The organism is Aeoliella straminimaris (genome assembly GCF_024054565.1).
In the GTDB taxonomy this organism is placed as follows: domain Bacteria; phylum Planctomycetota; class Planctomycetia; order Pirellulales; family Lacipirellulaceae; genus Aeoliella; species Aeoliella straminimaris.
Genome location: NZ_JAMXLR010000091.1, coordinates 1 through 57,671, shown reverse-complemented (window position 1 = coordinate 57,671; position 57,671 = coordinate 1). Strand labels below are relative to the sequence as shown.

The 57,671-nt window shown below is 60.6% G+C and carries 47 protein-coding genes (1 of these 47 running past the window's edge); 26 read left to right on the top strand and 21 right to left on the bottom strand.

All coding sequences use genetic code 11. From position 1 onward, the window contains the following. Positions 1-439: the 5' portion of a hypothetical protein gene (locus NG895_RS25535; protein WP_252855390.1), read on the bottom strand. 152 nt of this gene lie to the left of the window's left edge; the window shows 439 of its 591 coding nt (coding positions 1-439); it begins with the start codon at positions 437-439; its stop codon lies beyond the left edge, outside the window. Between the two features lie 732 nt (positions 440-1,171). Here NG895_RS25535 and NG895_RS25530 point away from each other — a divergent pair. Further along, positions 1,172-2,647: an aldehyde dehydrogenase family protein gene (locus NG895_RS25530; RefSeq protein WP_252855389.1), complete on the top strand. Its 1,476-nt coding sequence runs from the start codon at positions 1,172-1,174 to the stop codon at positions 2,645-2,647. Between the two features lie 74 nt (positions 2,648-2,721). Beyond that, positions 2,722-3,609, top strand: coding sequence for a B12-binding domain-containing protein (locus NG895_RS25525; RefSeq protein WP_252855388.1), 888 nt, complete (start codon positions 2,722-2,724; stop codon positions 3,607-3,609). 6 nt (positions 3,610-3,615) lie between these two features. On the opposite strand, the gene NG895_RS25520 is transcribed toward NG895_RS25525, so the two are convergent. After that, the gene (locus NG895_RS25520) at positions 3,616-4,431 is read right to left on the bottom strand and encodes an enoyl-ACP reductase FabI (RefSeq protein WP_252855387.1); all 816 of its coding nucleotides are present in this window, start codon (positions 4,429-4,431) and stop codon (positions 3,616-3,618) included. Between the two features lie 235 nt (positions 4,432-4,666). Here NG895_RS25520 and NG895_RS25515 point away from each other — a divergent pair, with 235 nt between their 5' ends. Continuing rightward, on the top strand, positions 4,667-6,547 hold the full coding sequence (locus tag NG895_RS25515; protein ID WP_252855386.1) for a sigma-54-dependent Fis family transcriptional regulator: 1,881 nt from the start codon (positions 4,667-4,669) through the stop codon (positions 6,545-6,547). Here the strand turns inward: NG895_RS25515 and bioA are convergent. The 8 genes from bioA to NG895_RS25475 form a co-directional block, all read right to left on the bottom strand. Then, positions 6,544-7,914, bottom strand: a complete 1,371-nt coding sequence (bioA, locus tag NG895_RS25510) for an adenosylmethionine--8-amino-7-oxononanoate transaminase (RefSeq protein WP_252855385.1) — start codon at positions 7,912-7,914, stop codon at positions 6,544-6,546. The genes NG895_RS25515 and bioA overlap by 4 nt on opposite strands. A gap of 2 nt (positions 7,915-7,916) precedes the next feature. After that, entirely contained in the window at positions 7,917-8,603 is a 687-nt protein-coding gene (locus tag NG895_RS25505; RefSeq protein ID WP_252855384.1) for a hypothetical protein, read from the bottom strand. Between the two features lie 16 nt (positions 8,604-8,619). Next, positions 8,620-9,411 carry an SAM hydrolase/SAM-dependent halogenase family protein gene (locus NG895_RS25500; RefSeq protein WP_252855383.1) on the bottom strand — a complete coding sequence of 264 codons (792 nt, stop codon included), beginning with the start codon at positions 9,409-9,411 and terminating at the stop codon, positions 8,620-8,622. 17 nt (positions 9,412-9,428) lie between these two features. Further along, the gene (gene gatB / locus NG895_RS25495; RefSeq protein WP_252855382.1) at positions 9,429-10,895 is read right to left on the bottom strand and encodes an Asp-tRNA(Asn)/Glu-tRNA(Gln) amidotransferase subunit GatB; all 1,467 of its coding nucleotides are present in this window, start codon (positions 10,893-10,895) and stop codon (positions 9,429-9,431) included. Between the two features lie 155 nt (positions 10,896-11,050). Further along, positions 11,051-12,586, bottom strand: coding sequence for an Asp-tRNA(Asn)/Glu-tRNA(Gln) amidotransferase subunit GatA (gene gatA / locus NG895_RS25490; RefSeq protein WP_252855381.1), 1,536 nt, complete (start codon positions 12,584-12,586; stop codon positions 11,051-11,053). 50 nt (positions 12,587-12,636) lie between these two features. Beyond that, the gene (gatC, locus tag NG895_RS25485) at positions 12,637-12,927 is read right to left on the bottom strand and encodes an Asp-tRNA(Asn)/Glu-tRNA(Gln) amidotransferase subunit GatC (RefSeq protein ID WP_252855380.1); all 291 of its coding nucleotides are present in this window, start codon (positions 12,925-12,927) and stop codon (positions 12,637-12,639) included. Positions 12,928-12,992: 65 nt separating this feature from the next. Further along, positions 12,993-13,265 carry a 50S ribosomal protein L28 gene (gene rpmB / locus NG895_RS25480; RefSeq protein WP_252855379.1) on the bottom strand — a complete coding sequence of 91 codons (273 nt, stop codon included), beginning with the start codon at positions 13,263-13,265 and terminating at the stop codon, positions 12,993-12,995. A 289-nt stretch (positions 13,266-13,554) separates the two neighbouring features. Further along, positions 13,555-14,403 (bottom strand): alpha/beta hydrolase, encoded by an 849-nt coding sequence (locus tag NG895_RS25475; protein ID WP_252855378.1) that lies wholly within the window; start codon positions 14,401-14,403, stop codon positions 13,555-13,557. 208 nt (positions 14,404-14,611) lie between these two features. Between NG895_RS25475 and NG895_RS25470 the strand changes: the two genes are divergently transcribed. The 5 genes from NG895_RS25470 (at position 14,612) to NG895_RS25450 (ending at position 20,807) form a co-directional block, all read left to right on the top strand. Beyond that, a complete protein-coding gene (locus NG895_RS25470; protein ID WP_252855377.1) occupies positions 14,612-15,934 on the top strand; it encodes a DUF2254 domain-containing protein in 1,323 nt (440 codons plus the stop codon). Positions 15,935-17,144: 1,210 nt separating this feature from the next. After that, a complete protein-coding gene (locus NG895_RS25465) occupies positions 17,145-18,029 on the top strand; it encodes a S1C family serine protease (protein WP_252855376.1) in 885 nt (294 codons plus the stop codon). Positions 18,030-18,086: 57 nt separating this feature from the next. Then, on the top strand, positions 18,087-18,887 hold the full coding sequence (locus NG895_RS25460) for a hypothetical protein (RefSeq protein ID WP_252855375.1): 801 nt from the start codon (positions 18,087-18,089) through the stop codon (positions 18,885-18,887). A 352-nt stretch (positions 18,888-19,239) separates the two neighbouring features. Further along, positions 19,240-19,686: a ribosome-binding factor A gene (locus tag NG895_RS25455; RefSeq protein ID WP_252855374.1), complete on the top strand. Its 447-nt coding sequence runs from the start codon at positions 19,240-19,242 to the stop codon at positions 19,684-19,686. Continuing rightward, positions 19,683-20,807, top strand: coding sequence for an RtcB family protein (locus tag NG895_RS25450; protein ID WP_252855373.1), 1,125 nt, complete (start codon positions 19,683-19,685; stop codon positions 20,805-20,807). Before NG895_RS25455 ends, NG895_RS25450 begins: the two co-directional genes overlap by 4 nt. On the opposite strand, the gene NG895_RS25445 is transcribed toward NG895_RS25450, so the two are convergent. Both NG895_RS25445 and NG895_RS25440 read right to left on the bottom strand, forming a co-directional pair. Then, entirely contained in the window at positions 20,792-21,784 is a 993-nt protein-coding gene (locus NG895_RS25445) for a hypothetical protein (protein ID WP_252855372.1), read from the bottom strand. The genes NG895_RS25450 and NG895_RS25445 overlap by 16 nt on opposite strands. 156 nt (positions 21,785-21,940) lie before the next feature. After that, positions 21,941-22,774 (bottom strand): inositol monophosphatase family protein, encoded by an 834-nt coding sequence (locus tag NG895_RS25440; protein WP_252855371.1) that lies wholly within the window; start codon positions 22,772-22,774, stop codon positions 21,941-21,943. A gap of 348 nt (positions 22,775-23,122) precedes the next feature. Between NG895_RS25440 and NG895_RS25435 the strand changes: the two genes are divergently transcribed. The 4 genes from NG895_RS25435 (at position 23,123) to NG895_RS25420 (ending at position 30,371) form a co-directional block, all read left to right on the top strand. After that, positions 23,123-23,485 carry a hypothetical protein gene (locus NG895_RS25435; protein WP_252855370.1) on the top strand — a complete coding sequence of 121 codons (363 nt, stop codon included), beginning with the start codon at positions 23,123-23,125 and terminating at the stop codon, positions 23,483-23,485. A 60-nt stretch (positions 23,486-23,545) separates the two neighbouring features. Beyond that, positions 23,546-25,216 (top strand): helix-turn-helix domain-containing protein, encoded by a 1,671-nt coding sequence (locus tag NG895_RS25430; RefSeq protein WP_252855369.1) that lies wholly within the window; start codon positions 23,546-23,548, stop codon positions 25,214-25,216. 171 nt (positions 25,217-25,387) lie between these two features. Beyond that, on the top strand, positions 25,388-26,671 hold the full coding sequence (locus tag NG895_RS25425) for a hypothetical protein (protein ID WP_252855368.1): 1,284 nt from the start codon (positions 25,388-25,390) through the stop codon (positions 26,669-26,671). 4 nt (positions 26,672-26,675) lie between these two features. Then, the gene (locus NG895_RS25420) at positions 26,676-30,371 is read left to right on the top strand and encodes a cytochrome c biogenesis protein (protein WP_252855367.1); all 3,696 of its coding nucleotides are present in this window, start codon (positions 26,676-26,678) and stop codon (positions 30,369-30,371) included. A 156-nt stretch (positions 30,372-30,527) separates the two neighbouring features. Here NG895_RS25420 and NG895_RS25415 read toward each other — a convergent pair whose 3' ends face one another. From NG895_RS25415 to NG895_RS25405, 3 genes are all read right to left on the bottom strand, one after another. Beyond that, complete coding sequence (locus NG895_RS25415) at positions 30,528-31,913, bottom strand: DnaA ATPase domain-containing protein (protein WP_252855366.1); 1,386 nt, start codon at positions 31,911-31,913, stop codon at positions 30,528-30,530. A 547-nt stretch (positions 31,914-32,460) separates the two neighbouring features. After that, complete coding sequence (locus tag NG895_RS25410) at positions 32,461-33,387, bottom strand: GNAT family N-acetyltransferase (RefSeq protein WP_252855365.1); 927 nt, start codon at positions 33,385-33,387, stop codon at positions 32,461-32,463. Between the two features lie 70 nt (positions 33,388-33,457). Then, on the bottom strand, positions 33,458-34,354 hold the full coding sequence (locus NG895_RS25405; protein WP_252855364.1) for a DUF6690 family protein: 897 nt from the start codon (positions 34,352-34,354) through the stop codon (positions 33,458-33,460). 185 nt (positions 34,355-34,539) lie between these two features. Here NG895_RS25405 and NG895_RS25400 point away from each other — a divergent pair, with 185 nt between their 5' ends. The 5 genes from NG895_RS25400 to NG895_RS25380 all read left to right on the top strand — a co-directional run bounded on the left by NG895_RS25400 (position 34,540) and on the right by NG895_RS25380 (position 39,945). Then, positions 34,540-35,760 carry a THUMP-like domain-containing protein gene (locus tag NG895_RS25400; RefSeq protein ID WP_252855363.1) on the top strand — a complete coding sequence of 407 codons (1,221 nt, stop codon included), beginning with the start codon at positions 34,540-34,542 and terminating at the stop codon, positions 35,758-35,760. Beyond that, a complete protein-coding gene (locus tag NG895_RS25395) occupies positions 35,757-36,614 on the top strand; it encodes a sugar phosphate isomerase/epimerase family protein (RefSeq protein WP_252855362.1) in 858 nt (285 codons plus the stop codon). The genes NG895_RS25400 and NG895_RS25395 overlap by 4 nt, the downstream gene beginning before the upstream one ends. Positions 36,615-36,657: 43 nt before the next feature. Further along, entirely contained in the window at positions 36,658-37,593 is a 936-nt protein-coding gene (locus NG895_RS25390; protein ID WP_252855361.1) for a UbiA family prenyltransferase, read from the top strand. After that, a complete protein-coding gene (locus NG895_RS25385) occupies positions 37,593-38,435 on the top strand; it encodes a sugar phosphate isomerase/epimerase family protein (protein ID WP_252855360.1) in 843 nt (280 codons plus the stop codon). Before NG895_RS25390 ends, NG895_RS25385 begins: the two co-directional genes overlap by 1 nt. A gap of 160 nt (positions 38,436-38,595) precedes the next feature. Beyond that, positions 38,596-39,945 (top strand): alkaline phosphatase family protein, encoded by a 1,350-nt coding sequence (locus tag NG895_RS25380; protein ID WP_252855359.1) that lies wholly within the window; start codon positions 38,596-38,598, stop codon positions 39,943-39,945. 62 nt (positions 39,946-40,007) lie between these two features. On the opposite strand, the gene NG895_RS25375 is transcribed toward NG895_RS25380, so the two are convergent. The 5 genes from NG895_RS25375 to NG895_RS25355 form a co-directional block, all read right to left on the bottom strand. Then, a complete protein-coding gene (locus NG895_RS25375) occupies positions 40,008-40,466 on the bottom strand; it encodes a hypothetical protein (protein WP_252855358.1) in 459 nt (152 codons plus the stop codon). A gap of 39 nt (positions 40,467-40,505) precedes the next feature. Next, a complete protein-coding gene (locus tag NG895_RS25370) occupies positions 40,506-40,760 on the bottom strand; it encodes a hypothetical protein (protein ID WP_252855357.1) in 255 nt (84 codons plus the stop codon). A gap of 494 nt (positions 40,761-41,254) precedes the next feature. Continuing rightward, a complete protein-coding gene (locus NG895_RS25365) occupies positions 41,255-42,553 on the bottom strand; it encodes a hypothetical protein (RefSeq protein WP_252855356.1) in 1,299 nt (432 codons plus the stop codon). A 94-nt stretch (positions 42,554-42,647) separates the two neighbouring features. Further along, complete coding sequence (locus NG895_RS25360) at positions 42,648-43,460, bottom strand: TatD family hydrolase (RefSeq protein WP_252855355.1); 813 nt, start codon at positions 43,458-43,460, stop codon at positions 42,648-42,650. 54 nt (positions 43,461-43,514) lie between these two features. Next, the gene (locus NG895_RS25355) at positions 43,515-43,772 is read right to left on the bottom strand and encodes a hypothetical protein (protein WP_252855354.1); all 258 of its coding nucleotides are present in this window, start codon (positions 43,770-43,772) and stop codon (positions 43,515-43,517) included. Positions 43,773-43,975: 203 nt separating this feature from the next. Between NG895_RS25355 and NG895_RS25350 the strand changes: the two genes are divergently transcribed. After that, the gene (locus NG895_RS25350) at positions 43,976-45,577 is read left to right on the top strand and encodes a HEAT repeat domain-containing protein (RefSeq protein WP_252855353.1); all 1,602 of its coding nucleotides are present in this window, start codon (positions 43,976-43,978) and stop codon (positions 45,575-45,577) included. After that, on the top strand, positions 45,574-46,119 hold the full coding sequence (locus NG895_RS25345; RefSeq protein ID WP_252855352.1) for a hypothetical protein: 546 nt from the start codon (positions 45,574-45,576) through the stop codon (positions 46,117-46,119). Before NG895_RS25350 ends, NG895_RS25345 begins: the two co-directional genes overlap by 4 nt. A 46-nt stretch (positions 46,120-46,165) precedes the next feature. Here NG895_RS25345 and NG895_RS25340 read toward each other — a convergent pair whose 3' ends face one another. After that, complete coding sequence (locus NG895_RS25340; protein ID WP_252855351.1) at positions 46,166-47,545, bottom strand: coiled-coil domain-containing protein; 1,380 nt, start codon at positions 47,543-47,545, stop codon at positions 46,166-46,168. Between the two features lie 182 nt (positions 47,546-47,727). On the opposite strand from NG895_RS25340, the gene polA reads away from it, so the two are divergent. The 7 genes from polA (at position 47,728) to NG895_RS25305 (ending at position 57,174) form a co-directional block, all read left to right on the top strand. Next, positions 47,728-50,529, top strand: coding sequence for a DNA polymerase I (gene polA / locus NG895_RS25335; RefSeq protein ID WP_252855350.1), 2,802 nt, complete (start codon positions 47,728-47,730; stop codon positions 50,527-50,529). 106 nt (positions 50,530-50,635) lie between these two features. After that, positions 50,636-51,250, top strand: coding sequence for a dephospho-CoA kinase (gene coaE, locus NG895_RS25330; protein WP_252855349.1), 615 nt, complete (start codon positions 50,636-50,638; stop codon positions 51,248-51,250). A 294-nt stretch (positions 51,251-51,544) separates the two neighbouring features. Further along, positions 51,545-53,026 (top strand): transcription termination factor Rho, encoded by a 1,482-nt coding sequence (gene rho / locus NG895_RS25325; protein ID WP_252855348.1) that lies wholly within the window; start codon positions 51,545-51,547, stop codon positions 53,024-53,026. Positions 53,027-53,148: 122 nt separating this feature from the next. Beyond that, complete coding sequence (gene ribH / locus NG895_RS25320) at positions 53,149-53,616, top strand: 6,7-dimethyl-8-ribityllumazine synthase (RefSeq protein ID WP_252855347.1); 468 nt, start codon at positions 53,149-53,151, stop codon at positions 53,614-53,616. Positions 53,617-53,741: 125 nt separating this feature from the next. Continuing rightward, positions 53,742-54,143: a transcription antitermination factor NusB gene (nusB, locus tag NG895_RS25315; protein WP_252855346.1), complete on the top strand. Its 402-nt coding sequence runs from the start codon at positions 53,742-53,744 to the stop codon at positions 54,141-54,143. Between the two features lie 153 nt (positions 54,144-54,296). Beyond that, positions 54,297-55,226 carry a signal recognition particle-docking protein FtsY gene (ftsY, locus tag NG895_RS25310; protein WP_252855345.1) on the top strand — a complete coding sequence of 310 codons (930 nt, stop codon included), beginning with the start codon at positions 54,297-54,299 and terminating at the stop codon, positions 55,224-55,226. A 451-nt stretch (positions 55,227-55,677) separates the two neighbouring features. Next, a complete protein-coding gene (locus tag NG895_RS25305; protein ID WP_252855344.1) occupies positions 55,678-57,174 on the top strand; it encodes an ammonium transporter in 1,497 nt (498 codons plus the stop codon). Positions 57,175-57,671 lie beyond the last annotated feature (497 nt).

Genomic DNA, 57,671 nt, shown 5'->3' with positions numbered 1-57,671 from the left:
GTGTGTCGATCAATCTGCCGGAATCGAGCTGCGTCTGAATCTGGGCTCGGGACATCGTGGAATACTGGCCGTGCTTCTGCCAAAGCCGGTCCATGAATTTCTTCAGGTCCGCGTTGGTGATGGAGTATTTTGCCTTAAATCCTCCCATCCATTTTTGCAGACGGATGTCGGTCGCTGCAGACGGAAGCCACGACTCCACCCTTGGGTCGTTCACGTCGTCGAACGTTGCGTGCTGGAACACACCAAATCGCTGGCTGTCGAGCACCGCCATGATTCCCGAGCAGGAGGGAATAAACAGCAATGCCGCTATCGCTAGCGAGAGGCGAAATACGCGGCCACGCTTCCACTTCATGTTGGGCGCCATGGCCACCGCCAGCAAGATCAGCGCCGCGAACAGCACGCAAGTGATTTTGAACGGAAGCTCGAGGGGCCACAGCATGTGCAATTACTTCTGGATTCTTGGAGACGCTCTCCAGCTTGCCTTGAGGGGATCCTTCCATCCAACGGACCAGCCAGTGATCATCCGCGTCTATCCGCGGGTGGTGATTTGCTGCGAATAGCGGATGAGGCTGTGCGATAGTATGGGGCCGAGGACAAGTCGCTTCGCCGCCGTAAACAAATCGCCGTTGAATCGTCCTGGCATGGCGGTCTAATAATGGGTGCGTACATCTCTACCCAGTCTTCGCTCTTTGACAACTCCGCTATTCATCCGTGGTTTGGCAACAAAGCACTTACCACCTGGCGAAGAAGGCTGCGCCGATTTGCGCGGCAGGCGACGGTTTCGTATCAAGGCACCCACACAACACGCGGACATTTGGCGAGCTGATGGGGGCGTTGATTGTTCTGGGACCCCATGCGATGCAAAACCCTGGGCGTTTTGGCACCGCAGCGATGACGCAAACCATTGATAGCACTCGGCTTACAGAATCCCGGGGGCACCAAAACCCGGCAAGTTTTGGATCCTAAAATCGAATCCCGTAAAGTTGTTCCAAAACTGCCAGAACTCATGCGTGTGACGATTCGGTAAGTTTGCGTGATCGATTGCGCGTATCGAGTGCGACCAAAACCGCTGGGCGGTGGGTGTGCGGTTGCAGTACAATTCAAAACATCACTCATCCGCGTTTGCTCGCGCTTGTTTGCAAATCGCACACTAAACAGGAGGTAATTCATCATGGCGACCGTAGCCCCCGTGAAAGTCCCCGCTCCGCAGATCCGGCAGACCAATTGCTTTATTGGTGGAAATTGGGTCCCCTCGGCCAGCGGCAAGACGTTCGACACCGTGAATCCAGCAACGGAAGAAGTCATCTGCCAGGTGGCCGAAGGCGACAAGGCGGATATCGACGCAGCGGTGGACGCTGCTCGGGATCAGTTCGATCATGGCGACTGGTCGCGGATGGATGCGCGCGACCGCGGCATTCTCATGAACAAGCTGGCCGACTTGATCGAAGCGGAGATCGACGAACTGGCCGCGCTCGAAACGCTGGACAATGGCAAGCCAATCAGCGACGCCCGCACCGCCGACCTGCCACTGGTGGTCGACTGCCTGCGTTACTATGCCGGTTGGGCCGATAAGATCGAAGGCACCACGATTCCCGTTCGGGGCGACTACTTGTGCTACACTCGCCGCGAGCCGGTGGGCGTTGTGGGGCAGATCATTCCCTGGAACTTCCCCGCATTGATGGCGGCTTGGAAGTGGGGGCCAGCGCTCGCTGCCGGTTGTACGATTGTGATGAAGCCAGCCGAGCAAACGCCGCTCACCTGTTTACGGATGGCGCGACTGGCCCAGAAGGCGGGCATTCCCGATGGCGTGATTAATGTCGTGCCGGGCTATGGTCCCACGGCCGGTGCCGCGCTGGTGGAGCATCCGGACGTCGACAAGATCGCGTTCACCGGCGAGTTGGCTACCGCCAAGATCATTCAGCGGGCCGCGGCCGAGAGCATGAAGCGGCTCACCTTCGAGTTGGGCGGCAAGAGCCCCAACGTGATCTTCGCCGACGCCGATCTCGACGCGGCGATCGAAGGCGCCCACTTCGCCCTGTACTTCAATCAGGGCCAGTGCTGCTGTGCGGGTAGTCGCCTGTTCGTGCAAGATTCGATCCACGGCGAAGTGGTCGATCGCATCGCCGACTACAACCGCAGCCACCCGGTGGGCGATCCGTTCGATCCTGATACCAAGCAAGGCCCGCAGGTCGATCAGGCGCAGTTCGACAAGATCATGCAGTACGTGGAGTACGGCAAGCAGGACGGTGCAAGTTGCGTGACCGGTGGCAACCGGGTAGGCGACCGCGGCTACTACGTCGAGCCCACCCTGTTCACCGGCGTGACCGACGACATGCGGATTGCCCGCGACGAGATCTTCGGTCCGGTGCTCAGCGTGCTGAAGTTCAGCGACGTGGATGAACTGGTGGAGCGAGCCAACAACACGAATTTCGGGCTGGCGGCCGCCGTCTGGACCCGCGACGTGGCCAAGGCCCACCGCTTTGCCGCCAAGGTGCGCGCCGGAACGGTTTGGGTGAATTGTTACGACGTTTTCGACGCCGCGGCCCCATTTGGTGGCTTCAAAGAAAGCGGAATTGGCCGGGAGTTGGGCGAAGCGGGCCTGGCAGCCTACACTGAGAGTAAGACGGTCACGCTGGCTTTGGGGTAGCCGTCGACGAAACTTCAAGATTTTTCCACGTCCCGGCACGGCACCCGCCGTGCCGGGATCCCCGAGTACCCGCCATGCCGATGCAACGAAAGTTTACCCCGAAACAAGTCGCCCAGGCCCTGGGCGTCAGCGAGTCGTCCATCAAACGATGGGTCGACGGTGGCAAGGTGGAGGCCGTGAAGACGGCCGGCGGGCACCGCAAGCTGCCGCTGGCCGCCGTGGTGAAGATGGCCCGCGAACAGGGTTATCAGATCGTGCGGCCCGAAGTGCTGGGTCTGGCAGCCGAGCACACCAAGGTGCGAATCGACCAGGCGCAGGATCCATTGGTCGAAGCTCTCGCCGCGGGAGACGAGTCGGCCAGCCAGGCCATCATCGAACCGTTGTACCACGCAGGGCACTCGATGATCGAGATCGCCGACGTGGTGATTGCGCCGGTGTTTCACGAAATTGGCTATCGTTGGGAACGGGGCGAACTCAGCGTGTACCAGGAGCGGCGCGCTTGCGAAATTGCCGTAGCGACGCTGCACAACCTGCGCCGAATGCTGCCGCTGCCCGACGCGGGCGCACCGCGAGCCATTGCCACAACGCCCGACTGCGATCACTCAGAGTTGCCGGTGCGGCTGTCGGAATTGGTGCTACGCGAGAAGGGCTGGGACGCCAAGGTGCTGGGTATTGCGTTGCCACTGGAGGAGATCCGCGCGGCCGTCGAATTGAATCCGCCAGAAATCGCATTGCTGAGCGTGACGCATGTCGACAATCCCGCGGGATTCGTCGCCGAAGCGAATCACGAGCTGCTGGTTCCGACGAAACGATTGACGAAATGGATCGTCGGAGGTCAGGTATTCGACGAAACGCTACAGCGCACGCTCGACTGCTATCACTTCAGTCACTCGATGGCGGAGTTGTCGGATCTGGCCGACAAGTACCTGAGCGAATTTCACGACCGCGAGAAGCTAGCCTAGGACGGCTTAGAGGTCCTTGTAACGATCCAGCATCCGTCCTGGTGTACCCATGATGTTGTAGCCGGCGTCAAGATGCATGATCTCGCCTGTTACGCCGCCAGACATTTCCGACAGCAGGAACGCACCGCACTTGCCCGCCTCATCATGCGTGACGTTGCGTCCCAGAGGGGCCATTGCCTCGTACAACCGCAGCATGCCGTCTACTCCGGCGCCGCGACCGCTAATGGTTTGCAGCGGGCCACAACTTAAGGCGTTGACGCGGATACCATCGACGCCCAGATCGTAGGCCAGGTACTTGGTCACTGAGTCGAGCGCCGCCTTGCAGACCCCCATCACGTTGTAGCCTGGTACGGCCTTCTCGCCGCCAAAGTAGGTAAGCGTCAGGATGGTACTGCCTTCGTGCAGGATTGGTCGGGCCGCACGAGCCAGGGCAAGCAGGCTGTAGGCGCTGATTTCCATCGCCAACTTGAACCCCTCGCGACTGCAATCGACCGTGTCGTTCTTCAGATCTTCGGGCGGAGCGAAAGCGATGGAGTGGAGCAGGAAGTCGAGCTTGCCGAACTTGTCTTTGCAGGTGTCCATGGCCGCGGCAATGTGCTCGTCGTTGGTGGCGTCCATCGGCTTCAGGAACGCCACGCCGTCCAGCCCCTCAGTCAGCTTCTGCACGCGGTTGAGGTTCTTCTTCCGCTCGTCGTCCGGCCGATCCGGCATGTACGTGAACCCACAGGTCCCGCCGCCCTGCATTACTTGGTCGGCGATCGCCCAAGCGATCGATTGCTTGTTGAAAACACCGGTAATCAGGCCGTTCTTGCCTTCGAACATCGATTTTCCAGTCCCGTGAGGAGTTTGGGCCACCTGCGGGCGAGTTGCACCGCAACCGCACCAAAGTACCAACCCACTGTGCAGGGCGTAAACCCCCACCAACGCCGTACTTTTGACGGTGCGGCTCGCCGGGGTGTATCTTCACCGCGGCGCGCGTCCGTTGCAATATGATGTCACTTTGCTACCCTTGTACCCAAACTCGCAACACTGCCCTCGTCCACAGCCGCGAAGCGCCATGCCATCGATCAACTGGTCGCAGCTACTCGCCGATATCCTGGTCTCCCGTGATGAGGCGGAGTTTCACTCCGCCGTGGTACGTCGGCTGGCGGACGTGGCGGGGCTCACTTCCGCCGCGCTGGTCCGCTCTCAGCCGCCGGAGTGGATCGTCACCGCCTCGGCTGGACGCATGGCAGGGCAGTTGCCGCTTGATTTGGCAGCCGACGCGCTCGACTCGGGCACCCCCAGACAAGCGTCCGGCTGGAACGCCATTCCGCTCCGCACCTCGCAGGACAACTCGCTGCCACCGACCGCGCTGTTGATGGCTGGCGACACGGGAGTCGATATCGACCAACTGGGGCCGGGGCTCGCGGCGGCCTGCGCAGTGGTCCGCGGCCGGCGACGCGATCACCAGCAAGCCCAGCGGCTCGAAATGCTGCTCGAAATCACCCACCAGTGGGCCCAGACCGACAACCTCGAGACGCTGCTCAACCGGATGGCCGAGGCCGCCACGGCACAGTTCGATTGCGACCGCGCTACCATCTTCCTCTGGGATCGACCGCACAAGTTGCTCGTTGGCCGGCCGGCGCTGGGAATGGACAACAACGAACTCCGCGTGCCTGACGATGCCGGCGTGGTGGGACGCGTCGTCCAGTCGGGCGAGCCCGAACGCGTCGACCGCATGGACGACCGCGCTGCCATCCACGGGGCGGTGGACAAAGAAACGGGCTACACCACCGAGACTATCCTGTGCGTTCCCCTGGTCGGGCCGCAAGGCAACACCTTTGGCGCCTTCGAACTGTTGAACAAGCGGGCGGGGAACTTCCAACCCGAGGACCTGACGGGCCTCACCGAGTTGGCCACCTACGCCGCGGTGGCATTGGCCAACACACAGCAGTGGGAGCAGTTGCTCGAGCGCCACCAACTGCTGGTCGACGAGGCAGCCGATCGCGTGCAGATGATCGGTAACTGCCCGGCCATCGAGGCACTGCGATCCACCATCGCCAAGGTGGCCGCGGCCGACCTGGCGGTGCTGGTGCTGGGTGAGAACGGCACCGGCAAGGAAGTGGTCGCCCAGTCGATTCACTACCGCAGCCCCCGCCGCAGCGAGCCGTTGATCGCGGTAAACTGCGCGGCGCTCACCGAGACGCTGCTGGAGAGTGAGCTGTTCGGCCACGAGAAGGGGGCATTCACCGGTGCCAACGAATCGCGGGCCGGCAAGTTCGAGGTGGCGTCCGGAGGCACCCTGTTCCTGGACGAAATTGGCGACATGAGTCTTGGCGGCCAAGCCAAGCTGCTGCGGGCGCTGGAGCAGAAGGAAGTGGTCCGCGTGGGCGGGCACGAGACCATCTCGACCGACTGCCGGGTGGTGGCCGCCACGAATCAGAACCTGGCCGAACTTGTACGGGAGAAAAAGTTCCGCGAGGACCTGTACTTTCGATTGAACGTGGTAACGCTCGAGCTGCCGCCGCTGCGTGAGCGGGGTGACGACGTTGTCACCCTGGCCGAATACTTTCTCAAGCAGCTCTGCCAGAAGCAGGGGCGCAAACCGCCGGCCATGTCCGCGGCGGCCAAGAAACGGCTGGTCGCCCACCGCTGGCCCGGCAATGTGCGCGAGCTGCGCAATCTGATGGAACGCGTCGCCTATCTGGTCAGCGGCGACCGCATCGATGCCGACGACCTGGCCTTCACGCTTTCGCCCGGCGCCAAGAAAGGCGGCGGCATGGAAACCGGCCTCACGCTGTCCGACGCCACGCACGATTTTCAGGTCGACTACATCAAGCGAACCATCGACCAGGTTCGCGGCAACGTCACCGAAGCCGCCAAACTGCTGGGCGTGCACCGCTCAAACCTGTACCGCAAGATGCGGGCGCTCGGCATGGAAACGGACGAGGACTAGGTCTGCGCCGCGGCCGTGGCCTGCTGCACGCCTGCCGTCATCGCGTCCATCAAGAGATCAATCTCCTCGAGCGAGATCGCCAGCGGTGGTATGGCGTAGGTCATGTTCGCTCGCGGGCGGAGCCAAACTCCGTGGTCCAAAGCGATCTCGGCAACACGCTGACCAACGCGTGCTTTTGTCGGGAACGGCTCGCCGGTCTGTTTATCTTGCACCAGGTCCATGGCGACGATCATGCCTCGCTGGCGGGCGTGGGCCACGTGGGGATGCTCGGCCAAGGTGGCCAGTCGCTCGCCCAGCCGTTCGATCTTCGGCGGCAGCTTTTCCAGCGTCTGCTCCTCCTCGAACAGGTCAATCGAGGCGAGCGCCGCGGCCGCGCAAATGGGGTTGCCGCTGAACGTATGGCCGTGATAGAGCGCCCGCCCCGATTCGGAGTCGCCGAGAAAGGTCTCCCAGATCTTCTTCGTGGTGATCGTCGCCGCCATCGGCAAGTAGCCGCTGGTGAGACCTTTGCCGAGCGTCATGAAGTCGGGCGAGATGCCTTCGGCATCGCACACGAACATCGAACCGGTGCGGCCAAAACCGGTTGCCACTTCGTCGACGATCAGCAGCACATCATACCGCGTCGCCAATTCACGAAGACCACGCACGAAGCCCGGTGGCTGCATCACCATGCCGGCCGCGCCTTGGACCATCGGTTCGATGACAATCGCCGCCAGGGTGTCGGCCTGCTCTTTGAGCACCTCTTCAACTTCGTCCAGGAAATAGCGTACGGCGGCTTCGCCGGCGAGCCCCGGTGGCAAACGCCGCGAATCGGGCGAGGGCATACGCACCACTTCGAACAACAGCGGCTGGAACAGATCATGAAACTTGCCGATGCCGCCCACACTGGCCGCACCGAGCGTATCGCCGTGGTACGCTTGTCCAAAGGTCAGGTACCTGGTCTTCTGCGGCTGGGGATCGTCGCACTGCAGCCAGTACTGAAAGGCCGCCTTCAGGGCCACCTCGTTGGCGCTCGATCCATCGCTCGAAAAGAAGACATGCTCCAGGCCCGTCGGCACAATATCGACTAGCCGCTTCGCCAGCTTCACGGTCGTGTCGCTCGTCATACCGAGCGTCGTGACATGGGCCACCCGATGCAGTTGCCCTTCGATGGCGGAGTTAATTGCCGGGTGGTTGTGGCCGTGGACGTTGCACCACATGCTGCTGGCCCCGTCCAGGAGTCGTCGTCCGTGCGAATCGACCATCCAGACGCCGTCCGCTTGCTCGATGACCAGCGGCTCGTATTCGGCCATCTGCGTGAAGGCGTGCCAGTGATTTGTGCGGTCCCAGTGGTAGAGTTCTTTCAGGTGTTCGGGGGGATCTGGCATGTTCATTCCGGTTCGTCTACGAATTCTGCGGTCGCGATCAAGTTCTCGACCCACATCTTCGCACTTCGGCGGCCGAACGTGTAGATGCCGATCGGCAGGAAAGGTGGCCACAGCACATGGACGATCTGCACCGTCTGGACCACCTGCCAGCGGATAGCCGGCTGCTCGCTAGGAATGACCAGCAGACCAATCAAGACGCCAATCACCAGCATGACCACCACCGCAAGCGCCAGCAGCAGCAGACTGATTCTGCGCATCAGTCGCGCGATTCGCTGGAGGTCCAGCCGATAGTGCACTTCAACCTCCTGGTAGCTAACCACACGAAGGTCGAACTCGGCGTGAGAGAAATAGGTACCCGGAAGTTGATTGCAGACCAGTGGGTCCACTTTCTCGATCGCGATGCGGCTATCGCCTCGTTCGACGATCTTGTACATCGCCCCGTACAACTTCTGGTTCGACTGCAGAATCGCCCGCACCAGGCGGCGCGCGGCCGTGCGGCCGTCGCCAGCCATGCGAGCGGTACCCGACTCGATGGCGAACTCGTCCGCGTATGACGGATCTGGCTCAAAGTCGCGTTGGTCGCGAGAAGGTTTGCCAATGCGCAGCGTGAGTGCCAGCGCAACCAGCCAGACCAAGCCGCCGACCGTCATGATGGCAGCGAACACAACCCATGCGTTTTCGATTGACACCAGCAGTCCTCGAGTTTTACCACTCGACGGTCACCGGCACTCCCACTCCCACGCCAAGCATGATCTTGGCCGAGTCGTCCACAATGGCCAACTCCAGCTTGCCCCCCGAACCTACCAGGGCAATCAGGGTCATGGGGGGTTGGTCGCCGTAGGCGTTGAAGATGCCCAAGGTCACGTGCCCGTCACAGCGGACGTGCGTATTCTCGTCGCGCGGCACGTCGGCGATCATGTCGGCCGTGATGTTGGTGATCAGATTACCGAACGCGTCGACTTCGATCACCTCGCCCTCTATCTTTTGTGCCACTCGTTCCGCCCGCGGTAGAGAAATCCTTGCGTAGTCCTCGATCACCGGCCCAACGTCGGTCGGGTCGATGCCCAGCGACAACCTTGCCGCCACCGGGGCCATGATGTCGCGACCGTGGAAGGTGTGCGACACGCCATCGAGCCATAATCCAGTGTTTTCAACACTGCGCATCGTACTGGGTTTCGCACGCTCCGCCAAGCAAGTTAGCAAACCGTTGTCGGGACAGACGTATCGTTGGCCGTCGATTTCGGCATACAAAATCCGCCGCGAGGTGCCCACGCCCGGGTCGATTACGGCCACATGAAGCGTACCCGGCGGGAAATAGCAAGTCGCTTCGAGCAGCGTGAGAGCGCCCTGCAGCACATCCTGGTGGGGGACCGAGTGACTGATGTCCACCACGTTGGCCTCGGGATTGATGGCAAGCAGCACGCCCTTCATCGCCCCCACATACCGGCTGCCTTCGCCAAAATCAGTGGTCAGCGTGATGATGGGGCGGGGGGCCATCGGTCGCTGCTGCCTCCCTACATCTTGGCGATCAGGTCAAGGCAGATCTGGCGCACCTTACTCGGATCGGCGTTGGGATTTTGCTTCTTGGCCTGGCCAATCAGTGCGCCCACGGCCTGCTGTTTGCCACCCTTCACATCGTCGACGATCCGCGGATTGGCCTCCAGCAGCGACTGGCAGAGCGATTCAAGTTCCGAATCGTCCACCTCTTCAATGCCGAGCGAGTGCATGGCGTCGGCGGCCGAGAGGCCTTTCTCGAGCATCGCGTCGAACACGTCCCGACCGCGAGCGGTGGGAAGTTCGCCCGACTTCTGCTTGGCGACGAAGTCGCCGAGCGACGCGGCCGTGATGGAAAACGTCTCGATACCGGCATCACTCTCTTTGAGCACCCGCAGCACGTCTTGCGTCACCCAATTGCAGACACCCTTGGCGTCGCCGGCGACTTTCACGGCCGATTGATAGTAGTCGATCAGCGTGCGGCCCTGGTTCACCAGCACTTCGGCATCGTAGGCCGAGAGCCCATGATCGGATTGCAGGCTCTCGCGAATCGTCGATGGCAACTCACCGAGCGAGGCTTTCGCGGCATCCACCTGCTCGTCGCTGAACGAAACCGGCACCAGATCGGGATCGGGGAAGTAGCGGTAGTCGCTCGACTCTTCTTTGCTTCGCTGCCCACGAGTCACACCGGCCGCGTCGTCCCAGCCGCGCGTCTGCTTGGGCGAGTCACCCAGCTTGGCACCAGTTTCCTGCCATACTTTATACTGCCGTCCGGCTTCGTACTCGATAGCACGCTCCACCGCCCGGAAGCTGTTCATGTTCTTGATCTCGACGATGGGCGTAGCAATCTTCTCGCCGCCCTTGTCGATGTGCAGATTCACGTTGGCATCCACCCGCAGGCTGCCTTCCTGCATGTTGCAATCGGAGACGCCTATGTATGTGAGTAGCAGCTTAAGCTCGTCGAGGTACGCCCGCGCTTCGAGCGCCGAACGCATGTCGGGCTCGCTGACGATCTCCAAGAGCGGTGTCCCTGTGCGATTCAAATCGATCACGCTGTCTGCCCGCCCGGCAACTTCGTCGTGCACGCTCTTGCCGGCGTCCTCTTCCAGGTGCGCCCGCAGGATGCGGATCTGCTTGGTTTCGAAACGGTCCTTCGAGTCGGAAATCTCCAGGTGCCCATGCTCCGACATTGGCATGTCGTACTGCGAGATCTGGTAGCCCTTTGGCAGATCCGGGTAGTAGTACTGCTTACGGTCCCACTTCGTAAGCGGCGGGATGGTGCAGTTCAATGCCACGGCCGTCTGCAGTGCCAGGTTGAGCGCTTCTTCGTTCATCACCGGCAGCGAGCCTGGCATGCCAATGCACACGGGGCAAGTCTGCGTATTGGGTTCGGCCCCAAACTGCGTACTACACCGGCAAAACAACTTGCTCTTCGTGGCAAGCTGCACGTGAACTTCAAGGCCAATGATGGTGGTGTACTTAGACATGGGCTCGCAGGTTAAACTCGCTTCGCAAGAATGACCAATGACGTATCAACAATTACCAATATGAGTGTTCATCCAAGGGTGTCTCAAGTTCATTGGTCATTGGGAATTCTGAAGTGGCCATTTCGCCCGCCGGATAAAGTTCGATCTGCGAGCACCTACAAAGGCGGGCGCCGGGTGTGCCAATCGGTGGCCGATTGGTACATATGGCCGGCTCGCAGCAGGGTTTCTTCGGCCAGCGGTTTGGCTTGTAGTTGCAGTCCGATCGGCAGACCCGACTTACTGGCACCGCAGGGCAGGCTCAGAGCTGGAATGCCGGTCAAGTTCGCGCTTACGGTGTACAGGTCGACCAGGTACATTGCCAGCGGGTCGTCGACCAGCGAGCCAAGTTCGAACGGCGGCGTCGGCGTAACCGGGCCGGCGATCACATCCACTTCGGCAAATGCCTTGTCGTAGTCCTGCCGGATCAAGCGTCGGACCTGCAGGGCTTTCAGATAGTAGGCGTCGTAGTAGCCGGCACTCAGGGCGTAGGTGCCGAGCATGATGCGGCGCTTCACCTCGGGGCCGAACGCCTCGCTGCGGCTTTTGCGGTACATCCGCACCAATGGGGTGTCCAGATCCTCAGCGGCGCCACGCTCGCCCGCTTCTTCCAGTGCCGCCCGTTCGGCGGCAAGCTCCGCGGCGAGCTTCGCCTGATCGCTGCGATAGCCATAGTGCACGCCATCGTAACGGGCGAGGTTACTGGAAGCTTCGCAGGGGGCGATCACGTAGTACGTGGCCACGGCGTACTTGCTGTGGGGTAGGGAAACCTCCACCAGCTTCGCGCCGAGCGATTCGTACGTGGCAAAAGCTTCGCGAACGGCCGACTCGACCTCGCTGTCGAGCCCTTCGGCAAAATGCTCGGCCACAACGCCGATTTTGAGTCCTTCGAGCGGCTTATCGATCGGCGTGGCGAACTCAATCGGCTTGTCGAGCGAGGTGGAGTCCTGCGGGTCGTGACCAGCGATCACAGAGTACAGCAGGGCGATATCCTCAACGCTACGGGCCAGTGGGCCAACCTGGTCCAGGCTGCTGGCGAAGGCCACCAGACCAAACCGGCTGACGCGGCCGTAGGTTGGCTTAAATCCCACGATGCCGCAGAAACCGGCCGGCTGGCGAATCGAACCGCCAGTGTCCGTGCCAATCGAGAGCGGTGCGAAGTCGGCGGCGACCGCTGCGGCCGCACCACCGCTGGATCCGCCCGGCGAACACTTCAGGTTCCAGGGGTTCTGGGTGGTTTGGAAGGCAGAATTCTCGGTCGAGCCGCCCATGGCGAACTCGTCCATGTTGGTGCGGCCGATCAGCACCGCGTCGGTAGCCTTGAGTCGCGCAATGACCGTTGCGTCGTACGGGGCGTGGAACTCCTCGAGCATCTTCGAGGCACAAGAGGTGCGCTGGCCTCGCTCGGCTAGAATGTCCTTCACGGCGACTGGAATCCCTGCGAGTGGACCCAGCGTTTCTCCCGCAGCGCGACGTTTGTCAATCTCCTTGGCCGCGGCAATTGCCCGCCCGGTGTCGTAGCGCAGAAAAGCTCCGACGGAGCCATCATACTTCTCGATACGGTCGAGATAGGCCTGCACCAGTTCGACGGAAGAGATCTCGCCCGCGGCAAGCTTTCGGCTTTGTTCGGCGGCAGAAAGTTCGATGAGAGACATGTCGGCGGAGCAGGGCGGTGGTGGCGAAGAAGGACGCGGGGCCGATTCGCTTAGTCCCCCAAAACGGCCGGTACCAGGTAGCCCTCTTCATTGTGCTTGGGGGCGTTGGCCAAGGCCTCGCCGCGCGGCAGGCTGGGGGCCACGTTGTCGTCCTTCGTGACGTTTCGCAGCTCCACGGCGTGGGCCATTGGCTCGATACCCGTGGTGTCGACCTCCGCCAACTGGTCGACGTAGCCGACGATTTGCTGCATTTCGGCCGTCATCGACTCCAACTCGTCGGGCGAGAGCATCAGTCGCGCCAGGAGCGCTACTTTCTCGACGTCGTCGGAAGTCAGTGACATGAAAATGCCGGCCTGCTGGGAACCAGGGCTACTAGTAACATGGACGGAGCGATGCGTGCGCCAGGCTACTTTTTGGCAGCTTGCGGAACAGCAAACGGCGCCTGCTGCACTACCTTGCGGATGGCGCCACCACGGATGCACTGCGTGCACACCCATTGGGCCTTGTTCTTGCCATCGGCGCCGGTGACGTGCACCCGCTGCAAATTCGGCTTGAATTGACGCCGAGTGATGCCGGTTACCTTGGTACCGACACCGCCCAGGTACTTCTTCTTACCGCGAATCGTGACTTGATTTCCCATCTGCGGGCCCTTGCCGCAAACTTCGCATTGCTTCGCCATGATCGTCTCTCGCTACAGTCAGCTTAATGCTGGTGGTGGAAAGCTCGTAAGTATACCGGAGGACACGAGATATGCAACGTGGGGTAGGGGGCGGCCGAGCGACATTCCGTTGGCAGCCAAGAATCTATCGACAACTTTTCCGCTGGGTTTGCAGTCGAAACCGGTGGCCATTGTGGCTCGATACGAGGCCGAAACCTCTCTCTGGAGCACAACTTGCGGCAATTTCCGACGATCCCGCGGAAGTGGGTCTGCTTTCGGCTGACGACGACTGTGGATGGCCGAGGTTCGCTTATTCCTGGTCCAGCCACCCCAGTTTCACTAGAAACCCGTCGAAAGCCTCAACACTTTTGGGGTAATTTTCGGGCTGCTGCTTCGTGTTCAGGAAACTGTGGGACCCATCGAACACCATCAGTTCGCAGTCATTACCCACCTGCTGCATGGCGTCGCTGAACCGCTTGAGGGCCGACAATTTGGCCGTGGGATCGTCGCGGCCGGCCATAATCAACGTCGGCGGCGCCCCCTCGGCCACGTGATGGGCGGGCGAGTACTTCCTCCAGTCGGGGCCGCAGCGCTCATGGCCGTAGCCATCCTGCGGACCGTTATCCAGCACCGGGCAGAACAACAGCATGGCGTTGGGCTTGGGGCTGATGCTCAGGTCGTCGGCCGGATCGTCGACCCCCTCGAGCAAGCCCACAGCGGCCGACAGGTGCCCCCCCGCCGAACTGCCGGCAGCCATGATACGGTTTGGATCGATGTTCAGTTCCTCGGCGTGCGACCGCATCCACCGCATGGCGCTCTTGGCATCCTGAATGCAGACTACCGGCGGATTGTTCGGCTCACGTGGCACAAATCGGTACTGCACCTGAGCGCAAACGACTCCGCGTGGCGCGTAACGTTGCACCCGATCGGAGAACGACTTGTTGCTCCCTCGCACCCAACCGCCGCCATGGAAGAACACAATGGCCGGGCGCGGTTCGTCCGACGTCGCCGTGGGCTCGGAAAGAATGATCTCCAACTCGCGATCGCCCACTTTCTTGTAGACAACCCTGCGCTTGGTGAATCCCTCCTCGGCCAGGCCGGTCACGGGAATGACCATCAGTAGGCAAGCGATGAGCAGCGTGTTGTTTCTCGCAATCATGGAAGACTCCGCCAAATAAGGTCCGCGAATACCGCATGTCAGCAATCCGAGCGTAGCGGGGCGACGTGCCGCACGCAACTCGCGCGGGTGCGGCATACCCGCCCGTCGTTGGTGGGCTCTTGCCAGGCTTTGGACTAAGATGGGTTAGTCACGTCGCGGCCGAATGAGTCGCTGGCAAACTAGCAATATTTCTCGAAAGTCCCCCTCCATGCGCACCTGGATCGTCAACCTGTGGGACTCGTTTCGAACCGGATTCTGGTTCTTTCCCACCTTGTTGATCCTCTTGGCGGCGGTACTGGCGTTTGCTGTGCCCGCGATCGATGGCTACCTCGATCCATCCCTTCCCGACTGGATGAAGACCACGGGCACCACCGCCCGCAGCACGCTGGCGACACTGGCCAGTGCGATGTTTACCGTGGCGGGCGTGGTGTTTTCGGTCACGGTGGTGACTTTGTCAATCACCTCGTCGCAGTTCGGCTCGCGGCTGCTGCGGAACTTCCTGCAGCAGAGCATCACGCAGGTTACCTTGGGCAGTTGCCTGGCGGCGAGCATCTACTGCCTGCTGTTGTTGTGGCGCGTGGACGATGTAAACGACGACTGGTTCGTCCCTCATCTGGCCGTGCTGCTGGCCACAGTTCTGTCGCTGTTCACGTTGTGCCTGGTGGTTTATTTCATCCACCGCATCGCCTATTCGGTGCAGTCGATGAACGTGGTCACCGACGTGGCGGCCGACCTGAATTCCGCTATTCAGCGCATCTTCCCCAAAAAATCGGATACCGACAGCCAACTCCAACAAAAACGAAAACAGTTAGCCGGGCGGTTCGAAAACAACGGAGGCCACAGCGTGACGGCCACCAGCGAAGGCTACCTGCAGGCGGTAAACGTCGAGCAGCTTACCTCGTTGGCCGATTCCCGTCAGCTGTTCATCCACGTCACGCGACGCCCGGGAGAATTCCTGGCCGCCGGCGACACCGTGGCCTACTACTTGGAGGATGGCGATAGCGACGCCGAAGTCGACGAAGTGCAGCAGCACGTTTCCAATTGCTTCTTGTTCGGCAACCAACGAACGCCCCGCCAGGACGTGGAGTGCGCGATCGCCGAATTGACTGAAATTGCGGTGCGGGCACTTTCGCCAGGCATTAACGACCCCCATACGGCGATCGCCAGCATTGACCGACTCAGTGGCTCACTCTGCCAGCTTACCCAGTACAACCTGTCGTCCGCGCTCCGCATCGATGTTGGCGACGACGAAACGCTACGCGTGCTGGGCACGACCACGTCGCTGGATGCCGTTTTGCGGGCGGCTTTCGATCAGATTCGGCAATACGGTGCTTCGAGCGTCGCGGTGTCGGTCCGCCTGCTCGAGGCCCTGGCGCGCATCGCCGAGCGAGCGGAAACCACGCCCGACAAAGCAGCCATCCGCCGCCAGGCCGATCTGGTGTTGGAGGGATGCGACAAGCAGGAGTTTTGCCAAGAGGATCTGCAGGACGTACACCAGCGACATGAAACCGTGGCGCGATTGTGCGAGTAATGCCGGCATCGCGATGCCGCCGCTGCCTGCAAAACCGCCAAGTTGACCGTCACGCCCTCACCGCAGGCGGAAGAGCCTTCTTCGCTTACGGACTGTTGCGTACTGCACGCTCCAGGGCACCCCCCTTGGGACAGTGGTTACGGAGCAATCACCGCCATGGATGGTGCACGCACAGCATGTCCGCTGAACGTTCGACGTCGTTGCTGGTGACAACGCCGAAGGATTGCGCCCAGTTGCCACACTAGAGCCTGTAAGTTGCTCGAATCGGCCAATTGATGGCGAACAAAAGCAAAGCAAGGCATGAATATTGGAGCTTCTGCCTGTTTTCTCTAATGTCCTCTCGAGGTGGCGCAGCAGTTGCGGCCCCCTCCAGCAGTGGTATGCCTGTCTGAGATTGGCGGTCGCTCAAACCGCACCGCTTGCGAAAGGCAACTTCTGGTTCCAGAGCGACATCAGACTCAGTTGAAGCACCGTGGCTATCCAATCGCATTCGATTGGTCGCACTCTGCTTCGCTGCGATACGTGGTTTGGCTCGCTGCCGACCTCATTCATGCACCACGCCCAATAGTTAGTTTAGGCGGCCGCGCCACGGCGCGGAGGATTTTTTATGTAAGGAAAGGACGAAGTGATGACACACAGGCGAATTGGAAAACTTTTCGTGGCGTTGGCCATCGGGGGATTGGCATTGGGCGCTAGCTCAACTGCCAGCGCAAGGTTGTTCGGCGGTGGATGGTTCAATCGCGGAAACGATTGCTGTTACCACCACACGACTCATCATCAGCACTGTGGCAATCAAGTGGGATACGTCGGATACACGGCCCACCCACAGCCAGTAAGTGACTGTGGATGTGGTGCCGCCAATGCAGTGGATTACCAAAACCACCGTTCGCCCAGCGAACCGCAGTGGGATAATTCACCGCCCGCACCGCCACAAGAACCGCTTCAGAACAGTGGCGGCATGAACGACACGCAGGCAAGTGCTGACCGTGCCGCGGAACTGCCACCGCAGAGTCCAAGTCGATCAGTCGCTACTGGGACTAGCTCAATGCCGGCTCCCCCGGCACCGAGCAATCAGTAGTCGGCCTGAATGACGTTCTAACGTCAGCAGTGGCCCTCCACTTCTGTCTCTGTCGACGAAAGCCGGGGATCGTCCGCCTTGCGCGTACGTTCTTCGCGGGAATTTTAGCCCAACAAAGAAAGGACCTAACCAATGGTACTACGAAAACTTCAGTGGCTTCCCAAGCTAGCCGTTGTCGCGGCAATGGGACTAACCACTTCGATGCTGCCCGCCGCCACGGCTCAGCAAGAGCAGCAAGAACAAGAGAACTCGGACCGCTCGCGAGATCAGCAGGATCGAGATCAAAACAGGAATCGCAACGATCAGCAGCGTCAAAATCGCAACCGCGGCCAATCCGCCGATGAGCAAGGCAATCGCAATGAGCGGAACGCTGGCTTGGGAGTCGGGATTGTCGAAGCTCGGCAAGGCTTGCGAGTGACGCGTGTCGCCGACGATAGCCCAGCGCAGAAGGCTGGCATCCGCGAGGGCGACACGATCGTCTCGATCAGCGGCGAACCGGTGGAATCGACCAGGCGATTTGTAGATCGAGTTCGTCAACACAACCCGGGCGATCAAGTCGAAATCAAGTTTGTTCGTGACGGTCAACAGCAAACGGTGACTGCTTCGCTCGAAACCCTTCGCGAAGCGCTCAACCGCAATCGACAGTCGCAACGCTTCGATCAAAACCCGAACGATCGAAACATGGCGGAAGAGCGGTTCTATCGCGGTGGTCCTCCCTGGGGTGGAGATGATCTGCTGAACCATGTCAATAACTTGGAGCAACAGGTCCGAATGCTGGAACGCGAAATCCAGGAACTTCGCTCGATGATCGACGACGATCCGAGTCGTCAGCAGTACGACCTGAACAGCAATCGCAATTCGCAGGCGGGTTACAGCGAATCCGATCGCACCTACGGCGATCGCAGAGGAGGCGAACGGCTGGACAATGATCGTAATGCACGCTGGTCGAATGACAGCAATCCAGAAGAACGCATTCGATCGCGACGAGAGGTTCGATCGGGTAACGAGGACCAATAGGTCTGTAGTCGATTGAGTTGGGTCTCGAAAGCAAACCACAAGTGAAGGAGTTAAACAATGAAGATGCGTTTACTCGGTGCCCTGGCGGCCGCCCTGCTGATAGGGCCGGCCGCAATGGCCCAAAATCCGCAAGGCAATCAGCGAACGAACGATGCCCGCAGTGAGGCTCGTGAGGAAGTCCGCGATCAACGCCGCGAAGCACGCGAAGATCGTCGCGAGGCGATGGAGGACGCCCGGGAGCGTGCGGAAGAAAGGCGAGAAGAATACAACGAGCGTCAAGAGGATGCCCGCGAGCGGCGAGAGAACCGGCGAGAAGAGTACCGAGACCGCCAGGAAGATCGCCGTGAGGAAGCTCGCGAACGGTGGGAAGATCGCAACGATGACAATCGGCGCAACAGCGACCGCCGCTGGAACGACGATGATCGCCGCGCCGGGAATGACCGCAACTCCAACCGCTGGCGCTACAAGCGTCACAATGGCGAGTGGTGGTACTGGCACCCAAGCAACTACTGGGTTTACCGCCGCGACGGACGCTGGAATCGATACGATCGCAACACCTATCGTATCGCACCGCGTTTCCGCAGCGATCGTTTCAACAACGATCAGTACGGATACTATCGCGACAACCGGGTGTATGACAACCGCTACTACGACGATGGCCGCTACTACGATGGTGGTCGCTTCTACCAAGGTCGTTACAATACCGGCTACGGTCCGCGATACTACGACAATGGCTTCTATGGCAACGGCTATTACCCACGTAGCTCCGAAGGCCGCATAGGTGCGGGCCTTGGCGGAGCGATTGGTGGCCGCGATGGGGCCAATATTGGCGCGGCAATCGGCGAAGCGATCGACTGAGCCTTTTCCGTAAATGCAGCAACCTACAACCGTGGCGTTCGCCAGAACGCTGCGGTTTTTTTCTTGCGCCAATGCGCGCGAACCTTTAGAGCCAGAAAGATGTCTGACTTAGCTAGCGATTACTGCCAATGCGCGGTTTGAAACCTCTCCGCGAAAAGGAGGCTCCTCGTGCCATCTCTACTCCCCACTCTTGCGTTGTGAGCCGAAGCGCCCACTAGCCGCTACTCCGACTCCCCGATTTGGAAGGTGTGGCAAAGGTCGCGTCAGGCTCTTTCTGCCGAGCAGCTAGTTCGTCGGCCCGTGCAAGCGATGCGCGCCGACTCTTTTTTGGCTCTATCTCTTGAGAGTAGACATGGCACTCGATAAGCGTGCGCGCGAGCAGATGCTCGCGCATTGTGGAGAGATTCACGAGGATGATGGCGTCGACCCGCGGGAGTACTTCCGCACGGGTCGCAATCACAGCAAGCTGGACCGCAAGGCGAAGCAGCTTTGCCGGCAGGTGGCCGAGACGCTCGACCAGATTCTGGCTGGTGAGACCGGCGATGACATGCTGAGAGACCTCAGGGTCGCCCAAGTGATCCCCGCCCCCGATGCTTCCCGCCTGCAGGTCACCGTGGAGACGAGTGGCAGCAAGGCAGGTTTCGACCGGTGTGAACTGGAAGCTCGGCTGGCCCGCATAGCGGGATTCCTGCGTACGGCCGTCGCCGGGACCATTACGCGCAAGAAGGCACCTTCGCTCAGCTTTGTGGTAGCCGCCACGCCGGCCGCCGACTCGGGCAGCGGAAAGGGGGGTCGATGAGCAAGGCAACACTCAACACTTGGCTCACCGAGCCGCTTTCGCCAGAGGTGGCTCAGTCGATTGAGCGACTCCGCAGCTCGGACGACGTACGGCATGTGGCCGTTATGCCCGACGTTCACCTCTGTCACGACGTCTGCATTGGAGTGGTGGCGGCCACCGAGTCCCTCGTCTACCCGGCGGCGGTCGGGGGCGATATCGGATGTGGCATGGCAGCGGTGCCGTTCGACGTAGAGGCGGCACTCTTGGAAAGCGAGCATGCCGCCGGCACAGTGCTGCGCCAACTTTACCAGTGCGTGCCCGGCAATAAGCATCGCCAGCCTCGCGCGCTTCCCGACGATCTGAGCACACGCCACTTAAGCGATGCTGGGCTGACAAAGATCGCCCAGCGTGAGGGGCGCGTGCAGCTGGGCACTATGGGGCGGGGCAATCACTTTCTCGAGTTCCAGTCCGATCAAGCGGGCCGGCTGTGGCTCCTGCTGCACAGTGGCTCTCGAGGCATAGGGCAGGCGATCAGTGCGCGTCACTTGGCCGCCGCCACGGCGACCAACGTCGGACTACTGGCGTTGAACGCTAACGACGAACCGGGGCAGCGATACCTGAGCGACGTAGCTTGGGCGCGGCGTTACGCTGCCGAAAACCGGCTGGCGATGCTTCGCACCGTGGAGGAGTTCATGCAACAGATGTTTGGCATCGGCGCGTCGTGGCCCGAGTTGATTCACGGCGACCACAACTTCGTCGATTGCGAACACCATTTCGGACGGCAACTTCTCGTGCACCGTAAGGGAGCTCAATCGGCCCAGCAAGGCGAGCCGGGCATTGTCCCCGGTTCGATGGGAGCGCCCAGCTTTCACACCGCCGGCCGCGCCTGCAGCGAGTCACTAATGTCCTGCTCGCACGGCGCCGGGCGGCAACTCAGCCGCTCGCAGGCTCGACGCCAGGTGAACTCCAAGCATTTTCAGCGGCAGGTCGGCCCTCTGTGGTTCGATCGCCGTCGCCTCGGCATACTGCTGGACGAAGCTCCAGCCGCCTACAAGGACATTCGCCAGGTGATGCGGGCGCAGCGAGAACTGCTGCGAATCGAGCGGGAACTGCAGCCGGTGCTGAACTATAAAGGGCCGTAGGCTCGCATCCGGCCCGCCAGCGCAAATGCCATCACGCCAATGGCCACCAGCGCGGCGGCGGAAGGTTCGGGCACCGTGACACTGGCCAGGCGCAGGCCACCACTGGTCTCGCTGAAGTTGTCTTTCCACAGGGTATAGTCGGCCTCGTCGACCACCCAGTCGAAGTTACCATCGGCCGCCAGGCCGGCGCCGGTCGCACCCAGGGTGTTGCGCCACACGGTGTAGTCGGCAATATCCACCCGATTGTCGCCGTTGTAGTCGCCTTCGAGTGGGAGAAAAATGCTGAAAGTGTCGCTGGATGTGACAGTACCTTGGACGTCGACGGTGATCGTCACGGCGTCCTCGATCACCTCGGTGGCATCGATGGGAAGCGACGTAACCACTTCGTAAGTGCGTTGCCGCCCGTTGGTGCCTACGAGCGAAACATCGATGTTGGCTATGCTCTCCGTGGTGAAATCAAGCGGATCTTGATCTAGATTGATGTCGTAGTTAAACGGAACAAACAAAAAAGATCCACTTGCCGCAAGCGTGCCAGTATTGATTCGTACGATGTGGTCAGCGGTATTGTAGGTTCCATCGCTAACAGGGCCGGGCGGGTTGGGCGTATCCAACTCGCCCCCTAGTCCAGAACCGACGACGCTAAAATTGCTGATGAGATTGCTGTCGCTCAGAGTGACATTGTCGGAGCTTTCGCCCAGCAGCGAAATATGGCCCCCTGTGAACGCGATGGAATGGATCAGCGGCAGGCCTTCGTAGATGTCGTACCCAATCGTGGCCAGCGAATTGCCCGTCACACGCGTCAGTTCCGTGTCGCTGAGACCACTCGACGACACCGAAATATTCACCCGATTAGTCGTACTGGTGGGGGGCAGCAATTCGAGATTGAGCGCCTGCTCCACGGCCTCGGCGGGACCGGCGACCAACAGAATCAGCGCAACTAGCGACAACTGCCCTACATAACTCCGAAGCCTGTACATAGAGGTCCGTCCAGATGCTGTTCCGGGGAGAATTCGGGCGAAGAGGCTGGTGCCCAAAATTCTAGTGTATCTGAATGCGGAGAACCGGGCCACCTAATCTCGAGGCGGCAACTGGCAATCGAGACGGTGATGCCATGAAGGACAAAATGCCGACTGCTATTTGCCGCGGGTGATTTCCAGCACTTCCCGCATAGCGGCCGCGTTGCCAGCAATCGCCTCGCCCGAGTGAACGGTCGCGGTGCCCTGCCAGTCGCAGAACACACCACCAGCTTCCTCGATGACGGGCTGCAAAGCTGCGGCATCCCACAGGTTCATCTCGGGGTCGATCATCACATCGGCCCGACCGGTGGCGACCATCAGATAGCCGTAGGCGTCGCCCCATGTGCGGGCGAGCCGCACCCGCTCGTCGAGCGCCAGGTACGTTTCCATGCCTCGGCCCGATTTCCGCTTTCGAAAGCTGCCCACCTCGCTGGTCAGCAGCAAACCTTCGGCCAGGGGCCGATCGGGCTCAATCGCCGCCCGAACGGGCTCGCCATCGCCACGCTGATGCCAGGCACCGCCGCCGCGACGGGCGTAGATCACCTCATCCAGCGCCGGCGCGCGGATCACGCCTAACTGAGTCGTCCCGTTTTCCACCTTGCCATCGGACGTATGCAGCACACCGATCAGCGTGGTGTAGAGCGGTATGCCATGAATAAAGCTTTTTGTGCCATCGATGGGGTCAAGCACCCACACAAACCCGGAAGTGCCCGGCGTTTGGCCGTATTCTTCGCCCACGATCGCATCGTCCCCAAACCGCTCGGCAATTCGCTCGCGAAGCAGCTTTTCGGCCCCTTTGTCGGCGGCCGTGACGGGCGAATCGTCCCCCTTGCGCTCCACCCGCAGGTTCGGATTGCGAAAATACTCGAGGGTCACGTCGCCAGCGTGGCGGGCGATTTCGACTGCCCAATCCAGGCGGGCCTTGGTTTCGGTCTCTAGTTGCGTGGTCATGCTCGTCAAACTACCAGGAACCCCGCAAAAGGGCAGGGGGCCAGCCCCTGGGTCGCAGTAAATCGGGCCGCGGCCCTCCACTCGGTTGACGCCGCCGACCGGCCAATTTGGCCAACGTGTCGGCCAGCCGCTGACGGATCCCCTCCGCGGTGGTACAACCAGGGCAGGTTACGCCGATTGTGTTGCCCCAGATCTCGTGTCCCAAATCCATATGGCACTGGTATTTAGCTTGATCCAGAAGGGTGGTTGTTTAGAATGAGGGCATAGGATTTTCGGCCTGCGGGCTGTTCGCTTGTTGTGCGGATGGTGCGGAGGCCAGCGTTCAAGGTATTCACGGAGGACTACTCGATGCAGTACGCGAGTCGATGGATCGTAGTGGCACTGGCCCTGCTGGTGACTGGCTCGTGGATTGGTCATGCCGGCGGCCAGCAACAACCTGGTCCCCCGGCGCCGAAGGCATCGCTGCCCTCCGACGAACTGCCCCCCGGCTGTTTGCAGGTGGTATCGGAACCTGGCGGACCGATCGCGGCAGTGGTTTACGATCCACAACAGCAAGTGCTCGGCGTGTACCACGTCGACCGTGCTACAGGAGCAATTGAACTAAAGAGCATTCGTCAGATCTCACAAGATCTGAAACTGCTTCACTATCAGGGCAAGGAACCCTTGCCCGAGGACATTCGCAACGCCTTGCAGGGAGCGCGTGGTCAGTAGGCACGACCCGCGTCCATAATCCAAGGCAGGGCTGGAGAGAGGCAAACTCAGAGCAACGCCATGGATCCGAAGTTCATCAAGCTGGAAGAAGCGGCCGAGCAACTCGGCATCACTCACGATCACCTCAATGCACTTCGCGAAGAAGGCAAGCTCAGGGCCTACCGCGACGGCGCGAGTTGGAAATTCCGCACCGAGGAAATCGACCGCATGGCCACCGAAGGGGTGCCCGCTGTCGAAGCCGAAGAGAGCGGAATCAATCTCGATCTCGACAGCTTGATGCTCGACGACGACAAGAGCCTCGACGACGAGACCGGCTCGGAAGACGCTTCGAAGTCGGACGACCTGCTGGGCTTGGATCTCTCGGATGACGACGATGACGCCTCGTTCGCCAGCCTTGATGTCGACGACGAAGCGGAGGACGACCTGGAGCTTGATCTTTCCACCGGCAGTTCAGCCGACCTGGCGATCGACCTCGACGAGGAGGATGACCAGCCAGCCGATCCCAGCCTGTCGGACGCTACGGCCGTGGAAGAAACACCGGCCGCTGCCGAAACGGGCAGCAGCGATCTGGATCTTGAACTGGAAAGCGAGTCGGGCGACGACCCCGAGTCGATTCTGCTGAGCGAAGCGGAACTGGGCGATTCGGATCGTCCGCCAAGCACCATCATCGGCCGATCGGAACTCGACGACGCGCTCGACCTGGAACTGGCCGATGAAGATTCAAGCGTCACGTCGAAGTCAAATCCCGCCCCCAAAAGCGACGTAAAACTGGCGGACCTGGAAGATCTGGACAGCGACGCCTCGGCCACAGGCGAGTTGCCCAGCTCGGAAGACGCCTCGGTTGATTTCGACGACGTCGAGGACCTGGGCATCGATCTCGAAGCCGAGTCGAGCCGCATTTTGCAGCCCGAAGACGTGGCCGCCGCGCAGCAGGCCGCCAGCGATCAAGCACAACAAAAGTCGCCCGAAACCAGCGACCTGGAATTGGACCTGGACGACGACTACGAATTGGCCGCCTCGAGCAGTGGGGGACTGGGCGGTCTGTCCAACATCGAATCGGCGGACGACGACGAAGAGCTTTCGCTTTCTGGCTCAGAAATCAACGTCGGTGACGAATCCAAGGCCAGCGGCGCAGGACTAACGGGCCTGTCGGCTTTGGAACTCGACGATGATGACGACGACGATTTCGTGCTGGGCGATGGCAGCGACCTGACGCTTTCGTCCGCCGATAGTGGCATCAACCTGGCCCCGGCCGACAGCGGTTTGTCGCTGGACGACGCCGCCCTCGACCTCGGGGGATCAGCCGTCGCTAGCGGAATCGACTTCGGTGAAGCCGCGGGCCTGGTGGCCGATGACGCGGAGCCAGGCGAGTTCGAATTGACTCCCATGGCCGCTGACGACGGCAGCGATGACGAGGACGACAGCTCGCAAGTCATCGCGCTGGACGCGTTCGAGGAGCAAGAAGAAGCTGACGACCTGCTGGGAGCTGGCGGCGCGCCGGCCGGCACGGCAATGCCCGCCGCAGCTGGTTTCTCGCAAACCGCCACGGTACCCCGCCAGGAGATTCAGTTCACCGGCTGGCAAGTAATGTTCCTCACCCTGTGCCTGATGCTACTGGCCCTGTGCGGCATGATGACCATCGACGTCATCCGCAGCATGTGGAGCTGGGAAGAGCCGTTCTCGGTGAACAGTTCGCTCATCGACAGCCTTCGCGGATTCCTGTTCCCGTAGAATCCGCGCTGAAGAGATATACCAGCGGTGCGACAAAAAGTCGCAGCCGGGGGCTTTTGGGTGTACCGCCCCCCCATCGACCCCCTATAATGCCCGGACGGCACGCGGCGGGTGTTGGAGTCCCGCCCCTGTTGGCGTGCTCCCGCCTTTCCCACCCCGTCCGGTGATTCCATGCATTCACGGCCTGCCCGCCGCCCGCTTATTGTCTACGCCGTCTTGCTTCTGGCCGCCAGTGGCTGTTCCGAGAAGCCCGAAATCTCATCGTACGATGCCCCTCGAAAAGGGGGATCGGCCAAGGAGAACTCCCCCGGCGACGAGTCGCGGATGATCGCGGCCATTTTTATCCGCGATAATCAAGCTTGGTTCCTCAAAACCATGGCCCCCAAGCAACAGGTCGACAAGGCGGCCGACGCGCTGCACAACTTCGCCGAATCCGTTGCGCTGCCAGAGGACCAACCGGCAGCCATCGAGTGGAAGGTGCCCGAGGGCTGGAAGGAGGGCCCGCCCCGGATGATGCGCGAGGCGACGCTGCTACTGCCCGAGGGCGACGTCGACGTGGCCATCTCGAAGCTCGCCTTCCCCGGAGACCTGGACGACTACCTGAAGATGAACATCAATCGCTGGCGAGGACAACTCGGCCTCGAACCCGCGGAGAAAATGGACGAGGCGGCCGGAGTCCGAGAGATCCAAGTCGATGGCCAGACGGCATGGGTATTCGATGCCGTGGGTACCAGCACAGGGGGCGGAATGATGCCCCCCATGATGGGCGGCAACGCTCCCTTCGCCGGCCCCACCGCAACGCCTCCCCCCAACGGGAAGCCAGCGGACGAACAACCCGCCACTACAGCTGAGGAAGAGCCAGCCAAGGAAGAGCCAGCCGCGGAACCGGCTGCCGAAAAGGCGGAATCAGAGTCGAAGCCGAAGCCGAAGCCGAAGGCGGACCAATCGCGAATGATCGCGGCCATTTACATCCGTGGTGACCGAGCGTGGTTCGTAAAGACGCTGGCCGATAAAGACCAGGTCGATAAGGTGGCCGACGAGCTACGGACGTTCGCCAAATGGGTGAAACTTCCTGAAGACAAGCCTGCGGAAATCGAGTGGAACGTCCCTGAAGGCTGGCAGGAAGGTCCCGAGCGAATGATGCGCGAGGCGACGCTGCAGCTTCCCGGTGGCGATGTGGAAGTGGCGATCTCACAGCTCGCCTTCCCCGGAGACCGGGACGAATACTTGAAATTGAACATCAACCGCTGGCGAGGGCAGCTTGGCCTCGATCCGGCCGAGCAGATGAACGAAGCGGCCGGCGTGGAGGACATCGAAGTCGATGGCGAGAAAGCCTGGCTGTTCGACGCCGTGGGCAACAGTGCAGGGGGCGGAATGATGCCGCCCATGATGCGACGAGCTCCGTTTGCCACGCCCGGCGCGGGAGCCACGCCGCCAGAATCGGAGGACGAGTAGAACCATGGCAACTGCCGAACTGCCCAATGCTGAAATGGCCCGCGACCACGCCGAGCCCCGCACGCGAGGTCGCGAAGCATCCTCCCCGCTGATGGCCATTTGGTCGACCTTTGCGTCGCTCAAGCTGACGGTCGTCCTGCTGACACTGCTCATCCTGCTGGTGTTTGCCGGGACGCTGGCGCAGGCGCATCGCGACGTGTGGTACGTGATGAAGGAAGGCTACTTCCGCGTGTGGATCGCCCAGGTGGACTGGCAGATATTCCCCACCTTGTGGAGTGTATTCTCGAGCGGCGAACCAATCGTGCTGGAGAAACCTCACATCTTTTATTTCCCGGGTGGCTACACTATCGGCCTGCTCATGGCCATCAACCTGCTGGCTGCACACACATTGCGATACAAGATCCGCGCCCGGGGTACGGAATTAGTGTGGGCGTTAGGGCTCTTGGCGGTGGGCGTGGTGGTTACCTGGCTGGTAATCGCTCAAGCCACCAGCAATGCCCATCAGGCGAGTATCTCGCCCCGATTTGCCGACTTGCTGTGGAACCTCTCTCGCGGTGCGTTCGCCGCGTTGGGACTGGTCTCGGCCTACTTGCTGTCGTTGGCGTACGGTCGCCTGCGCCGCCCCGAGTGGTGGGTGCTGGCGGGGCTGAACGCCGTGGCCCTGGTCGCCGCAGCGTTCCTGTTTCTCGATCCCGAATGGCGGATCCCCGACGCCGGCATGCGTATCGTCTGGCAGCTGATCCAGGCCACCGCCGCAGGCGGCCTGCTGATGGCCAGTCTGTGGCTATTGTTTGCCAAACGCTCGGGCGTGATTTTGCTGCATATCGGCGTGGCCATATTGATGGCCCACGAGTTTTACGTCGCCGAGACCAACGTCGAAATGAACATGATCATCGACCAAGGTCAAACGGTCGACTGGGCGTACAGTCCCACGGAAACCGAATTGGCTGTCATCGATCGTTCGGACGCGGCAGTTGATCATGTGACCGTTATCCCAACCGAATTGCTGGCCGCCGCCGCTGCGCTGCCGGCAGATGCTGCTGGGCGGGTGATCAGCCATCCTGATCTACCAGTCGATGTCCGCGTGGTGGAATACTACGCCAACAGTGCCGTCTCCAGTCGCCCAACGGAGGAGACCGATGAGAGTCTGAAAGGTGCGGCCACGCAGTTGGACCTGGAACAAAAACCGGCCAATCCCAAGGGGGACATTCCGGGCGCGGTTGTCGAACTGCTCGAGAAACCCTCCGGCAAGTCGCTTGGCAAGTACCACGTAACGGTCTTCTTCGACATGCCCATCGCCATGCGGATTGGCCCGTCGCGTGGAGCCAACATCCCGGGCTTCCCCACCAATGATGGCCAGCAACTGATCGCAGGCGCTGACAACCCACTGTGGCTCGCCATGCGGTTCAAGCGTGTGATGACTCCCTATGAAGTGACCCTCGAGAAGTTCTCCTTCGACAAGTACGCCGGCACGGACAAGGCTAAGAATTACTCGTCCGACATCCAACTCACCGACAAGCAGCAGGGCACCTCGCTCAAGTACCATGTGTCGATGAACAACCCGTTGCGGTACGAAGGAGAAACCTTCTATCAATCCGACTTCGATCACTTTTCCGAAGACGCCACGGTGCTGCAGGTGGTGAAGAACGAAGGTTGGATGGCGCCCTACATTGGTTGCGCAGTGGTGATGGTGGGCATGCTGGTGCACTTCGGCATTACCCTGGTGCGATTCTTGAATCGCCGGCTCCGCGAACTCGACGACGAGCAGCAGCCCACCACCAGCTTCAACGATTGGGCATTGCGGCCCGAAGTACTGGCGCCGGCCGTGGTTTCGCTGCTCGTGATGGTGTTCTTTGCCTGGACATTCCGCCAAAAGCCGTTGATGGTCGGTCAGATGCCCGTGCACGAGTTTGCCGAACTGCCCGTGCTGGATGAAGGCCGCGTGAAACCTTACGACACGCTCGCCCGCAACACGCTGCAGTATTTCTCACAACGGCAAGAAGCGGCCGTTTCGGAAGATGGACGCCAGAAGATACCGGCATCCCAGTGGTTGCTCGATCTGCTGGCGGGCAAACAGGAAGCCGCCGACGCCTATGTGTTCCGCATTACCAACCTCGAATTGCTCAAGACGATCGACCTGCCTCTCCGCCCCGGCTTCTTCCGTTACAGCTTGAACGAAATCGAAGGCGGCATCGATAAGCTGCGCAAGGAAGTTGGCCTGCTGGAAGAGGTCGACCGCAACAACCTGACCCGCTACCAGCGTGACGTCCTGCAGTTGTGGAACCAATGCATGGACTACGTGGAGCTGGCCAATAGCTTCCGCACCCTGCAGATTCGCGGCCCGGAAACGGTGATCGAAGACCTGTTCATGGCCGCCAGGCAAGCCGAGATGGGCGATGCCCCGCTGTCGGTGCCGCCACGGGAAGTAGACGGCAATTGGTTTACACTGCACGAGGCCGATCTGCGTGAGAACTGCTACATGCTGCAGAACAGTGGCCAAATCGATCCGGCCCGGATGCCCCCCGTCTTGCGGGACGTCCTCGCCCGTTTCGGCAGCGAGCGACCGGGGGCAGGCATCGAGCCGTTAGCCAGGATGTTGTCGGCCTATCACAGCGGCGACTCGAAGGCCTTTAAATCGGCCATCGCGGACATGCGGAGTGTCGTGCGTGATTACCAGTCGGAGCTCGAAGATCCCAAGAATGCCGCTTACGTCTCGACGTTGAAGACGGCCGAACGGCTCGATACCGAGCGACTGGAGTTCGAAACCTGGTTCAACGGCGCCACGCCATTCTACTTTTGCGCAACGATGTACTTCGTGGCCTTGATCCTCTCGGCGGCGTCGTGGCTCGCGTGGCCCAAGACGCTGGGACGCAGCGCCATCGCCATTATCGCGGTCACGCTCGTGGTGCACACGCTGGCCATTGCGGCGCGGGTCTACATTTCGGGCCGGCCCCCCATCACGAATCTCTACACCACGGCTATCTGCATCGGTTGGGCGGTGGTATTGCTAATGTTGGTGTTTGAGTCGATCTTCAAATTGGGCGTCGGCGGATTCGTCGCTTCGGCATGTGGTTTCGCCACGCTGTTGATTGCCCACTTCCTTGGACAGGATGGCGACACCTTCACGGTCATGCAGGCCGTGCTCGATACGCAGTTCTGGCTCACGGTGCACGTGCTGAGCATCAATATTGGCTACGCCACAACGATGCTGGCGGGCTGCCTGGGCATCGTGTACATCGTGGCGGTGCACATGCTCGATCTGTTCAGTAAAGCAGACGCCAAGAAGCTCACGGCCATGATTTATGGCTCGCTGTGCTTTGCGATCCTGTTCAGCTTCTTCGGCACCGTCCTGGGTGGCCTCTGGGCCGACGACTCCTGGGGGCGGTTCTGGGGATGGGATCCCAAGGAAAACGGCGCCCTGATGATCGTGTTGTGGAACGCCGTGGCGTTGCACGCTCGCTGGGGCAAGATGATCGGACCGCGGGGGCTGGCCATGCTGACCGTAGTGGGCAACATCATTACGGCCTGGAGCTGGTTCGGCGTCAATCAACTGAGCATTGGCCTGCACGCCTATGGCTTCAACGAGAATCTGGCGCGAGGGCTACTGTACTTCATCGCCAGCCAAGTCGCCGTGCTCATCCTGGGCGCCATTCCCTGGCCCAAGCTGATCAGCGCTGATCGCAACGTGGCCAAGGTTTAACTGGGCAACTTGCCACGCATTGGAAAAGGTCCCGCCGAGCGGTGCTGCGGGTTTGCATTCGGCGAATCGCGCCAATAGGCAGAAGTCGAGCATTGGTTGCCCCCAGCTTGGTTCACACCGCCCGCACGACTGTGACCGAGCAGGTGATCTGGGCTGCTACGCCATACGGAGCTTGGTCTCGATCTGACCGAGTGTTTCTTCCAGATTCGCATTGCCGCGATTGGTAGAGACGGTCGACAGCCGGCCGACCTGGGACTCGATGCGGCGGTGGGCCGATATCACGGTGCTGTGACGGCGACCGCCGAAGTACTCGCCAATCTCTCGCCAGCCGGCCTGCGTGTACTTTCGTGCCAGCCACATGGCCAACATCCGCGGTTCGGTAACGGACTTGTGACGACTGTTCGAGCGGAGAGCCTTGGCTTCGATGCCAAAGTGGTCGCACACCACGCGTTGGATGTCGTCCATCGCTACGCGGCGAATCGTCTGGTAGTTCACCTCGCCGGCAATTTGCTCGATCAGCATCAGGTCGATCACCTCGCCCAGCAACTCATGCCGCGCCTTGAGCCTCTCGATGGCGCCCAGCAGTTCTCGGGCGCCGCTGGACACGCTGGCGGCCAGCTTCTCCAAGCAGACCTCTTCGGTCGACAGACCGAGTCGGCGGCAACGGCGGCGCGCTATCTCCAGGCGTGTGGCATAGTCGGCTGCTGCCACCTCACACACCAGGCCAGCCCGCAAGCGGGAAAGCAGTTCGGGTCCCAGGTTGTCGATGGTGCCGGGTTCGTGGCAACTTGCCAATACCACTCGTCCGCCAGCGGCGGTAATGCGATCGATGGTGTGCTGCAGTTCTTCCAGAGTGGCTCGCTTGCCGGCCATAAAATGCAGGTCGTCGATCAACAGCAAATCGGCGCCGCGGTACTTCTGTCGGAAGCTGGGCAGGCCACTGCCGCGGAGTGCCTCGACGTAGGTACCGACAAATTGCTCGGCCGAGAGCATCAGGACGCGCGAGCGGCGGAATCGCTGGCGGAAGGCGTTCTTGACGGCCGACAACAGGTGGGTTTTGCCACTGCCGGGGGGGCCCCAGATTACCAATGGTCCCCCCGTGTGATTGCCGGCGGCCAATTGTGCCCCAGCCCGCGCGGCGAGTTCGTTCGATCGCCCCACAACAAAGGAATCGAAGGTGCCCCCCTGATCGGCCGGCGGTTTTACGGCCGGTAGGGCAGGGGGAGTTGTGTCGGTTCTGGCGTCATTCCCGGCAACAACAGAAGGCTCCGCCAGACGAACGGGCTTGGCCAACGACTCGTCGACGCGAAACACGACCTGCGCGTGCTCACCGAACATCGCCCTGGTAACCAGGGAAAGTTCGCTGCCGAGATTTCGTCGGGCAGTGTCGCATAAGAAGCTCGACGCAAAGACCAAGTGGACGTCGCCGCCCGCTTGTTGATGGAGAAGCGTATCTCTATCCACCCACAGATCGAACCGGTCGCGCCCTAAAGCCTCGGCCAGTCGGTCGCGAAGCGCCGCACCCTCGCCTGGACCTTCCATGTAATCTCCGTCCTTGCTCGTAATTCCTTCTTTTGCGGCGCACCGATACCACCCCAATACGAACCACGACCCATGAGATCGAAGGCCCCGTCCACGGCCAGCGGCCGTGCGTGGTGCGGCACTTGCACAACGCAAAAGAGTTACGCGGCTTAGCGGCCCCCCGTCGTTCGCGAACCGAGCTTTCCGCCCTAGTGGTCTCGAAGCACGTCTTCGTCGAAGAACTAGCTCGGAGACAACTAGGGCGGAAAGAATCGTTTAACGAAGATGGTGGTGCCACCTCCTGCCACGCATCTGATTGTCACCCAGGTCAGCGATTTTACGAGTGCTAGCACACAAGTCAAAGGGTTGACTTTTGGTGGCGTCGAGGCTCCCCACATCGGAGGCTGGCGAAATCAATATTCATCGAGAATTAACCATCTGCTCATCAAAACTTGTGGCGAGAATTTTTTTTCAGAGCCCGCTGGGGGCCGTGGAAAACATGTTGCGACCGAAGCACAAAAAGAATTTCCGCCACGAGCGGCACCCGCTGAAAGATTGCGCAGTTATTCTAGCCTGCATCACTTCTCTCAATCGACCGAATGTAGGCTGTTCGCTCCGCCCAGCGGACGTACCCCGATTGTTCGTAAACCCGAAGTGCTGGAGCGTTGGCTGCGTCGACCGCTACGACCAGATACTCCACCTTGCGCTGTGCGGCGAGCGAGGTAAGGTGGGCAAGAATTTTCTTTCCCAGGCGCCGGCCACGAAAACGGGGAGCGATTCCTACGTACACGATTTCCCACTGATCGCCGTCCGGATACGGGGCCGTCAGCAGCACCCCGACGGGCTCTGTTCGCCACCGCACGATGTACCACATTTTCGGGTCGTACTCACCGACCGCCTGGTATCCGGTCAGCACATCCTCGATATTGCGGCGCCCTTCCAGCCCTGGGCAGTCGAGCGTTTGCTCGTAGGTAGTCTTTACCAATTGCTCCAGCAGTTCTTGTTGCTCCATGGCCGGCGAGTCAAACGTGACATCGGGATCAAGATCGCCGAGATAGCGCCGTGGCACCGTGTGCATCAGATACTCCAGGTCCGCCAGCTTCTCGAACTCGAGCTCTTCCAGCAGCGGCACCAACCCTGTGCTGGGCTTGTCTAACAGGAGCTGCACCAGGTCGACGGGCAGCGAGCGTGAGGCCGCCACCGCCGCGCCTGCCAACTTGCAGAGCGTTTGGTCGTCGGTGATGTCTCCGCGCAGTATGGGCGGCCAGAGCGTCGCCGTCCGGCCGACTTGAGGTTGCAGCCACGCTGCGCCGACCAACTTGCCGTCATCTTCAGCAATGATCAATCCAGCGAACACGTCGATGCCTTGCTGCGCGGTGGGACGCAGTACGTCTACCAATCCGGCGCGCAACTGTGGCGTCACATCTTGGAGCACCAGCTCCAGCGCCTGTTGCTGTTTCTCAGGGGGGCAATGCCGGATGATAGTTCTACTCATGCACGGCAGCATAGCACGAGTTGGCCGCGCTTGCCTCCTCAGTTTTCCTCAACCCAACCAGTACGGCACACTAGCTGGGCCACCGCAGAACCGGTTTGTGCACTTTGGGGGGCGGAGTCGCTTCGGCCGGAGCTTCACTTGTGGCCGAGGCCTGTTCGGCCTTCACCCCGTTAGTCGATGGTACTACCGACTCCCCTGGGAAGACGGCGGTGCCCGGTGCTTGTTGCTGTTCGCCGAACAGCGGTTGGGGCTGCTCGGCCGGCATGTCGAGCGACTTGATCCGTGGCATCGGACGTTGAACGTATCGGCCCGAACCGGGACGATTCAGTTCCAGGTCGACAGAGAAGCTGGTGTGCGGCGAGGTGGCCCACAGAACCGACTCGGGCTGCGTCCTCAGTTCGCTCTCGACCACGCCTTCGCGATCGACGCGGAACAACTGCTCGCCCGCCACCAGGGGTGTCGCGGGACGGAATCCATACCGCGTGGCGAGCAGGTTCACCAGTTCGGAAGTATCGGCCGTTTTGCCCTTCAAACGAATCTTCTGCACGATACCTTGCTTGTCGAAATAGTAGGTCAGCGAGCCGGCCACATCGGTCATCCGCGTCCCACTCACCAGCGGCACTCGAATACCGAACAACTCGGGCTCGGCCAGTCCCGTCGACTTTCGCGCCCAGCGACTGTAGATCCACTCTTTGTTCACATCCAACCGCAGGACATCGGCCAACGAGTACGTGGCGATGCCCTCAAGCGGTGCTGGGCTGCTGTAGATGTGGTCGCCCGGACTGGGCGGCCGCATGGGCTCCGGAATTTTGAACTGCGGCACCTGAGGCGAGTTCGGATCGGCCGGCTGCTGGGCCTGCGACGCGGGCTGCATCATGCTGTCCCGCCATTCGGCCGAGTGGTCCACAACGTAGGGTACGCCTACCGCGGCTCCAAGCAGACCGGCTAACATGACAGGGCGGGGCATGAGACTCATTTCTTGTGTCCAGCAGGCGGGTACAGCCGACAACGCGGCACTACCCATACCTTCGGCAACACTGCTTGTTGTGCTTTGTGAGTTTGGTAGTTGCCGATGTAACTCGTAGAACCGACTCGAAGCGGCGACCTCGCTTTGACGATCCGCCCGATTGCGCAAACCTTGAGCCCCCTCGCATGAACCACACGCCTCTCGAACCGCTGGACGAGTGGCTGCTCGGCGACGAGGCGGCCTCTTGGCTCGAGCACTTGCGAAGGGCCGACCAACCGCCCCACCAGATTATCACCCAACTTCGCAAACACCTCACGGCCGAGCAAGCACATCGCGTGATGGAACTGGCAGAATTACGCGGGCGTGCCGCGCAGAAGTTCACCGCGGCCGAGCGGATGTTCTTTACCCGCGTTGGCTACGAGCAAGCAAGCGACCAGTGGATTGCCCGTCACAAGTCGGCGCGATTCGCAAATCGTCGCAGTGTGGCCGACCTGTGCTGTGGCGTCGGTGGCGACGCCCTGGGACTCGCTGGTGTCGCCGACCAACTGCTGCTCGTCGATCAGTCGGCAACGATGACTGCCTTCGCGGCGCGAAATCTTCTGGAAAATGGAATCGAAAAACAGATATCTACCAGCACGGCCGATGCGACGTCGCTCGCCCTACAAAACTACGACGCTTGGCACATCGATCCCGATCGCCGGCCGCGGGGAGGTCGAACCACCCAGGCCGAGCTGCACGAACCTTCCGACGACGCGATCGATGCCATGCTCGCGGCTAACCCCAATGCGGCCGTGAAGCTCGCCCCCGCCTGCGAGGTGCCCGCTCGATGGACCGACGCCGCCGAACTAGAATGGGTCAGTCGCTCCGGCGAGTGTAAGCAATTGGTGGTGTGGTTCGGAGGACTCACGGGCGAGCCCGGTGGGCGAAGGGCCACGATCCTGGCGGCCGACGGTCCTGAAGTTCGCGCATTGGCCACCGTTACCGGCGCGGGCGATACGCTGCCCGACGCCGCCGACCAGATTGGCCGCTACGTCATGGAACCCGATGCGGCGGTGCTGGCGAGCGATTTGGTGGGCGACCTGGCCAACCGGCACCAATGGTGGACCTTCGCCAGCACGACCGGCTACCTCACCAGCGACACGGCGAAACTTGATCCGGCATGGTCCACGTTCGAGGTGCTGGACGTGATGCCATTGAAACCAAAGAAACTGGCGGCCTATCTTCGCAAGCGGGGGATCGGCCAGCTCGAAATTAAACATCGTGCGGTAAAGCTCTCCCCCAAGTCGCTCCGCCGCGACCTCAAACCGCAGGGCGACGAGCATGCTACGCTTCTGGTAACTCGAGTGCTGGAGAAACGCATCGCCATTGTCGCTCGCCGACTAATTTACGAACCATTCAACTCATGAAGCTCGCATTTAGCTCGAACGCCTATCTGCAGTATTCGGTGGAAGAAACCATCCGCCGAATTGCGTCGATGGGGTACACCGGTATCGAAATCCTGGCCGACGTGCCGCATGCCTGGCCGGCAGGGCTACTGCCCGAGCAGGTGGAGTCGCTCAGCGCGGCGCTCGACGAATACCAACTCCCGGTGTCGAATGTCAACGCCTTCATGATGAACGCAGTGGCCGACCCGCGACAACCTTACTGGCACCCGGGTTGGATCGACCCCGATCCACACTACCGCGCCATTCGCCGCGAACACACCAAGCGGGCGTTGGGGCTGGCTGCCGAAATTGGCGCGCCGCACATCACCACCGAACCGGGCGGTCCGCTGGCCGAGAGTCAGACGCGTGAAGAAGCGTTCGACATCTTCTACGAAGAGCTGATGCCCTGCCTGGAACTGGCGGCCGACCTGGCGATGCCACTGCTGATCGAGCCCGAGCCGGAGTTGCTGATCGAAAAGTTCGACGAGTACCTGGAATTCGTCGACCGTCTCGATTCGCCGCAGGTGGGACTGAACTTCGACGCCGGCCACGCGTACTGCGTGGGCGAAGACCCTCAGGACTGGGTGGAGAAAATGGCCCCCCACACGGTGCACTATCATCTGGAAGATATCGCCGCCTCGCGGGTGCACCAGCACTTGATTCCCGGCCGAGGGGCGATCGACTTCCGCGCGACGCTCGCCGCGATTGCGGCCACGAACTACGATGGATGGCTGACCGTGGAACTCTATCCCTACATGGACAACCCGGACCTCGCCGCCCGCGAAGCCATGGAGTACTTAAAGCCGCTGGTCGATGAAGTTGTTGGGGCGGTGTAGCGGCAGAGGCAACAATCGATCTAACTGGAAACGCTTACTAAGCATGTCGACTCTCTCTACAGTTCGAAATTACGCCGAGTTGATGCGCGTGGCGAACGTCTTCACGGCCGTGTCGAACGTGTGGATGGGTATGATCCTGTCGACCGGTCACTTGCCCGGTTGGACCGCGGTGGGGGTCACTGCCACCAGCGTACTGCTGTACCTGGCGGGCATGGTGCTCAATGATCTATACGATGCCGAACTCGATACGAAAGAGCGCCCCGAACGGCCGATTCCGAGCGGACGCATACCCATTTCCCACGTGCGGATTCTTGGTTGGGGTCTGCTGTTCGCTGGCGTGTGCGCGGGGTGGTTTGTGTCGCGAGTCACGCCAACCTTGGCGCCCGGCATCATCTCCTGGTGGCTTGCCGGTTTGATCGTGGCCTACGACATCGGGCTCAAACGCAGCACGCTGGGGCCGGCTATCATGGGTGGTTGCCGATTCATGAATGTGCTGCTCGGCCTGAGCGTCGGAGCGGAACAGCTTCAATGGGGTTTCCTGCCCGCCGACCAGCTCATTCTGCCCGCCATCGGCATGGGCATTTACATCTGGGGAGTATCGTGGTTCGCCCGCAGCGAAGCTACCGAGAGCAATCGCAAACTGCTGGCGATGTCGGCCGTAGGCGCCACGTTGGGCATTGTGTTCATCGCCGCAATGCCCTTCGTGCAAGAAGCGGCTGCCAGCCAACTGAGACTTCACCCGTGGGGCTGGGTTGCCTTATGGGTGCTGGTGGCCGGCACCGTGCTCCGCCGCATGGTAGTCGCCATCCTGCAGCCGTGGCCCAAGCACGTGCAACGCGCGGTCGGCTATGCCATCCTGTCTGTCATTGTTATCGACGCGGCGGTGTGCCTGGGCTACGCTCAGCCGTACTGGTCGTTGGCCGTGCTCGCACTGGTTGCTCCGGCGATGCTGTTGTCCCAATTGTTTAAGGTCACCTGATGCAGTGGGGCTATAACACCAACGGACTGGCCGACCTCCCATTGCCAGCCGCCATCGAGCTGGTGGCCGAACTCGGTTATGCAGCGGTCGGCATCACGCTCGACCACCACACCATCAATCCCGCAGGCGAAGACCTGGCCCGACAGATTGTCGAAACACGCGGGCTGTTGACCCGGTACCATCTCACTTCGGTCGTGGAGACCGGCGCCCGCTTCCTGCTGGATCCCCGCCACAAGCATCAGCCGACGATGGTCTCGCCTGCCGAAGCCGACCGGCTGCGGCGGGTAAACATGCTTCGCAAGTCCATCGATATCGCCAACCTGCTCGGCGCCCACTGCGTTTCATTCTGGTCCGGCACGCCAACGGACGATGCCCCGCGTAGCGAGCAACTGCGGCGGCTGGTCGAGTCGCTACGTCCGGTGATCGAACACGCCGCCGCGCAGCGGGTGGTGCTCGCCTTCGAGCCCGAGCCTGGACACCTGATCGACACCATGGCGTCCTACTCCGAGCTATTGGAGTTGCTGCCGCAGGAGCTAGCCTCCGAACTGAGGCTAACCATCGACATCGGCCACCTGCACTGCCTGGGCGAGACTCCCATCGCACAGCAGCTGATGGACTGGAGCGACCGGCTCGAGAACATCCACATCGAAGACATGCGAGCCGGTGTGCATGAGCACCTGCCCTTTGGCGAGGGTGAAATCGACTTCCCGCCGGTGATCGCGGCGCTCGAAGCGATCAAGTTCAAAGGACCCGTAACCGTCGAGCTTCCGCGGCACAGTCACATGGGACCTGAAATGGCAGAGCGATCCCTAGCGTTCCTGCAAAAGATAGGCGGCGGGTAGTTTGCCGGGTGGCTGGGGTCTAGTGCAACGAGCCTCCAGTTCACAACATGCTGGGGGCTCGCGGAGCTCGACCCCAGGCACCCCAAACGAGTTTCGCAACTGCAAACCTCCGATTTGATAACATTAGCGTGCATTAGCGGTCCTTACTCACGAGCTTACCATGTCCGACCACGTTGTTTTGCTTTCCATTCCCGGCCTGCGGGCCGAGGACGTCGCGCGGATGCCGAACCTGCAGAAGCTCACGGCCGGCGGCGATCGCGCCCCGCTGGTGGCGGGTTTTCCGGCCGTTACTTGTGCCGTGCAAGCGAACATGACCACCGGCTTGCCGCCATCGGAGCATGGCATGGTGGCCAACGGTTGCTACTGGCGCGATGCGCCGCCCGCTGGCAGCGAAGACAAGGCCGGCCAGGTCGAGCTGTGGACCATGTGGAACGATGTCATTCAGCGGCCGCAGCTGTGGGACCTGCTGCACGAGCACGACGAATCGATCACCTCGGCCATGTGGTTCGCCCTGAATAACAAGGGGTGCGGGGCCGACTACATCTGCACGTTCGCGCCCATTCATAATCCCGACGGCAGCGAATCGCTGTGGTGCTACACTCGGCCCGAAATGCTGTACGGCGACCTGCGAGATGCGTTCGACCACTTTCCGCTCAAGCACTTCTGGGGCCCACTGGCCGGCATCCCCTCGTCGTCATGGATTATCTCGTCGGCCATTTGGACGGCCGGGCACCATCGGCCCAACTTCTGGTACATCTACATTCCGCACCTCGACTACGCCACGCAAAAGAACGGGCCCGACTCGCCCGAAGCGGCGAAGGCGCTCGAGGAACTCGACAACGAGCTTGGTCGACTGATCACCGAGTTTACTCGCATTCACGAGGGGAATTCTCTCTTGTGGCTGGTGGCGAGCGAGTACGTCGTCTCGCCGGTAGATCACGTGACCTACCCGAACCGTGTGTTGCGGGAACTGGGAATGCTGGAACTGAAAGACGTCGATGGCACCGAGCAACTCGATTTCGCCGGCAGCCGCGCGTTTGCCCTGGCGGACCATCAACTGTCGCACATCTTCGTCAATGGCCAGCAGCACATCGGCCCGATCGTCGACCGCTTCAGCCGCGAGCCGGGCATTGCCGAAGTGCTGACGCGGGACCAGCTCGACCGGTACGAGCTCAATCACCCACGCAGCGGCGACGTGGTACTGGTGTCCGAGCCGAATAGCTGGCAAGCGTACTATTGGTGGCTCGACGATGCTCGCGCGCCCGACTACGCCCGCAAGATGGACATCCACCGCAAACCGGGCTACGACCCGGTGGAACTGTTCTTCGACCCAGTGACCAAGGGCATCCCGCTCGACGCCACGCTGGTGCGAGGCTTACACGGCGCGCCGGTTCGACACGAGTCGCAACAGGGCGTACTGCTCTCCAGCGAGCGGGGCGTGTTCGTCGAACAGCCGATGGCCGATACCGACGTGGCAGGCATCGTGCTGCGGCAGTTCGGGGCGGGGTAGGGCCTCTGCGCGCTCGTAGCCGAACAAACGTAGCCGGATTCGCAAGAATTCGGATTGCCGGTCTACTGCGCGGCACCCTCAAGTTCGTCGATCCGTGAGTGCCCGATGACTCCGCGCACGACGTCACCAAGCGTCGCCCAATTTATGTCCCAGCGGATATTCAACTCATCCGCCAAGCGGTCGCCCAGCGTATCATAGGCGTCGTCACCATTCGAGAACCAGGAGTGCATGCCGAGTTCATCCCAGAAGCCGTCCTTCATGCGAAGACAGGTCGGTGGCACCACATAGCAGTCGCCGGCGATAATCAATGCTTCCCGCACCAACTGGCGCTGCTCGTTGCTCAACGCTTCCAGCTGTGACAACTTCAGCCACTCATCGAAATCAAGCTCATCCCGTGTCGAGGTGATGCGTAGCGCGCGACGTCGCGATGCCCGCAACTCGAGCGCGACCAATGCCATCAGCAGCATACCTACCAGGACCGCAACACCCCAACTGCCTATTGCCAAGATTGGCTGGCTCATCAGAATTACGTTCAGACTCTCCATAAGCCGCTCAGTGGCTCACTCCACGTCGACCTTCGCTATTCGATACCAGCCTGCAAACAGGAAGACCTCGCCGAGGAAGAAGACGAGAACCCATAGGCCGATCTGTTGTGTAAGACCCATGGGTTCGGCAAAGTCGATCTTGCTCACCTTGTAAGTAAGCAGTGGCACGAGGATTAATTGGTGAAACCACGTATACCGCCAGAACGAAACGAAGTCGCTCTCTTTTGCATCGGACGATGCCGCTTCGCTTTGTTGGCTGTGTGGATTCATGAATAGTAAATATAGACAATAGACTCTCGTTTCCCACCCAAGCTCCGAATTCTTGCGAATCCGGCTACATCAATGGGGTAGCAGTTCTGGGTTGTAGTTCACTCCCTGCTGCCGGCCGGGGAAACTGACCCAATTTTTCTCGGCGGCGTGTAGGAATTTTACACGACATCCGCGAAAATACGGGGTGCGAAACAGGCAGACTCCGTAGCGACCGTCGCCAGACGGTGGATGCTCCTGGGTAGTCATGCGCGGTGGGAGCAGCGCGTCGTGGTGGGGTGGTCCACGCTCTGGCGAGCGTAGCTACGAGCAGCGCCTCAGAGATATCCCCCAACATGCGGAGAACAACACACCGGGTTTTGGTCCACTGTGAATGAATAAACCCAGTAAAACAAGCGTTTCTTGCCGGCGAGGTGGGACAAAACGCTTGGAGTTTTGGGCCCATGAATGTAAATGGCCAGAAGTTGGCCCAAAAGATATTGACCCAAAACACGGCGCTACCGGTCGCGGTCGAACAGGCCTGGTAGCTCGTAGGTGAGCGTGTCGGCCATCCAGAGGGCTTCGCCTTTGGTCAGGGAATCGATATCCAGCAGCGTTGTGTTGCTGGTGTCGATCAGGGCCAGGCGGTACTCGCCCGAGTTGGTGCCCCCGGTGGCAAATTTGACCGGCGTGGTCGAGTTGTCGGAATTGTTTTTCGAAGCCAGTTCAATGCGATCGAGCCTATCGAACTCGCACCGTTTGGTGCGGCCGAACAGCGGCGTCCACCAGCGTCGCTCGATCTGCCCCAGACGAAATTTGCATCGCGTGCCCCAGGCCGGTGCGGTGAGGGCGGCTAGCAGCGTAAAGAGCATCACCAGACCAATGACTTCGAACGGAATGAGGAACAGTGCCAAGAACCACCGAAAGTCGTTGATCAGCTCCCAAACGAACACTCCGACTATGCCGTTCCAGAACAAGCAAATGAACAAACTGCCCCCGATGGCCACCAGCGACCAGCGTCCGCGATTGGTGAATACCAGCCCGCTACCTTCGTGGGTGAGTTGCCACCTGGAGTCGGACGGTTGCTCCCAACGGTCGCGACCAGGGACAAAAACCATGGCGTGGCCAAGGCCTTCATCGGTGTCGCTTTCTTCGTCTACACCTTCATATAACTTGCCTTGGAACGAATCGTCGTCAAATGCACTGGCAAGGCTTGCGTTGGTAAGCGGATCGAGTTCGCCAGACGGTTCGGCATCGCCATCCCGTTCGCGCATGGCTTCGGTCGTGGCCATGGCGGCCCGCTCGGGCGACATCTGGTTGAGGCACAGGTTGATCGTTTCGGCGAGCCACTCCCCCTCGGGCACTTCGATGCCCTTGGCAAACTTAACTGGATCGCCCAACGTGCTGATGCGAATGAGCCAGGAGTATTGGGGCATGTCGTTCGAGTGGTGCGTGCACTCCTCGACCAGCTGTGCCACGGCCACTTCATCGAGCGGCACGACGCGATGCTTCAACGGAACGAGAGCCCGCGAGGTGGCCTCCAACGAATCCCGCGTCAGCACGAGCTGATGCCGACCGAACAACAAGTAAACAAGCAGCCCCGCAACCACGAACCACGCGGTGAAGAACGGGACGGAGAACAGCAACATGAACCACTCGAAGTCGGTGAGCAGCTTGTAGAGCATCACCCCGCAGCCAGCAGTCCAGCCGGTGAGCCACAACATGAGAAACAGCGAGACACCCAACATGGGAGTCCGCCACGCCATGGTAAGCTCGTTGCCCACCAAGTCGATCTTTACCCGCGGCTTGGCGGGCATAGGAGCTTTGGTTTCGAAGAGTGGCGAAGTCATAAGCTTCCGTTTTCCGACGAGGTGTAGCTCGTCGGCTGCGGGCCACGGAACTCTTTACGCTCTACTTCGCGACCTGGAACTCGAAATTGGCACTCTGGCTGAAGAACTTCAGCGGATTTTCGTACACCACCTGGCGGATCAGCGCCTCGGAGTGGCCTCGCTTGCGCATGGCCATGATGAAGTCGGGCACCGCGGTCGGCTTCGATGGACCCCAGTCGCCGGCCGAGTTCACCAGCAGGCGTTCGGGCCCGTACATCTCCACCATATCGGCGGCGCGGTCGGGCGTGCACTTGCTTACGGGGTACAGCGTCATGCCGGCCCAGAAGCCTTCTTCGAGCACCGGACGGACCGTATGCTCCTCGACGTGGTCGACCAGCACGCGGGTGCGGTCGATGCGGGAGTCGCCAGAGAGCATGTCGAGGATCATCCGCGTGCCCTGATACTTGTCTTCCAGGTGCGGTGTATGAATCAGGATCTGCGACTGGGTGCGGACGGCAAGCTCCAGGTGCTCGAGGAAGACGGTGGCCTCGTTGCGGGTGTTCTTGTTGAGGCCAATCTCGCCAATGCCCAACACGCCCGGTCGATCGAGAAACTCGGGGATCATGTCGATCACTTCGCGCGAGAGCGAGACATTCTCCGCCTCCTTGGCATTGATACAGAGCCACGTGTAATGCTGGATGCCATACCACCCGGCCCGCTTGGGTTCGAACTCGGTGAGCTGCTCGAAGTAGTCTCGAAATCCTTCGACGCTGCCGCGATCGTACCCGGCCCAGAAGGCGGGCTCACTCACCGCAACGCACCCCATCTTGGCCAGGGTTTCGTAGTCGTCCGTGGTACGCGAGACCATGTGGATGTGTGGGTCGATGTACTGCATGGCAGGGAGTCGGGGGTGAGGTGGGAACGGAGGTGTCGGGGCGAGCAGCGGCGACTAGACCTCCATGTTTTCGCGCCAACTATCTTCGTACGCGCGGCTGAAGAGCAACTGAATCCGCTCGGCACGATTCGGCCCTGGCCGGAGCAAGGTTTCGATCGCCCCGCGGAAAGTCTCCATGGTGCCAGCATCGGCCAGGGGTTCGGCCCCGCGGTCAATACGATCGAGACCAGCGGCCACCTCCAACAGCTTGGCACGCAGGTTGAGAACTTCGGCCTCGAGTACTTGTTGGGCGGAACGATCAGCGCGGTTCATGGGGTAACTCCAGCCAAGGTCGGCATTTTGACATATCCTTTAGTTTGCCTACCGCACACCTGCTACGCAACGCCCGTTGCGGTAGACCATCGCTACAACCGTCAAAACCGGACGAGCTTTCAACCCACGAGCTCCAAATTGCCGACGTTGTCGAAGGCATCGCCACCGGAGGCGTCATTCCCGTTAGGTAGGTCCAATTACATATGGCCGCTCTCGGCTTCCAACGCACACTGAGCAAACTTTGGCGCACGCCGAACCACACGGCGGCCGAAGTACTGGTTGAAGGGATTTTAGGCCCCTCGTCCGCGGTGCGCAATGGCGCCATCGCGGCTCTGCTGCGCCGCCGAGACGAGACCAGCCAGCGGGCATTCCTTCGCATATTCCCCCAGCTCACCGAGCCGGAGGTCGCTTCGCTGGGCGACAGTTCGCCCCGGCTGCGAACGACGCTCCGCAAGTTGCTGGCCGAACACGATAACGAATCTTCCCGCCTGGCGTGCCACTACGTGATCACTTGTAGGGCGTTCGACGAATTCCCCGCCCTGGTTACCGCGGCTAGCGATCCCAAACATCCCGGCGGCGAGGCCATGGCAAGCATTGCGCTCGACCTGGCCAGGGCATTGCACGACGAAATCGTCGCCTATCGCGAAAGCCCCCGGGGGCGCGATCCTTCGTTCGCCCGTCGTTGGGCCCTGGCAGCTCTCTCTTCGGCGGTTGATCACTTCAGCTCGCATCGCCGCGTCGAGTTGGTGGAAGCCTTTCTGCTGATCACGACGCCCAGCAACCATACGCTCACCAGCTTGCTCACCGATACGGAGCATCCCGGCCACAAGCCGCTGATGACGCTGCTGGAGAGCAGTCCCTCGGAAGGTGCCATCGAGGTGCTGGCCAAGCTATTCGACAATCCCGGCACGCCGTTGACGTTACTGGAAACCGCCGCGGCGCGCAACGACGTACACTTCCGCAGCGTATTCCTGAAAGCCTTGGGGTACCCGGCCAGCCCCCGCGCGCTGGAGAACGTGGGGCGATTGAAGAGGTTGCCCATGCTGGAAAAGGTGACGGACGACTGGTTCCGTTTGTCGCCCGAAGCACAGGCTGTAGCGGTGGAGTTGGTAAGTGCTTCGCGGCTCTCCCGACGAACGAAGCTGGGGATCTACGATCAGATACTCGAGCGCGGCACTCCTTACGCACGAATGGCCGCCTGCGATGCGTTAGGCAACATCGAACTGCCAGAGGCTACCGCGCGACTGACCAACTTGCTGAACGATTCCGATCCTCAGATGGTAGCCTATGCTGCTCGTTCGCTTCGCCATCACGGGTTCAATGGCGCCGTCGAGCGACTGGCAGCGCTGCTAGACCACGCGGATGATACGGTTCGTCGGATTGCCAAAAAGAGCTTGGGCGACTTTACCTTCCTGCGCTATGCCGGAAAGTTCGACAGTCTCGACGAGAGGTCTCGGCGTGAATTGGGGCGGATTGTCCGCACGACCGACGACTCGGCCGTCGAACAAGTACGTCGCGAAGTCAGCGCGGCCGTGTTGCCCAGGAAGCTCCGTGGACTGCAAATGGCCACCGCCATGGGCGTCGTGGACGACATGCTGGAGTCCATCATAAAGCAGGCCAATCACCAGGATGCAGCCGTGCGAGCCGAGGCGGTGCAAACGCTGGCCGGATCGAACACCAGCCAGGCCGGCACGGCTATACGCCGGGCCGCGACCGACGCCAACGCCTTGGTTCGCAACCGAGCGGCCGCCGCGCTGCGGGTGTTCGAAGCACGCGAGGTGCAACCCATGGAGGCTGCGCAGTGACGACGCTCAACTCAACATTGCTAACATGGATACCCCTGGCCAATCGCGAGGCCTGGCAAAGCCTTGGCGATCGCTTTAGTGGCGACCACGCGAAGTTCAATCTGGGCGACTTGTGGGCACTGCTGGGCATCCTGCTGGCTACCCTTGCCCTGGTGTGGCTACTCAACTGGCTCTACCGCCGCCAACAGGCACGTCGGATGAGCAACGAACCACACCATCTGTTCATCGACATGTGCCGTGCGCACCGGCTTTCACGTCGCGAGCGCAATCTGTTGCTACAGCTTCGCGACGAGTTAGACCTGCCGATGGCCGCCACTTTGTTTGTGCGGCCCGACTTGCTGGCGACCGAAAATCTACCGACGGACAACGAAAAAGATCTGGCTGTCTACGAACGCCTGTCGACCAAGCTGTTCGCCGGACTCGAGGCACTCCAGCCAAGGCAAACCACGGCAGCAATGCCAGCAGTATCGAGCACCGCCACTCAGTTGGTCGTGGCGCCAACGACCGCTGTCGTGAGCGTACCCGTTCAGCAGACACAGTGACGACCTGAGCCGGCGAGCTTGAGATAAAGGACTGCTCCTGTAAACCTTACGGAGTGGAGTAGTTAACTCGCGGACGCAGATCGCCGCGTGACGGGGCGGGGCGGGGACGGAAGTCGTTGGCATTGACGCCAGCTCCCAGATTCACTGCCCGATTGTCTGGCTTGTAACCCATCTGGTTGAGGAAGTCGGTGACCGAAATCAGTTCGACACCCATCGCGTTGGCTTCGTTGTGCATTTTGTCCCAAGTGTCGCGGAGCGCGGAGTCGTTGGTCCGGTCGGAGCGTTCGCCAAAGACCATGAAGCGAGTTTCGGCCGTCATCTCGCCTTCGAGCTCGTTTGTTTCCGGGTTGGGATAGGCATCCACCACACCACCGTTGAGCTCAATCAGATCCTTGGCCAGTTGCAAGTCGCTCTGGCCGTCGTCATCCAGGTCGATGAGCCCCGTCAAGGCAAAGTGCTGTGGCTTGCCATGGTGCCACACCTGGCTATAGATGTAGTCGCCCGGCAGAATTGGGTTCCGTGGGTCGTCGTCGGTCACGCGGCACTCGGCCATGTGCTCGCCAAGCATGCGAACCACTTCCACAGCACCCTTCTTCTCCGCCTTGCCGGCGTCGGTGTCTTCGTTGTCGAATACGCTAAACGTGACCTGTTGTCGCAGGGAGTCGGCCGAACCGATGTTGATCCACACGGTGTTGTTCGATTGATTGACCCAAGTGATTTTGCCATCGGCAATCTCGAACGAGAAGTCTTCCTGCTTCCGCTCTTCCTTTAGCTGGTCGATCGTACGCTGCCGTTTGCTGGCCTCTTCCTGTGCCTCGTTACGGGCAGAGGTCAGCTGGGTGCGTTCCTGCTCGAAAGCGGCCGTCTGGTCGGAGATTTGCTTTGCCAGGGCCGATTTACTCTGCTCCAGAGCAGCTCGGGCATCGGTGAACTGGTTCCGCTGGGCGGCTGCCGCCTGCTCGATCTTCTCTTTGTCGGCCTGCAACTGGGCGATCTGCGCCTGATGGCCCGCTTCCACTTCGCGAAGCTTGGTTTCCAGGTCCTTGTTCTTTTGCTTGTCGACTGCCTGGGCTTGAGCTAATTCCAGGTTCGACTTGTACATCAGTTCGAGCGCGTCGCGGTAATTCCTCTTATCTTCGGCCAGCGTACCAGCCATCCGATCCATGTCGGCCTTCACCTGCGTGCTCACGGTGTCGAACTCCGCGAACTGCTCGAAGCCCATCCACTGTCGCAACTGCTCGTTTTCGACCCCCATGTTATTGGCCGCGGAGCGTTGCGAGTCGCGATCGTCGGTCATCGCATCCAGTTGCTGACTGGCATCGCTGGCTTGCTTATAGAAGTAGTACGTGAACGCCATGAACCCCACCAACAGGATAGCGAACACAATGAGGGCGATTTGGAGCGTCTGATCCTGACGGGCGGCCATCGAGATACCTATGCGGGGAAAGGGCGAGGTGGGACGGGCGAGCTGTGAAGTATGGCTACAGTCTGAGCCCAGCGCTCGACGAGGTTGCTTTCAGTGTTCCGATAAGGTCGAGTCGAAATCGACCTAAGTCCAATTTAGTTAGGGGATTAACGCGTGTCAACGAAACGCATATAACGGATCGCATGAGACAGCAGCAACTGCCCGGCCACGACGAGCCTCAGGCCCTGGCCACTCCGGACAACACCAATTCTGCCCCCGCCGAGGGCGAGACGGTCTACGTGATCGACTCGCATTCGCTGATTTTTCAGGTGTTTCACGCCATCGGCGAGATGACCAGCCCGCGGGGCGAGCCCGTCTCGGCGGTATACGGGTTCCTGCGAGACGTGCTGTTCCTAATCGAGGACCGGAGGCCAGACTACCTGTTTGCGGCGTTCGACATGCCGGGGCCGACTTTTCGGCACGACCTGTACGATGCGTATAAGGCTGACCGCAGCGAGATGCCCGAGGACCTCGTTCCACAGATTCCCAAAATCGAACAACTGCTGTCCGCCCTGGCCGTGCCAGTGATCGGCAAGCCGGGCTACGAGGCAGACGACGTTCTCGCAACCATCGCCAAAGTGTGCGACGAGCGGGGCCTCCGCTGCCTGTTGGTGACCGGCGACAAGGATTGCCGACAACTAATCACCAAAAACGTACTTATCTACAACATACGAAAGAACCTAGAGTTCGGTTCGGCCGAATTGTACGGCGATTGGGGCATTCGGCCCGATCAGGTGGTCGATTTTCAGTCGCTGGTGGGGGACAAGGTCGACAACGTGCCGGGCGTGCCGCTGATTGGTCCTAAGATCGCCCGTGAACTACTGGAGACCTACGGCACCCTGGACGACATACTAGCCAACGCCGCTAACGTAAAGGGAGCCAAACGCAGCCAGAACCTGCAGAACCACGCTGATGACGCCCGAATGTCACGCGATCTGGTGCGGCTGGACGCGAACGTACCGGTAGATCTCGACTGGCAAATGGCCCGCCCCGGGGCTTACGATCCGCAGCGCGTCGCCGAGTTGTGTAGCGATTTCGGCTTCAAGGCTCTGGGCGATCGCGCCACGGCTCTGGCCGGCGGGGCCAAGAAGCCGGTAGCGGCGAATCTCGACACTCAATACGAAGTGGTCACGAGCATCGAGCGGCTCGGCGAGTTGGTCGAACCAATGCAGTCGTCCGGGCTGCTTTCGGTCGATACCGAAACGACCAGCGTCAATCCGCGGGCTGCCCAACTAGTGGGCATTTCGCTCGCCTGGGAGCCGGGCACGGCCTACTACGTGCCGATTCGAGCTCCCGAAGGAGACACGCAGTTGGACGAACAATCGGTGTTGGATTGCCTACGTCCGGTGCTGGAGGATGCCTCAATCGCCAAGGTGGGGCAAAACCTGAAGTACGACATCACGGTACTGCGGACCGCCGGATTGAAGCTGGCGGGGGTGGACTTCGATACAATGGTCGCCAGCTACTTGCTCGACGCGGGCGAGCGTTCGCACAATATGGACGAGCTGGCAAGGAAGTACCTCGACCACCAAACTACCAAGATCGACACCCTGATCGGCAAGGGCAAGAACCAGAAACGGATGGACCAAGTACCAGTCGCACAGATTGGCCACTACGCCGCGGAGGATGCCGACATCCCGCTGCGACTTCGACCGCTGCTGGAAGAGCGACTGGTGGCGGAGGAGCTGGACGAGCTGAATTCCACCCTGGAAGTGCCGCTGATCGACGTGCTGGCCGAGCTGGAATTCAACGGTATTCGAGTTGATGTCGCTCGCCTTCAGGAGCTGAGCGTCGAGTTCGGCGGGCGACTGCAGACACTGGAAGAAGAGATCGAGGAGCTGGCCGGCCACCCATTCAACATTGCCTCGCCCAAGCAGCTCGCACAGGTTCTGTTCAATGAGCTCGGGCTGCCCGTGGTGAAGAAAACCAAGACCGGGCCCAGCACCGATGCCAGCGTGCTGGAGGAACTTGCACCCCAACACCCGCTGCCGGCCAAGATCATCGAACACCGTGGCTACGCCAAGCTAAAAGGGACGTACGTCGACGCCCTGCCAACGATGGTGCATCCCGAGACGGGGAGGGTGCACGCCTCCTTCAATCAGGTCGTGGCCGCCACAGGGCGGCTCAGCTCCAGCGATCCCAACCTGCAGAATATCCCCATCCGCACCGAGGCCGGACGCCAAATCCGCTCGGCGTTCACCGCGGGACAGGAGGGCTGGAAGCTGCTGGCCGCCGACTATTCGCAGATTGAACTGCGGGTGCTCGCCCACTTCTCCGAAGACGAAACGCTGTGCGAGGCGTTCGCCAGCGGGCAGGACATACACACGCTGGTCGCCAGCCAGGTGAACGGCGTGGCCTTGGACGAAGTAACCAGCCAGATGCGACGCGGCGCCAAAGCGGTGAACTTCGGCATCATCTACGGGCAGAGCCCCTTCGGTCTGGCCAAATCGCTAGGTATCTCCAAGGACGAGGCCGCCCGGTTCATCAACGAGTACTTCGCCCGCTATCCAGGTGTGGAAGACTTCATGCACCGCACGCTGGCCGATTGTCGTCGCGACGGATTCGTCAAAACACTGCTGGGTCGCCGGCGGGCGATCACCGGAGTCCGCCCCGCCGCGAAGTCGAAGGACGCCCTGTTCGAGGATCGCCCCGCACCGCTGCAGTTGAACCTGCCCGAGCGGACGGCCGTGAACACGGTCATTCAAGGCACGGCAGCCGACCTGATCAAGCTGGCGATGCTGGCAATCTACCGCCGCATGCGAGATGAGGAATTGCAGGCGAAGATGATCCTCCAGATCCACGACGAACTGGTGTTCGACACACCGGATGAGGAACTTGGCACCCTCCGCGAGATGGTAGTGGCCGAAATGGCGGGCGTCTACGATTTGCGAGTTCCTCTGGCAGTTGACGTCAAATGCGGCGTAAACTGGGCGAATTGCGAGTAAGTCGTGTTGGCGTAAGTGACCGAATTCGCAAGAATATCGGACCTGCTTGTTCAACTCCGGATTCTACTGAATCCAGCTACCTTGGACCTTTGCCCCCTGTCTGTTGATGTTCACAATCGGTCTCGTCGGCGGCGTAGCTAGTGGTAAGTCGACCGTGGCGGAAATGTTTGCCGAGCTCGGCGCCGTGGTTATCAACGCCGACGCCATGGCCCACAACGTGCTTGCACAGCCGGAAGTCCGCGACCAACTGGTCGCCCGTTGGGGAACCGGGATTCTGGCCGGCGACGGTACCGTGAACCGGTCGGCGATCGCGCGATTGGTGTTCGGCGACTCGGCCGACGCGGAGGAGCAGCGCCATTACCTGGAGAGTGTTATCCATCCCCTCACTCGCAGGGCGGTCGAAGACAAGTGCGAACGCCTGGCCGCCGAGGGCAAAGAAGTGTTCGTCATCGACGCGCCGCTGCTGTTGGAAGCTGGCTGGGATAGCACCTGCAATACGGTGCTGATGGTAGATACACCGGACGACCTGCGTATCGCCCACGCCCGGCGGCGAGGCTGGGCCGTCGAGGAAATCGATCGTCGCGAAGCGGCACAATTGCCGCTGGACATCAAACGACACCGCTCCGATGTGGTGATCGACAACAGCGGCGATCTGCACCAGACGCGCAAGCAAGTGAGTATTTTCTGGCGCGAGGTAGTGGTGCCTCAACTGGGTGACTGAACACCAGTACCGTGGTTGTCCGCATCGCCATCTCTGCATGTATCTGGTGCATTCGCGAGTGGCGGTTTCACCTATCCGAATTGTGAATTTTCGCCAATGCTAGCGGAATGGCCTAGATTTCGCTTCCCATGACGTATAGGTTTTTGCAATAATAGTTGGTGACCTGAGGCGGTGGAACATTTCGCATGAATCCCCCCCCTCCGCATCCTTTTCAACTATCCCCCCCACCCCCCGGCGGTGCCTTCCGCGCGTCGCCAAACCGGAACCCTTCCTCCTCCAGGAGTCATCGTCATCATGGCCGACACGCATGGCCGTGGAGCGCGCAACGACCGCTCCCACACGCCACACCGTAGGAAACGTCAGAGCCCCTCGAACGGACATCACATCGATCCCGCCTTACTTGCGAAGCTCGACCGCGAAGAACCGCTAACCATCGCCGAAGAACTCGACAAAGCCGCCGAGCGCGTCCGTCGAGCCGGTGCGGCTATTGCCAAAGGCGATAAGCTGGATAGCAATGTCTACGTGGCCGAACTGCAGCAGATGACCATGCCCGAGCTCATTGCAACCGCCGAACGAGAGCAGGTCAAAGACACCACGGGCCTGAAAAAACAGGACCTGATCTTCCGCATTCTCAAGGAGCGGGTGAAGCTCCAGGGCATGATGGTAGGGCAGGGCACCCTCGAGATCCTGCCCGACGGGTTTGGATTTTTACGGAGCCCCGATTACCACTACCTGTCGTGCCCCGACGACATCTACGTGTCGCCCAGTCAGATTCGCCGCTTCGGCTTGAAAGACGGTGCCACGGTCTGCGGTACCATCCGCCCACCGAAGGAAAACGAGCGATATTTCGCCTTGTTGCGGGTCGAATCGATCAACGACGACGATCCCAATCTGCTGGCCCGCAAAGTGTCGTTCGACGATTTGACGCCCATCCATCCGGATGGACGCATCAGCATGGAGACCACCGCCGAGGAAATCGACATGCGCGTGGTCGACATGATGGTACCCATTGGCTTTGGCCAGCGTGGCCTGATCGTCAGCCCGCCCCGGGCTGGTAAGACGATTCTGCTGCAAAAAATGGCGAAGAGCGTCCTGGCCAACTATCCGGATGCCTACGTCATCATGCTGCTTATCGACGAGCGGCCTGAGGAAGTCACTGACATGGAGCGAGAGGTCAAAGGCCCTAACTGCGAAGTGATTTCCAGCACCTTCGACGAAGCCGCAGCCCGGCATATTCAGGTCTCCGAAATGGTGATCGAAAAGGCCAAGCGGATGGTCGAGTACGGCCGCAACGTCGTCATCTTCCTCGATTCGATCACGCGACTCGCCCGGGCCTGGAACTCCGAGTGCCCGAATTCGGGCAAGATCCTCTCCGGCGGTATCGATGCCAATGCCATGCAGCGACCGAAGAAGTTCTTCGGCTCGGCCCGCAGGGTAGAGGAGGGCGGTTCGCTCACCATCGTGGCAACCGCTCTGGTCGATACCGGCAGCCGCATGGATGAAGTGATCTTCGAAGAATTCAAAGGTACCGGTAACCAGGAGATCGTGCTCGACCGCTCGCTGGTCGACAAGCGAATCTGGCCCGCCATCGACATTGACCGCAGTGGTACCCGCCGCGAAGAAATGCTGATGGATCCCGAAGAACATCGCCGGGTGTCGATCCTCCGCCGGGTACTGAGCGAAATGAACCCGCCCGATGCCATGCAACTCTTGACCGAGCGACTCCGCAAAACCAATAGCAATGCAGAGTTCCTGATGAGCATGAAAGAGGCGTAGCACACGCTCTCTTGAGCCGTCCACAAACCGCTGATGGACGCCAATAGCCGCTAGTAATCAATTAGCGTAAATTGGCGTCTTATCAGCGGTTTTCCTTTTAGCCTTTCCCTCAGGTGGCCTCCATGCCCAACGTCATTCAGCCGGCACCAGTACCTACCGACGCCCGCTTCGCGATTATCGTCGCCGAATGGAACAAGAACATCACCGGCAAGCTGCTGGATGGCGCAGTGGACACCCTGGTGGAGCAAGGTGTGGCCGACGAGCGGATCGACGTCGCCTGGGTGCCCGGCGCATGGGAAATCCCGCTGGTAGCCATGCGCCTGGCCGAAAGTGGCCAATACGCCGCGGTGCTTTGCCTGGGGGCCGTCATTCGGGGCGAAACCACGCATGATCAGCACATCAACCGTGGCGTCAGCATGGCGATGCTGGACATCGCTTTGGAATTCGACCTGCCAGTGCTGTTTGGCGTGTTGACCTGCAACACGCTCGAGCAGGCCATCCACCGTGCCGGCGGAAACGTCGGCAACAAAGGCAGCGAATGCGCTGAAGCTGCCCTGCAAATGGTAGGGTTGTTGCAGGCTATGGAGTGACTCCGCTGCAACTTCGGAAAACGGTGCCACTACTCCGCTGGTCTCCTATCGTTAATAATTCACGGCTCGCCCTTCCTTTTTTCCTGTTCACTAGGCACCTCACCGCGTACGTTGGCCCCCGAATCATGTCCCGTCGTAGTCGTGCTCGCGAAGTCGCCCTGCAAATCCTCTTTGAGGACGACGTGAACCCGCGGGACAGCGTCGAGTCGCTCACCAGCTTCGTGAAGGCGCGGCTAAACTCGCCGGATATGGAGGATTTTTGCCTGTCACTGATCCTTGGAGTAAGGCGAAACATGGCCGAAATCGACGCGGCGCTCAATGCCATCGCTACCAACTGGACCGTCAACCGCATGGCGGCGACCGATCGAAACGTTCTGCGACTGGGCGCGTTTGAGCTGAAATTCACGGATACGCCCTACAAAGTGGTGATCAACGAAGCAGTCGAACTTGCCAAACGCTTCGGCAACGCCAACTCTGCTCAGTTCGTTAACGGCATCCTCGACAAAGTGCGGGCCAACGACGCCTAGCCCGCACAGGATGACCAAGCTCCGCAGGGCGGCGGCAAGCCTGCCCTGGCGTTTCGGCCCAATGCCCTTCCGCCTTCCGACTTCGGCCTCCGCCCCTTAGAATTGGGGGCAAACTCAATCACTCCGCCACAAATCCAGCCCCCAGCCGCTCCCATGGGTCTCTTCGATCGCATCAAAAAGGGTCTCAAGAAGACCAGCCAGGTTCTCAATACGGACGTTCGCGACTTGTTCAAGAGCGAAGGCCGGCTGATCGACGAGGACTTTCTCGATGAGCTACGGGCCATCCTCTTTAAGACCGACATGGGATACGACCCGGCCGAAGAACTGGTATCCGAAGTAGCCAAGGGTATGCGCGGCCGGGTTGTGCAGATGCAGGAGGTGATCGACGTCCTCAAGAGCAAGCTCAAGGAGCTGATGGCCCAGGACGAGTCGCCAATTCGGTTTGCCGACAGCGGACCGACCATCATTATGGTTTGCGGCGTGAATGGGGCGGGAAAAACCACTTCCATCGCCAAGCTCGCCTGCATGTTTCGCGGACAGGACAAATCCGTAGTGCTAGGGGCTGGCGATACTTTCCGCGCCGCAGCTGTCGAGCAACTTGGCATCTGGGCCGATCGCCTGGGCGTCGAATGCATCAAAGGCCCCGAGGGTTCGCATCCCGCAACCGTGGCCTACCAGGCCGTCGAGCATGCAATCAAAAGCAATGCGGATGTCTGCATCGTCGACACGGCCGGCCGGCTGCAAACGCAGAAAAACCTGATGACCGAACTCACCAAGATTCGTGACTCGATCCGCAAGCAGATTCCCGATGCCCCCCACGAGGTGCTGCTGGTGCTCGACGCCACGACGGGTCAGAACGGCATCAGCCAAGCGAACAACTTTGCCGACGCGGCCGGCTGCACAGGCATTGTGCTTGCCAAGCTCGATGGCACGGCAAAGGGCGGCGTCGTGGTCGCCATTCGGCAGCAGATCGGCCTGCCGGTGAAGTACGTAGGCGTGGGTGAACAGCACGAAGATCTAGTGCTTTTCAATCCGGACAACTTTGTCGACGAGATGTTCGACGATGCCCTGGCCGCCAACTGAGCCAGTGGTGACAAATTAGGCAGACCTCGCCGCCTAGGTAGGCTTTTCTTCTGGGCTGCCTCCTCTCCCCAGACCTCTACGAATGGCAATTCGCGGAAACCCCGTGCTAAAAAGCGCGGCCCGGTCTGCCCGCTATAGCGGCACCCCTCACAGGCCGGCCTGCCCATCGGCCATGCACGCAAAAAACTTTAGATCATTTAAGTTCTTAATTTGCAACATGTTGCGAGCTATCATCGGGCGCCCGTAACACCCTTCTGGCACGGTGCTTGCAAACCGGGTCTGGCACCAAATGTTGCTCTTGCGGCGGGTGGGCGGTCTCTAGGCCGCAATAGGTCGCTACGAGCAAGCAAGCCTGCCCGACGGGGGCAGCAACGAGGTCTGGCTGTGGGTGGAATCGATGGCAGCCCACCTCGTTTGGAAAATTCCTTCTGATCTTGCAAAGGTGTGTGCGATGAATCTGGTTTCACTACAGCGGCTGTTTGGCGTGCTTATGCTCGCCAGCATGCTCGCGCTGGTGCTCTCACCAGCGGTGAGCTACGCCCAGGACGATGATCCTGTGGCAGAAGTAGAAGTCGAAGAGACAGAGGTCGACGAGTCGGCAGACGAAGAGGCGACTGCCGAAGACGAGACGGATGCAGAGGACAGCGGCGAGTCAGTTGAGTCCGAAGAAGAGGTTCTGGCCGCCCTTGGCGAGAACTATGACTTCGCCATCAACACGCTGCTCCTGTTCCTGTCGGGTGTGCTGGTGTTCTTCATGCAAGCTGGTTTCGCCATGGTGGAATCGGGCTTCAACTCCGGCAAGAACGCCGTGAACATCTTGTTCAAGAACTCGATGGACATTTCCGTCGGCGTACTGCTGTACTACATCATCGGCTTCGGATTGATGTATCCGGGCTCATACGGTGACGTCGAAAATGGTTACTTCGCGTTTGGTGGTGTTGGACTCGATGGATACGCCCTGACAAGCGATCTGCCCTACAGTCCCGCTGCCGACTGGTTCTTCCAGGCAATGTTCGCGGCCACCGCAGCGACGATCGTATCGGGTGCAGTGGCTGGACGCATGAAGGTCGGTGCCTACCTGATCTACAGTGCCATTTTGACGGGCCTCATCTACCCAATCAGTGGTTACTGGAAGTGGGGTGGTGGTTGGCTCATGCAGTTTGAAAGCGGTTATCAGTTCCAAGACTTTGCCGGATCGGCTGTGGTGCATGCCGTTGGCGGATTCGCAGGATTGGCCGGTGCAATTGTACTTGGCCCGCGGCTGGGACGTTACGTAGATGGAAAAAGCATCCCGGTGCCAGGTCACAACATCGTGCTCGCCGGCTTGGGTGTCTTCATCCTGTGGTTCGGTTGGTACGGCTTTAACCCTGGTAGCCAACTGACTTTCTCCACCCCCGGAGACGTGGTAGCTGTTACTAACATCGCTATGACAACCACGCTGGCCGCTGGTGCCGGCGGCATCGTCGCCACGTTGGTGAGCTGGGCGATGTTTGGCAAACCCGACTTGTCGATGGGCCTCAACGGCATCCTCGGTGGTTTGGTTGGCATCACTGCCTGCTGCGACTGCATGTCGTACAACATGTCCATCCTGGTTGGTGCCATCGCTGGTGTCCTTGTGATCGTCGGCATCATGATGCTCGACAAGCTCAAGATCGACGATCCTGTTGGTGCTTGGCCGGTACACGGCCTCTGTGGACTCTGGGGCTGCTTGGCCATCGGCATCCTGCCGAACGCCCACCTGGTAGTCAATGAAGAGACCGGTATTTCGAATACCAACTTCATGACTCAGCTGATTGGAACTCTTTCAATCGCTGCTTGGGCGTTCGTCACCATGTTCATCTTGTTCTCGATCATGAAGGCCGCAGGCATCCTGCGGGTGAGTGCCGAGGACGAGCAAGCTGGTCTGGATATCAGCGAGCACGGCATGCAAGCGTACTCCACGCACTGAAAGTAGTAGAGAAGTCCAACACGGCCTCCAAAGGTTCGGGTGGGTTTACCGCCTGGCTCACCCGGACCAAGGCCGGTTTGGAAAAGAAGATAGCGGCAGACGGTAACGCGAAACACAAGCTGGCTCACATGGTTCGGGTAGGTTTACCGCCTGGCCTGCCCGAACCAGGGCCTGCTTAAGAGACGAAAGGCGTGATCACGAACACAAGCTGGCCTCAACGGTTTGGGTGGGTTTACCGCCTGGCTCACCCAAACCAAGGCCGGCCTGATACAGAGGACAAGCGGAATACGAAACACAAGCTGGCTCACATGGTTCGGGTAGGTTTACCGCCTGGCCTACCCGAACCAGGGCCTGCCTAAGAGTCGAAAGGCGTGACTTAAGGAAACACTTGCTGGCCTCTCAACAGACGCGGGCGGGTTTACCGCCTGGCCCGCCCGCGTCTGTGAGGCTTTCATCCCACCGTAGAGTGAAATCTCTGGATAAGGATGAATCACGAA

Coding starts and splice junctions, on each gene's coding strand:
- NG895_RS25530 (WP_252855389.1), top strand. CDS start 1,172: ATGGCGACCGTAGCCCCCGTGAAAGTCCCCGCTCCGCAGATCCGGCAG.
- NG895_RS25525 (WP_252855388.1), top strand. CDS start 2,722: ATGCCGATGCAACGAAAGTTTACCCCGAAACAAGTCGCCCAGGCCCTG.
- NG895_RS25520 (WP_252855387.1), bottom strand. CDS start 4,431: ATGTTCGAAGGCAAGAACGGCCTGATTACCGGTGTTTTCAACAAGCAA.
- NG895_RS25515 (WP_252855386.1), top strand. CDS start 4,667: ATGCCATCGATCAACTGGTCGCAGCTACTCGCCGATATCCTGGTCTCC.
- bioA (WP_252855385.1), bottom strand. CDS start 7,914: ATGCCAGATCCCCCCGAACACCTGAAAGAACTCTACCACTGGGACCGC.
- NG895_RS25500 (WP_252855383.1), bottom strand. CDS start 9,411: ATGGCCCCCCGCCCCATCATCACGCTGACCACTGATTTTGGCGAAGGC.
- gatB (WP_252855382.1), bottom strand. CDS start 10,895: ATGTCTAAGTACACCACCATCATTGGCCTTGAAGTTCACGTGCAGCTT.
- gatA (WP_252855381.1), bottom strand. CDS start 12,586: ATGTCTCTCATCGAACTTTCTGCCGCCGAACAAAGCCGAAAGCTTGCC.
- gatC (WP_252855380.1), bottom strand. CDS start 12,927: ATGTCACTGACTTCCGACGACGTCGAGAAAGTAGCGCTCCTGGCGCGA.
- rpmB (WP_252855379.1), bottom strand. CDS start 13,265: ATGGCGAAGCAATGCGAAGTTTGCGGCAAGGGCCCGCAGATGGGAAAT.
- NG895_RS25475 (WP_252855378.1), bottom strand. CDS start 14,403: ATGATTGCGAGAAACAACACGCTGCTCATCGCTTGCCTACTGATGGTC.
- NG895_RS25470 (WP_252855377.1), top strand. CDS start 14,612: ATGCGCACCTGGATCGTCAACCTGTGGGACTCGTTTCGAACCGGATTC.
- NG895_RS25465 (WP_252855376.1), top strand. CDS start 17,145: ATGGTACTACGAAAACTTCAGTGGCTTCCCAAGCTAGCCGTTGTCGCG.
- NG895_RS25460 (WP_252855375.1), top strand. CDS start 18,087: ATGAAGATGCGTTTACTCGGTGCCCTGGCGGCCGCCCTGCTGATAGGG.
- NG895_RS25455 (WP_252855374.1), top strand. CDS start 19,240: ATGGCACTCGATAAGCGTGCGCGCGAGCAGATGCTCGCGCATTGTGGA.
- NG895_RS25450 (WP_252855373.1), top strand. CDS start 19,683: ATGAGCAAGGCAACACTCAACACTTGGCTCACCGAGCCGCTTTCGCCA.
- NG895_RS25445 (WP_252855372.1), bottom strand. CDS start 21,784: ATGTACAGGCTTCGGAGTTATGTAGGGCAGTTGTCGCTAGTTGCGCTG.
- NG895_RS25440 (WP_252855371.1), bottom strand. CDS start 22,774: ATGACCACGCAACTAGAGACCGAAACCAAGGCCCGCCTGGATTGGGCA.
- NG895_RS25435 (WP_252855370.1), top strand. CDS start 23,123: ATGCAGTACGCGAGTCGATGGATCGTAGTGGCACTGGCCCTGCTGGTG.
- NG895_RS25430 (WP_252855369.1), top strand. CDS start 23,546: ATGGATCCGAAGTTCATCAAGCTGGAAGAAGCGGCCGAGCAACTCGGC.
- NG895_RS25425 (WP_252855368.1), top strand. CDS start 25,388: ATGCATTCACGGCCTGCCCGCCGCCCGCTTATTGTCTACGCCGTCTTG.
- NG895_RS25420 (WP_252855367.1), top strand. CDS start 26,676: ATGGCAACTGCCGAACTGCCCAATGCTGAAATGGCCCGCGACCACGCC.
- NG895_RS25415 (WP_252855366.1), bottom strand. CDS start 31,913: ATGGAAGGTCCAGGCGAGGGTGCGGCGCTTCGCGACCGACTGGCCGAG.
- NG895_RS25410 (WP_252855365.1), bottom strand. CDS start 33,387: ATGAGTAGAACTATCATCCGGCATTGCCCCCCTGAGAAACAGCAACAG.
- NG895_RS25405 (WP_252855364.1), bottom strand. CDS start 34,354: ATGCCCCGCCCTGTCATGTTAGCCGGTCTGCTTGGAGCCGCGGTAGGC.
- NG895_RS25400 (WP_252855363.1), top strand. CDS start 34,540: ATGAACCACACGCCTCTCGAACCGCTGGACGAGTGGCTGCTCGGCGAC.
- NG895_RS25395 (WP_252855362.1), top strand. CDS start 35,757: ATGAAGCTCGCATTTAGCTCGAACGCCTATCTGCAGTATTCGGTGGAA.
- NG895_RS25390 (WP_252855361.1), top strand. CDS start 36,658: ATGTCGACTCTCTCTACAGTTCGAAATTACGCCGAGTTGATGCGCGTG.
- NG895_RS25385 (WP_252855360.1), top strand. CDS start 37,593: ATGCAGTGGGGCTATAACACCAACGGACTGGCCGACCTCCCATTGCCA.
- NG895_RS25380 (WP_252855359.1), top strand. CDS start 38,596: ATGTCCGACCACGTTGTTTTGCTTTCCATTCCCGGCCTGCGGGCCGAG.
- NG895_RS25375 (WP_252855358.1), bottom strand. CDS start 40,466: ATGAGCCAGCCAATCTTGGCAATAGGCAGTTGGGGTGTTGCGGTCCTG.
- NG895_RS25370 (WP_252855357.1), bottom strand. CDS start 40,760: ATGAATCCACACAGCCAACAAAGCGAAGCGGCATCGTCCGATGCAAAA.
- NG895_RS25365 (WP_252855356.1), bottom strand. CDS start 42,553: ATGCCCGCCAAGCCGCGGGTAAAGATCGACTTGGTGGGCAACGAGCTT.
- NG895_RS25360 (WP_252855355.1), bottom strand. CDS start 43,460: ATGCAGTACATCGACCCACACATCCACATGGTCTCGCGTACCACGGAC.
- NG895_RS25355 (WP_252855354.1), bottom strand. CDS start 43,772: ATGAACCGCGCTGATCGTTCCGCCCAACAAGTACTCGAGGCCGAAGTT.
- NG895_RS25350 (WP_252855353.1), top strand. CDS start 43,976: ATGGCCGCTCTCGGCTTCCAACGCACACTGAGCAAACTTTGGCGCACG.
- NG895_RS25340 (WP_252855351.1), bottom strand. CDS start 47,545: ATGGCCGCCCGTCAGGATCAGACGCTCCAAATCGCCCTCATTGTGTTC.
- polA (WP_252855350.1), top strand. CDS start 47,728: ATGAGACAGCAGCAACTGCCCGGCCACGACGAGCCTCAGGCCCTGGCC.
- coaE (WP_252855349.1), top strand. CDS start 50,636: ATGTTCACAATCGGTCTCGTCGGCGGCGTAGCTAGTGGTAAGTCGACC.
- rho (WP_252855348.1), top strand. CDS start 51,545: ATGGCCGACACGCATGGCCGTGGAGCGCGCAACGACCGCTCCCACACG.
- ribH (WP_252855347.1), top strand. CDS start 53,149: ATGCCCAACGTCATTCAGCCGGCACCAGTACCTACCGACGCCCGCTTC.
- nusB (WP_252855346.1), top strand. CDS start 53,742: ATGTCCCGTCGTAGTCGTGCTCGCGAAGTCGCCCTGCAAATCCTCTTT.
- ftsY (WP_252855345.1), top strand. CDS start 54,297: ATGGGTCTCTTCGATCGCATCAAAAAGGGTCTCAAGAAGACCAGCCAG.
- NG895_RS25305 (WP_252855344.1), top strand. CDS start 55,678: ATGAATCTGGTTTCACTACAGCGGCTGTTTGGCGTGCTTATGCTCGCC.